Genomic DNA, 56323 nt, shown 5'->3' with positions numbered 1-56323 from the left:
CAGGCCGTGGCTGCGATCGTGGCCGGCCGGGCCGGCGTCGAGGACGTGATTGCCGGCCTGCTGGCCCGACCGCTGCGGGGCGAGACCGATTAGGGTTTCGAAAGGTCCGGGACCTTTTGGGGGTCGCGGGCAGCGCCCTGCTGTCGGGCTTCGCTCGATGCATCAGGGGCTCCGCCCCCGAACCCCCCCAAAGGGCTGAGCCCTTTGGCCCGGAGCCCGCCGACACAGGCGAACAGCCAGCCCGGACCAGCCGCACAACCTTGGCGCGGGGTGGAGCAGCCCGGTAGCTCGTCAGGCTCATAACCTGAAGGTCACAGGTTCAAATCCTGTCCCCGCAACCAAATCTTTTCCCACTACTCGACCACCATCAAAAACCCGGTCCGCTCGCGCGGACCGGGTTTTTCGTGTTCGGGGTTCAGCGGCCCTCGCCGCCGAGGACCAGGCGCAGGGACCGGGCGAGTTCGTCGCGGCGGTAGGGCTTGTTCAGGACCGGCAATTCGCCGTGGCCGATCACTTGGCCCTCGTCGAGATTGGCCACGTAGCCCGAGGTGAGCAGCACCTTGATCCCGGGGCGCACCCGCTGGGCTTCGACGGCGAGCTGCGAGCCGTTCATGCCGCCCGGCATGACCACGTCCGAGAACAGGATGTCGATGCGCTCCACGTCCCGGAGATGGCCTAAGGCCTCGGCCGCGTTGCGGGCGATGATGACCCGGTAGCGCAGCTCCTCCAGGCTCTCCACCGCCATGCCGAGCACCTGCTCGTCATCCTCGACCAGCAGTACGGTCTCGCCCTCGCCGGCGCGGCGCAGGGGAATCGTCCGCAGCGCGCCGGCGCCGGTCTCCTCGTCGGCCGGGTCGGTGGAGCGCTGGAAGTAGAGGTTCACGGTGGTGCCGGAACCGACCGCGGAGGCGATGTCGACGAAGCCGTTGGCGCTGCGGGTGAAGCCGTAGACCTGGCTGAGCCCGAGCCCGGTCCCCTTGCCGACCTCCTTGGTGGTGAAGAACGGCTCGAACACCCGCTGGAGCTTGTCCGGCGGGATGCCGGCGCCGGTATCGGTCACCGAGACCAGCACGTAGGGGCCCGGTGCCACGCCCTTCTCGGCGACCGCGCCGGTGCCGAGATGGACGTTGCGGCTCGTCACGGCGATCCTTGTGTGGCCGGCGCGACCCTCCATGGCGTCGCGGGCGTTGACGATCAGGTTCAGCACCGCCGCCTCGAACTGGGCCGGGTCGATCCGGATCGGGTCGAGGGCGGGGTCGAGGTCGAAGGCCAGCTCGACCGCACCGCCGGCGGCGCGTTCCGCGAGCGGCTTGAAGTCCAGGAGCAGGCGGTTGGGGTTGAGGGTCTGCGGCCGCAGCATCTGGCGGCGCGAGAAGGCGAGGAGCTGCTGGGTCAGCTGCTCGCCCCGGCGGGCCGCGCCCATGGCGGCTTCCGCGAGCCGCTTCACCCGGTCGACCTGCTCCGGCCGCCGGAGCACCATGTCGAGGCCGCCGACGATGACGGTGAGCAGGTTGTTGAAGTCGTGGGCGACGCCGCCGGTGAGCTGGCCGATCGCCTCCATCTTCTGGGCCTGGCGCAGGGCCTCCTCGGTGACGTGCTGGTCGGTGCGGTCCATCAGGATGCCGGCGATCCGGGTCGCCGCGCCCGCCGCGTCGTACTTGACCTGCCCCCGCAGGGCGATCCAGCGCACCGCCCCGTCGACCCGGCGGATGCGGCATTCGAGGTCGAGCCGGCCGGTCTGGCCGACCGTCGCGAAGGCGCGCTCGACGCCGTCGCGATCCTCGTCGACGACATGGGCCAGGAAGGTCTCCCGGCTCCAGAACGATTGCGGCGCGTCGTAGCCGAACACGGCGTCGAAGCGGGGCGAGCGCCGGGACGCGCCGGTGCCATAATCGAGGTCCCAGGATCCCATTCCGGCGGCGTCGAGGGCGAAGGCGAGGGTCTCGTGGGCGGTCTCGACCTCCCGGGTCCGCTCGGTCACGCGCCGCTCCAGCCCCTCGTTGGCGAGCCGGAGCTGTTCCCGGTCGCGCTCGCGCTCCAGGAGACGCTCGCGCGCCTGGTACTGGCGGCGCCTCGCCCGCAGGGCGGCGGCGGTGGCGCTGACAAGGGTCTCGGCGTTGATCGGGCGCTCCAGCAGGACCACGTTGCCGAGCCGGGCGAGCAACTGGGACGCCCGCGGGGAGCGATGCCCCTGCTGGCGGGTCGCCAGCACGATGAACGGGAAGTCCGACCAGGCGGGCTGCGCCTCGAGCCATGCGAACAGGGCCGGCGGCCCGGTATCCCCGAGGGCCTCCTCGGTGACCAGCGCCGCGGCGGCACCGGCCCGGAGGGCGTCCAGCCAGCCGGCCAGGTCGGCACAGATGGCGGCCTGCGTGCCGGCCCGGGCGAGCACCTGCTCGGCCACCGCGGCGTCGCGGCCGCGCGGCGCCAGGATCACGATACGCGCCTCGTCCTGCGTCGACGCGGTCACCGGCCGCCGCCGCCCAGCATCGCCACCGCGCCGCGATAGGACGGCAGACCCGTGAGCACCCCCTCGAAATCGGTCAGGGCTTCACCGACCTGGATCCCGTGCGCCGACAACCGCATCTCGCGGATGGTGCGCTCGTGCGCGTTCACCCGGCTCTTCACCACGGAGAGGGCCGTGCGGACCTCGCCCCTGGCTTCGAAGAACCGGAACAGCAGGATCGCATCGCTGAGATAGCTGAGATCGATATCGGTCCGGACCTCGCCGATCACCCCGTGCTGCCCCAGGACCAGCAGCGTCGTGACGCCCTGCTGGTTCAGGTAGCTCAGCATCTCGTGCATCTGCAGGATGAGGAACTCCTCGCCCGGCATCGCGTGCAGGTAGGCGTTCAGGCTGTCGATCACGACGAAGCCGGACCGGCGCTCCTCCACGGCCTGCCGGACCATGCTGGAGAACTCACCCGGCGAGAGCTCGGCCGGATCGATCTGCGTGATCGTCAGGCGCTCGGTCTTGAGATGCGGGGTCAGGTCCATGCCCAGGGCGGTGGCGCGGCTGAGCAGGGTCGCGAGGCCCTCGTCGAACAGGTAGTAGGTCGTGGTCTCGCCGCGCTCCAGGGCCGCCAGCATGCAGCGGATGGCGGTGGTCGTCTTGCCGACCCCGGACGGGCCCAGCAGCAGGGTGTTGGTGCCGGGCACCAACCCGCCGCCGAGCAGAAGGTCGAGCGCGCCCGTCCCGGTGGAGCGCGTCTTAGCCTCGAACGGCGTGTGATGCTCGGCGGCGATCAGGCGCGGGAACACCCGGATCCCCCCGGTCTCCAAGGAAAAATCGTGGTCGCCACCCCGGTACTTGATGCCGCGCATCTTGACGATGCGCAGCCGGCGCCGCTCGGAGCCGAATTCGCGCAACGTCTGTTCCAGCGAGATCACCCCGTGGGCGATGCTGTGGAGCTGCAGGTCGCCGGATTCCGAGGTGCGGTCGTCGAGCATCAGGACGGTGCAGGCCCGCCGGGCGAAGAACTGCTTGAGCGCCAGGATCTGGCGGCGGTAGCGCAGCGGGTTCTGGGCGAGCAGGCGCAGCTCCGAGAGCGAATCGAACACGACCCGCTCGGGCTTGAGCGCCTCGACCCGGGCGATGACCTCCCGGACGGTCTCGCCGAGTTCGATCTCGGACGGGTGGAGGATCGACTGCTCGCTGTCGGGATCCAGCCCCATCTCGCTGACGAGTTCGTAGACCTCGATGCCGTCCAGCGACCAGCCGTGGGTCGCGGCGGACGCGCGGAGTTCCTGGCTCGTCTCGGACAGGGTGACGTAGAGCGTCGGCTCGCCGCGCGCTGCGCCTTCGCGCAGGAACTGGAGCGCCAGGGTGGTCTTGCCGGTCCCGGGCGTGCCCTCCAGCAGGTAGAGGCGGCTCGGGGTCAGGCCGCCGCAGAGGATGTCGTCCAGGCCGGGAATGCCGGTCGAGATCCGCGGCGCCGGGGCATCCGGGAGCGCCGTGTCGGTGTCGGTCATCGGCTCGCTCAACGCTCCCCCAAACGCAACGTATAGTCCGTGCGGCGCGCACGGTAACAACTGCGCCGTGCCGTGTCAGCGCCGGAGCCGGGCCGGCCCGCGGGACGGCGCACGGGCCTCAGGCTTCGATCATATCGCGGATGCGCGAGGCCAGGGCCTCGATCACGAACGGCTTGGTGAGCACCTGCATGCCGTCATCCAGGTACCCGTTGCCGACCGCGGCATTCTCCGCATAACCTGTGATGAACAACACCTTGAGACCCGGACGGGTTTCACGGGCGGCATCGGCCACCTGCCGGCCGTTCATGCCGCCCGGCAGGCCGACATCGGTGATCAGCAGGTCGATGCGCGCGTCCGATTGCAGGACCTTCAGCCCGGACGGGCCGTCGCCGGCCTCGATGGCGAGGTAGCCGAGATCCTCCAGCACCTCGGTCACCAGCATGCGCACGGAGGGCTCGTCGTCGATGACGAGGACGGTCTCGCCCTGCTCGGCCCGGGGCGCCGGGGCGAGGTCCGGCATCGCGGACGCCGCGGAGATGTCGCCATGGAAGCGCGGCAGGTAGAGGCACACGGTCGTGCCCTGTCCGACCTCGGAATAGATCCGCACCTGGCCGCCGGATTGCCGGGCGAAGCCGTAGACCATGGACAGGCCGAGCCCGGTGCCTTGCCCGATGGGCTTGGTGGTGAAGAACGGGTCGAACGCCTTGGCGATCACCTCCGGGGTCATGCCGGTGCCGGTATCGGTCACGCACAGCGACAGGTACTGGCCGTGCGGCAGGTCGCGCTCGCGGGCGGTGCGGTCGTCGAGCCAGCGGTTGGCGGTCTCGATGGTGATGCGGCCGCCGTCGGGCATGGCGTCGCGGGCGTTGATGCACAGGTTCAGGAGCCCGTTCTCGAGCTGGCCCGGGTCGACCAGGGCGGGCCACAGCCCGGCCGAGCCGACCACCTCGATATGGATCGACGGGCCCACGGTCCGGCGGACCAGCTCCTCCATGCCGTGGACCAGGGCGTTCACGTCGGTGGGCTTGGGATCGAGGGTCTGGCGGCGCGAGAAGGCGAGCAGGCGGTGGGTCAGCGCCGCCGCCCGCTTGGCCGCGCCCTGGGCGGCGGTCATGTAGCGGTCGAGGTCGGTCATCCGGCCCTGGCTCATGCGCGTCTGCAGCAGCTCCAGGCTGCCCGAGATGCCGGTGAGCAGGTTGTTGAAGTCGTGGGCGATGCCGCCGGTCAGCTGCCCGACCGCCTCCATCTTCTGCGATTGCCGCAGGGCCTCCTCGACCTTCGCGCGCTGGGCGGCCTCCTCCTCGACGCGCCGCTCCAGGGTGGCGTTGAACGCCTCCAGGGCGGCCTTGGCGCGCAGCTCCTCCTCGATGTTGCGGGCCTCGATGACGGTGCCGATCGGCTCGCCGCGCTCGTTCCGGATCGGGCTCGCGGTGAAGCCGACGGGATAGAACGAGCCGTCCTTGTGGACGAAGACCTCCTCGCCCTGCTCGCGCTCGTTCTCCGGGAAGGCCTGGTCGATCGGGCATTCGCACAGCGGGTAGGGCGATCCGTCCGGCCGGGTGTGATGCACCACGTCGTGCAGGGCGCGGCCCTCGGTCTCCTCCAGGGCGTAGCCGGTGAGCGTCTCGGCGGCGCGGTTCATGTAGCTGCAGTGCTGGCGGTCATCCATCAGGAAGATCGCCTGCGAGGTGTTGTTGAGGATGGCGTCGAGCCGGCGGGTGGTCTCGACCAGGCGCTCCTCGGCGGCCTTGCGGTCGTGGATGTCGGTGACCGAGCCGATATAGCCGTGAAAGCCGCCATCCGCCCCGAGGCGGGGCTGGGCCGCGTCGATGAACCAGCGATAGCGGCCGTCGGCGCCGCGCAGGCGGTATTCGACCCGGAACGCACCGTGCCGGGCGTTGGCGTCCAGGAACGCCCGGCCGGACGCATCCCGGTCGTCCGGATGGACCGCGTCGAGCCAGCCGAGGCCGAGGCCGTCCGCTTCGCTCTGGCCGGTATAGTCGTACCAGCGGCGGTTGAGATAGGTGCAGGCCCCGTCGGGGCCGGCCATCCACATCATGACCGGGGCATGGTCGGCCATGTTGCGGAACCGCGCCTCGCTCTCCCGCAGGGCCGTCTCGGCCCGTATCCGGGCGGTCGTCTCCGTGCAGGTGCAGAACAGGCCGACCACCGCGCCGGCCTCGTCCCGGAGCGGCGCGTAGGAGAAGGTGAACCAGGTCTCCTCGTCGTAGCCGTGGCGGTTCATGACCAGGGGCAGGTTCTCGACCCAGGTCGCCTCGCCGGCCAGCGCGGCCGCGACGAACGGCGCGATGTCGGGCCAGATCTCCGCCCAGATGTAGGGGAAGCGCGCGCCCATCGCGGCCGGGTGCTTGCTGCCGAGGACGTCCCGGTAGGCGTCGTTGTAGAGGAAGCCGAGCTCCGAGCCCGCGGCCACGAACATCGGGAAGCCGGATCCCTGCATCAGGCTGACGGCGGCGCGCAGCCACTGGGGCCAGTCCTGCGGCGGACCGAGGGTCGAGGACGACCAGTCGAGCGCGCGCATGGCGGCACCGGTCGCGCCGCCGCCCGCGACGGCAGCCGGCCCGTCCCGGACAGCGCTCCCGTCATCCGCGTGCCCCATCACCCTCGCCAACGCGGTCTCCTTCGCTCGCGTCCACACCCGCCTCAACCGTGCGACAACGCCGCTGGGCGGCGGCCGTTCTCCGGGTTCGGCACGGTCGGTTGCCGAGAGCGGCCCTTGTGGTCCCTGCGGATGGTGACGCCAAGTCCCCGTCCGGCATCCGGATACGGATACGGATCGGCGGACTTGCGCGCGCGTTAGGGGAGAAATACTGCCCGACACGGCGTCCGCGTCGTCGCCTCCGGCTTTCGAGCCGGCCTGAATTTGCCGTGCGCCCCGTTCCGCGAGGCGCTATGCCCCTGAACCGCCCCGCCCCGGGCCTAGGTGAGGCCCGATCTTGGTGCACGCCCGCTCCCTCTTGTTCGTCGTCTACTGGACCGCCTGGACGGCCCTGTTCGTCGCACCGCTGGTCGTCCTGGCGCTCGCCGGCGCCCCGGCGCGGCCGGTCCGGACGGCCGCGCGGCTCTGGGCGCGCGGGGTCCTGGCGGGACTCCACCGGATCGTCGGGCTGCGCTACGTCGAGGAGGGGCGCGAGCATCTCCCGGCCGAGCCCTGCCTGCTCGTGGCCAACCATCAATCCACCTGGGAGACCCTGGCCTTCCTGGTGCTGGTGCCCGACGTGGCCATCGTGGCCAAGCGCGAATTGCTGGCGATCCCGGTGGTCGGCTGGTTCCTGCGGCGCTCGCCGATGATCGTGATCGACCGCGCCAACGGCACCCAGGCCCTGCGGGCGATCATCGAGGGCAGCCAGGCGGCGGTGGCGGAGGGTCGCTCGGTGCTGATCTTCCCGGAGGGGACCCGGGGCCGGGCCGGCGATCCACTGCAGTTCAAGCGCGGCGTGGAACTGCTCTACGGCCGGCTGCGCCTGCCGGTGGTGCCGGTGGCGGTGAATTCGGGCCTGTTCTGGCCCCGCGGCGCGGCCACCCGGGCCGGCACCATCGTGGTGAGCTACCTCGCCGCCCTCGCCCCCGGCCTGCCGGCGGCGGAGTTCCTCCGCTGCACCGAGGGCGCGATCGACCGGGAGCTCGACCGCTGGCGCCCGGCCGAGGCGCAGGGACGGCGCTAACAAGGTCGATCGGCTCCACAGCCAAAACCTCGGTACTCCCTACCGACGCCGAAGATTGCAACCCATAGTTGCACAAGCGGTTACGTCATGAAACCGGAGACGTTCATGACGCCCTCTGCTGCCGCGATCCTCAGCCCCGCCGCGCGCCGGCGCGTCGGCCCCGGCGCGCTCTCGACTCTCGGCATCTGACGGCCCGGCCCCCGCCGCTCCCGCGGCGGGGTTCTGTTCGGGTTTCCGAACCCGAGTCTCCGGGGAGACCGTCCTGTGACCGACGAAGGCGTGTTGCGTGTTGCCAAGAGCCGGGAATTCCGGGCCGCCGTGCGGGCCGGGCGGAGCGCCCTGATCACCGTGATGATCGTCAGCGGCCTGATCAACCTGCTGATGCTGACCGCCCCGATCTTCATGCTCCAGGTCTACGACCGGGTGCTGCCGAGCCGGAGCATCGCCACCCTGGTCGGGCTCGCCGGCATCGCCCTGATGCTGTTCGTGATCCAGAGCGTGTTCGAGGTGTTCCGCGCCCGGATCCTGGCCCGCTTCGGCCGCCTCGTCGACGAGCGCCTCGGACCCCGGATCTTCCGGACCCTGCTGGCGCGCGGCTCCGAGACGCCCTGCGGCGACGACGGCCCCCAGGCGCTTCGCGACCTCGACACCGTGCGGGGTTTCGTGTCGAGCCTGGCGCTCACCGCCTTCTTCGACCTGCCCTGGGTGCCGCTCTACATCGCGGTCTGCTTCCTGTTCCATCCCTGGCTCGGGGCGGCGATCGCGGGGGGCGCCCTGGTCCTGTGCGTCCTGACGGTCCTGACCGACTGGGCCTCCGCCGAGACCACCCGGGAGACCGTGCGGGTCGCCGGCGCGCGCCGGTCTTTCACCGACATGGCGCACCGGACCGCGCCGCTGCTCTGCGCCCTGGGGATGCGGTCGCGGGTGGCCGATCTCTGGCAGATCCGGACCCGCGAAAACCTCGACGTCGCCACCTCCAGCAACGACCTCGCCATCGGCTTCGGCGCGACGGCGCGGCTGCTGCGCACGGTGCTGCAATCCGGGATCCTGGGGCTTGGCGCCTACCTGGTGGTGCGCGAGGAGGCCACCGGCGGGGTGATGCTGGCCGCCACGATCCTGTCGGCCCGGGCGCTGGCGCCGGTGGATCTCGCCATCGCCAACTGGAAGTCGTTCTCGGCCGCCCGGCAGGCCTGGGGCCGGCTGGTGGCGTTCCTGCCCCGGCGGGAGCCGGAGGCCCTGACACCCCTGCCGGCGCCCCGGGAGAGCGTGCGCGTGACCGCCCTGTCGATCGCCGCCCCCGGGACCGACACCCTGGTCCTGCACGACGTCAACGTCGCCCTGGCGCCGGGCAGCGCCCTGGGGGTGATCGGCGCCAGCGGCTCGGGCAAGTCGACCTTCGCCCGGGCGCTGGTCGGCCTGGCCCGGCCGGTCCGCGGGGTGATCCGCCTCGACGGCGCGGCGATCGACCAGTGGGATCCCGACGCCCTCGGGCGCGCGGTCGGCTACCTGCCGCAGGACATCGCGATGTTCGACGGCACCATCGCGGAGAACATCACCCGGTTCGATCCCGCGCCCGACCCGGAGGCCCTGCAATCGGCCGCGAAGGCGGCGGGCGTCCACGAGGTCGTGCTGCGCCTGCCCGGCGGCTACGACGCCCGGGTCGGCGCCGGCGGGCTCGGCCTGTCGGGCGGCCAGCGGCAGCGGATCGCGCTGGCGCGGGCACTCTACGGCGACCCGTTCCTGGTGGTGCTCGACGAGCCGAACTCCAACCTCGACGTCGATGGCGACCGCGCCCTGGCGGCGGCCGTGCAGGGCGTGCGCGCCCGAGGCGGCATCGTGGTGGTGATCGCCCACCGGCCGAGCGCGCTGGCGGCAGTCGACCGCATCCTGGTCCTGGGCGAGGGCCGCGTGCGGCTGCACGGGCCCCGGGACGAGGTCCTGGCGCAGCTGGGCGCCCTGACCCGGCAGACCCCCGCGAGGGTCGCATGACGCGGGACCAGGCCTCCACCGACCCGACCCGCGAGACCCGGCGCTCGCTCCGGCGGCACGTCGCCGGCGTCGCCGCCGTGATCGTGCTGGCCACCGGCACCGGCGCCTGGACCGCCGCCACCGAACTGTCCGGGGCGATCATCGCCACCGGCTCCCTGGTGGTCGAGAGCAACATCAAGAAGGTGCAGCACCCGACCGGCGGCGTCGTCGCCGAGCTGCCGATCCAGGAGGGCGCCCGCGTCCAGGCCGGCGACCTGCTGGTCCGCCTCGACGCCACCACCACCCGGGCCACCTACGACAGCGTCACCAAGAGCCTGTGGGAGATCGCCGCCCGCAACGCCCGGCTGGAGGCCGAGCGCGACGGCCGCGACGAGCCCGCCTTCCCGGCCGAGCTCGCTGGGGCGGGACCCGAGGTCGCCCGGATCGTCGACGGCGAGCGCAAGCTGTTCCGCTTCCGCCGCGACGCGCTCCAGGGCCAGAAGGCACAGCTGCGCGAGCGGATCGGGCAGCTGCGCGAGGAGATCAAGGGCCTGGTCGAGCAGACCGCCGCCAAGGAGCAGGAGACCGCGATCATCGGGCGGGAATACGAGGGCGTCGAGGACCTCTGGAAGAAGAACCTGATCCAGCTGACCCGGCTCACCAGCCTCCAGCGCGACATGTCCCGCCTCAAGGGCGAGCGCGGGGTCCTGGTGGCCAACATCGCCCAGACCAAGGGCAAGATCTCGGAGACCGAGCTGCAGATCATCCAGCTCGAGCAGAACCTGCGCAGCGACGTCGCCAAGGAGCTGGCCGAGAACCGCGCCAAGGCCGCGACCCTGACCGAGCAGCGGATCTCCGCCCTCGACCAGCTCCAGCGCATCGAGATCCGCGCGCCGCAGACCGGCTACGTGCACGAGCTCGCGGTCCATACGAGCGGCGGCGTGATCGCGCCGGGCGAGCCGATCCTGCTGATCGTGCCGACCGCCGATTCCCTGGTGGCCGAGGTCCGGGTCGCGCCCCAGGACATCGACCGGCTGCAGACCGGCCAGGAAGCGGGCCTGCGCTTCCCGAGCTTCGACCAGCGGACCACGCCGGAGCTCAACGGCCGGGTCACCCGGATCGCCGCGGATGTCAGCGAGGACAAGCGGACCGGCAGTGTTTACTACCTCGTGCGCCTGGGCGTGACCAAGGACGAGCTGAGCCGGCTCGACGGCGCCAAGCTGATGCCTGGCATGCCGGTGGAAGCCTTCATCCGGACCGCCGACCGGACGGTCCTGTCGTACCTCACCAAGCCCCTGGTCGATCAGGCGCGGCGGGCGTTTCGCGAGAAGTAGGCCGGTCCGGCCTCTTCGCCGCCGGGCCGGCAAGAATATTGCAACCCCTGATTGTACAAAAACGTGATCCGGCAGAACCGACAGGCCAGCCCCGATGCCGATCGACCCCAAAAACCTCGCGCAGACCGCGACCCTGACCTACAGCGCCGAGTTCAACACCCTCGACCTCTGGAACGGGACATCGGGCCTCGACACGGCGGGCGGCCCGCAATGGGGCAGCTACGTCACGGCGACCGGAACGCGGCCGTTCAATCAGGAGCAGGAATGGTACGTCCGGGCCGATCAGTCCACGGATGGCAGTGCCGCGGCGCTGCCGAACCCGTTCAGCGTCCATAACGGCGTCCTGACCATCGCGGCCAACCCATCGGACCCGTCGCTGCTCCCGGACCTCGGCGGCCAGCCCTACACGTCGGGGATGATCAACACCTCGCACAGCTTCAGCCAGACCTACGGCTACTTCGAGATGCGGGCCGAGCTGCCGGCCGGGCAGGGGGTGTGGCCGGCCTTCTGGCTGCTGTCGCAGGACGGCACCTGGCCCCCCGAGATCGACGTGATGGAGATGCTCGGGCACGATCCCGGCACGCTCTACACGACCGTCCACAGCCTCGCGCCCGGCCAGACCCCCGACACCCACACGGTGAGCCAGGGCGCGTCGCAGGTCGCCGACATGAGCGACGGCTTTCACACCTACGGGGTCGATTGGGGGCCGGACAGCCTGGTCTTCTACTTCGACGGCCAAGAGGTCTATCAGACGCCCACCCCCGCCAGCCTGGACAAGCCCATGTACATGATCGCCAACCTGGCGATCGGCGGGACATGGCCGGGCGATGCCGACGCGTCAACGCCGTTCCCGGCCCAGATGAACATCGACTACCTGCGCGCCTACCAGGCGAACCCCAACAGCGGCACGAGCGCGAGCCTGGAGCCAGTCTTCCACTTCTACGACGCGTCCACCGGCCAGCATCTCTACACGGCCAGCACGGCGGAGCGGGACGCGATCAAGACCTCCCAACCGGCCTACGCGTATCAGGGGGTCGGCTGGGCCGCGCCCACAGGCTCCGCCGGCACCGCGGACGTGTTCCACTTCACCAACGCGGCGACCGGGGACACGTTCTACACGACCAGCACAGCCGAGCGGGACGGCCTGCTCGGCTCCGGCTCGGGCTACCACTACGACGGCGTCGCCTTCGAGGCGTACAGCGATCCCTCCGCCGCCGGATCGGCCGCGATGAACATCGAGCGCTTCGTCAACACCGAGAGCGGCCGCCATTACTACGCGTCCAGCGCCGCGGAGATCACCTCCATCGAGCAGGGCCACGCCGGCACCGGCTGGGTCGACGAAGGCCACGCCTTCACGCTGCACGCCCCGACCCAGAGCATGTTCGGGCTGTAGCGGCCGGGGGGCCGAGGTACCGCCCCGGCCCGTTCCTACGATCCAACCCATCTTCCTCGGAGGCGCAGGTTCGCGCTCTCAGGCGGGCTGGCGGATCCACACATCGGGGCGCGGCTCTCCCTCCCCCCTCTGCGGGGGAGGGAAGGTGCGGGGGCGCCCTCGAAGGCAGCCCGAGTGAATCACGATTGCGGCAGCAGGGGCCGAAAACCCCTGTCCTCCGTGATGTTTGCCCGATGCGGGGGGAACAATGGCCGGGGCCGTCTTTTGTGCTAGCGGTTCCACCCGTCGGCCCGGCCCGGATCGTCCGCCGCCCCCATCGTGACAGGAGATCGCTGTGCCCGCGGCGCGGAGCGCGACCATGCGCCAGCCCATACGGCCAGCGGCCCCGGCCCGCGGGATCGCTGGCGCATGCGCGTCCCGATCCTTAGCAGCTCCGGCATGACAGCCCGCGCCGCCCTGGACGTGATCGAGCATCTGCCCGGGCGCTCGAAGACCGTCGACCGGATGATCGCCGGCCTCGCCGTGATCCTGGCAATGCTGGGCATCGCGGTGGGCGCCTCGGTCTATCAGCAGCGCGGCAGCGAGGCCGTGCGCCACGCCCTGGCGGTCGAGGGGCGCCTCGGCCGGGTGCTGTCGGCGGTCCAGGATGCCGAGACCGGGCAGCGCGGCTACCTGCTGACCGAGGACGAGAATTTCCTGCCGCCGTTCCGGGCCGGCCGGTCCAAGGTCAACGGCGAGATCGCCCGCCTGCACGACCTCCTCCGCGACGACGACAGCCAGCGCGCCGAGCTCGACGGCCTGATCCTGCTGATCCGGGAAAAACTCGGCGAGCTCGGCACCAGCATCGACCTGCACCGGAGCGGCGACATCGAGGCGAGCCGGACCCTCGTCCGGGAAGGGCACGGGCGGCGCCTGATGGACGAGATCCGCACCGTCGTGCGCCGCATGGAGGCCCAGGAATCGGCCCTGATGGAGCAGCGCCAGGCGGCGGTCTCCCGGATCGCGCTCTTGATCTGGGCGGCGCTCGCCGGGCTCGTCCTGGTGCTGATCCTGTTCGCCGTCTCGGCCATGCGCGAGGCGGGGCGCCGCCGCCGGCTGTCGCGCTTCCTGCCGCAGGAGCTGGTCTCGCGCCTGGCCGACGACGACGGCAGCCTGCGGGCCGGCCGGCGGCAGCAGGCGGTCATCGCCTTCGTCGACATGCGCGGCTCCACCGCCCTGGCCGAGCGCCTGGACCCGCAACAGCTCTCCGCCTTCCTGTCGGCGTTCCGGCGGCGGGTGATGCGCGTGGCTCGGCTGCACAACGGCGTCGTCGACAAGTTCATCGGCGACGGCGCCCTGGTGGTGTTCGGCCTGCCCGAGGCGCAAGCCGACGACGCCGCCCGGGCGGTGGCCTTCGCCACGGACCTGGTCGCGGTCATCGCCCGCTGGAACCTCAAGGGCGAGCACGACGCCACGGTGCGGATCGGAATCGGCCTCCATGGCGGCGAGGTGTTCAGCGGCATCATCGGCGAGGAGGCGCGCTACGAGTTCACCGTGCTGGGCGACACCGTGAACGTCGCCGCCCGCCTGGAGCAGGCGACCAAGGCCCACGGCGTCCCGATCCTGGCTTCGGAGGCCGTCCGGCGCGCGGCCGGCCCGGCGGCCGCGACGTGGCGGGAGGTCAGCCGCGAGCCGCTGCGCGGCCGCCGGGAGCCGATGGCCTATTTTTCGGTCGAGGCCCCGGGCCACACTGAGCTCGCCCCGGCCCGCCTCCGCGACGCCGATCCACTCCCGGAACTGGCGCTGTAGCCGCGCTTTCGAGCTGTGCCGGCAAGCGGCGCGGACGTGACCAACCGAGAGGCCGATGCCGACCGACCTGTCCTGGCTGCTGCGCCGCGAGACCCTGCTGGCCGGCGCCGTCGTGCTCCTCGGCACGGCGGCCCTGGCCGCCTGGTATCTCCTTCAGGCGACCGTGCTGACCGTCGCGGTCGCTCCCCGGGACGGCACCGAGCCCGGCCTGATCAAGGCCTACGCGGACGCGCTGGAATCCGGCCGCACGGGCCTGCGCCTCAAGATCCTCGCCTTCGACGACGTGCGCGAGAGCGCCGCCGCCCTGCAGGACGGCCGCGCCGACCTGGCGGTGGTCCGGCCGGACGTGCTGCTGCCGACCAACGGGCTCACCCTGGCGATCCTGCGCGACCAGGCGATGCTCATCGCCTCGCCCGAGCAGGCCGGCATCAAGGATTTCCCGCACCTGGCCGGCAAGCGGCTCGGCATCGGCGCGCACCGGGACGCCGACATCTGGCTGCTCAAGAGCATCCTCGGCTATTACGGCCTGACCCTGGAGCCGGGGGCGGGGGGCGGCCCCGGCGACCGCGCGGTCGTGCTCGTGCCGGTGGCCGAGGACGCGGTGGCGGGGGCGATCCGCGAGAAGCGGATCGACGCCTTCATCAGCATCATCGCGCCCTCGGCCCCAAAAGCCCTCGACCTGGTCGCGGCGGTCCGCTCGGTGGCGCGGGGCGGCAAGGTCGAATTCGTCGCCGTCGAGGACGACGACGCGGTGATCGAGCGCTTCCCCAAGCTCCAGGCGGTGGCCATCCCGGGCGGGCTGTTCGGCGGCCGGCCGAAGCTGCCCGCCGACGACGTCAAGACGGTCGGCGCCTCCTATCGCCTGATGGCCCGCGCCTCCTTGAGCCGCGCGGTGGCGGCCGACATGACCCAGCAGCTGTTCGAGAAGCGCACGGAGGCGGGCAACGCCACGGAGGCGGCGGATTACGTCCAGGCCCCGTCCTACGAGACCACGGTGGCGGCGACCAGCGCGCGGATTCCGATCCATCCGGGGGCGCTCGACTATTACGAGCGCGAGCAGCACGGCTTCGTCGAGCGCTACGGCGACACGCTCTACCTGCTCGGCGCGCTGGCCGGCGGCCTGGTCTCGGTCCTGGCCTGGATCCGGCAGCGCCTGGCCGGCCTGCGCCGCGAGCACGTCGACGAGATCATGGAGCGGCTCCTGGCGATCACCGAGCAGGCCCGGGCCGCCCGGGACCCGGCGGCGCTCGCCGGGCTGACCCGCGAGGTCGACCGGCTGGCCGGCGACGCGGTGCGCTACGCCCGCGAGCGGGCCCCCGACGCCGCCACGATGTCGGCCGTCGCCATCGCCCTCGACACCGCGCGGGCGACGATCGCGGATCTGCGCCCGGGCGCCGCCGCGGGGCAGGGCGGCACGCGCGCGGCTCCCGGGGCAGGGGGCGTTTGACCCGAAAGCGGTCGCGCTCGATCCCCCTGCTGCAAGTCCTGGGTCGCATCGTGGACTGGCTCCGCAACCAAGTCGGCACGGGATATCGATCTCTCCTCCTGCGAGCCTTGGAGAAGTGATCGTCCTACGAAATGGCACAAAGATGCATTAAGCTTTCATTGACGTTCGAGGCGTCGCCGTACGAGTATGAGAGTGTGGTCGGCTGTTGATGCGCGGCCGATATACGATGGAATGTCTTGAAGATCTTCGGCAGGCGGCCTGATCGATCCTCTTGAAACCCCGGGGCCATACGAACGCAGCGCTGAGCGTGCAGGGCGTGAGCGCGTCGCAGTCGGGATCGACGTCGCGACCGCGCCTTCGCCTCGGCGCCTCGGATTCCGTGTCGCGAAACCCTGTTCATCTTCGACGGAGGCAGGCTTTGGCCGGCGTCATCATCCGATCGTCTCCCTTGGAGGCGGCCGCGCAACCGCTCCTGGAGGCGCTGGTCGCCGAGTATGACAGCCGCTACGGCACGGCCGGCCGTCCCGGGGGCGCACGGTCCGAGATCCTGCGCTACCCGGCGGAGGTCTATCAACCGCCGCTCGGCGACTTCCTGCTGATCGTCCGGGATGGGGAGACCATCGCCGGCGGCGCCTTCATGAGCCACGACGACGAGACCGTGGAGCTCAAGCGCATCTGGACCCGGGCCGACCTGCGCCGCCAGGGGCTGGCGCAGCGCGTCGTGGCGGCGCTGGAGGAGCATGCGGGCCGCCTCGGCTACACGCGCGCCTACCTGACCACCGGGTTTCGCCAACCGGAGGCGACCGCGCTCTACCGCGCGCTCGGCTACCGGCCGCTGTTCGACACGGCGGCGGACCCCACCCTGTACCGCTCCCTACCGTTCGAGAAGCCTATCGGGGCGCGGGCCGGTCAGGCCGGGACTTCGCCGATCTATCCGCCCGCCGTCTCCTTCGAGGCGGCGACCACCCGCGTCTTGGCCCTGAAGGAGGTGCAGGAACGCAAGGTGCTCGATCGCCTCGCGACGCGTCGCGCGACGGCGGCCTGAGCCGTATGACCCGGACCTCACCGCCCCCGGACGGGGTTTGGCACCGGCGCCGAAGAGACGTGCCTCCCTGGAGGCCGCGCACGTCGCGTCCCGCGACCATCTCTCGGTGTCGGCCATGACGGTGGGCCGTCCCCGACGCCTCAAGACCCTGGTCGGTGCCGCCAACCTCGTGGCCGCATCGAACGACGGCGATCCCACGATCGGCGTGAGGCGCGCGGTCGAACTCGCCCGCAAGGCGGAGGCCGAGACAATCACCGGCCTCTTCACCGCCGACCTCCTGCAGATCGACCCGGCGGGCCTGGCCGGAACCGCCGGCGCGCAGGAACCGCTCATCGCGCTCGCCGCCCTCAGTCAGGCGACATCCCGGATCGGGTTGGTGGCGACCGTGTCGACGAGCTTCCACCATCCCTACAATCTCGCCCGGCAGATCGGCACCCTGGACCATGTCAGCGGCGGCCGCGCGGCCTGGAACGCCGTGACCTCCTCGGTCGGCGAGGAGAATTTCGGCGAGACGCTCCCCGGCCCGGAGGCGCGCTACGCCCGCGCCGCGGAGTTCATCGCGGTCGTCAACGCCCTCTTCGACGCGAACGCGCGGGATGCGGCCCACCGCAAGGACTCGGGCGCGATCGCCGTCGATCCGGCGAAGTTCCACCGGATCGACCATCGCGGGGCGCACTTCACCGTCGCGGGGCCGCTGAACATCCCGCCGCTGCCGCAGGGGCGGCCGGTGCTGTTCCAGGCCGGGCAGTCGGAGGCAGGGGTGAACGTCGGGGCCCGCTACGCCGAGATCGTCTACACCGCCCAGCCGACCCTGGAGGGCGCCATCGCCTTCGCGACGGAGCTTCGCCGCCGCGCCACCGCCTACGGGCGCGGCGAGGCCCTGCCGCGCGTGATGAATTCCTTCCACGCCGTCATCGGCGAGTCCGAAGCGGACGTGGCCCGTCGGCTCCGGGAGAAGCACGCGCGGATCGATTACGAACAGGGCCGGCTCAAGCTCGCGGATATGCTGGGCGGCCTGGTCGACCTCTCGGGCCTTCCGCTCGACGCGCCGCTCCCCGCGGCGCTGCTGCCGGAGGTCGAAAGCATCGACCGTCGGCGCGGTCGGGTGGAGATCTTCCGGCGCTACGCCCGCCAGGGCCTGACCCTGCGTGCGCTGATCATCGAGGCCCAGGAGACCGGCCACTGGTCCGTCGCCGGCACCCCGGAGCAGCTGGCCGACGCCATCGAAGAGCGCTTCCGGGCCGGCGCCGTCGACGTGCTGACCCTGCATGGCCTGGGAAACCCGGACCAGGAGGATCTGCTGCTCAACGGCCTCCTGCCGGAGCTGCGGCGGCGCGCCCTCATCGACACCGATTACGGCGGCGACGATTTCCGCTCCAATCTCGAGCTGCCGCCGCTTCCCGCACCGGCTGCTCGCCCGCGCGCCCGACGCGCTTGAACGCGGGACGCGCGAGGGGGCGAACAAGGCAGGTCGCCGGTCGAGAAATAATCTTTCGGTCGATCCGGCCGCAAGCAAATCAAACCCCTAAAACACCTCTCATCTTTGGGATCGACTGTCGTTGACGCGGGCATGAACCGGTCGGAGAATTGTCGGGTCGGAAGAAATGCTTAGCCGTTTCTTTGCAGGATCTGCCGCCGTGACATCCGCTGGGGCAGCAAGGTTCAAGCAACGACGCGGCGGTCGTGAATTCCGGAGCCCGGACGGTCCATGGTGCTGACCACGATCCTCAAACCAGCCCCCCGGTCACGGATCCGGCGCTCGGGCGTTCCGGCCTGCCGCCCGGCGCATCAGGCCTTCCGATGACCTACGCGCTCAGCCTGCTCGACAAGAGCCCCATCCTGGCGGACGAGCCGGCGGGTGCGGCGCTCCAGCGTACGATCGCGCTCGCACAGAACGCCGAGCGTCTCGGCTACAAGCGCTTCTGGGTGGCGGAGCATCACGCGAATCCGGGGCTGGCCAGCTCCGCGCCCGAGGTGCTGATCGCGTATCTGGCGGCCCGGACGCAGCGCATCCGGATCGGCTCCGGCGGCGTGCTGCTGCCGCATTACAGCCCCTACAAGGTCGCGGAGACCTTCAACCTGCTCGCGACGCTGGCGCCGGGCCGGATCGACCTCGGGATCGGCAAGGCGTTCGGGGGGCTGCCCGACGCGACCCGCGCCCTGCGGCGCCTGCAGGATCCGGCGCGCCCGCCGCGCTTCGAGGACCTGCTTGCGGAGCTCGACGGTTACCTCGCGGCCCGATCCGAGGCGGGGTCGCCGCCGGCCCTGCCGGTGCCGCCGGCCGCGCCCGAGCGCTTCCTCCTCGGCGCGAGTCCCGAATCGGCGCGGCTCGCCGCGGCGCGCGGCTGGCACTTCGTCTTCGCCGGGCAGCTCAACGGCGACCCGGGGGTGACCGAGGCGAGCCTCGACGCCTACGCGAAGGCGGGCGGCACGGGCGAAGTGCTTCTCGCGGTGACGGCCTTCGTGGCCCCGACCGCGGAGGAGGCTCGGGCGGTGACCGATCCGCTCAAGGTCGTCAGGGTCACCCTCGACGACGGCCAGAGCGTCAATCTCGGCACCGAGGAACAGGCGGCCGAATATGCCCGGCAGGCCGGCGCCGCCGCCTACCGCACCGAGCTCCGCAGGCCGCACGTGCTGTCGGGCACGGCCGAAGAGGTGCGCGGCGAACTCGACCGGCTGCAGGCCCGGTTCGGAATCCGCGAATTCATCGTCGACACGCCGCCCTCCGCGACCACCCGACGCCTCGCCTCCGTGACGCTGCTCGCGGGCGGCGCCTCGGCCCTCGCGGCCTGATCCCGGTCCGGAAAGACGCTCCCATGTCGCAGACCCGTCTCACCTTCGGCCTGATGCTCCAGGGCGGCGGCAGCCACATGAATGCGTGGCGCCATCCGAGCAATCCGGTCGATGCCAGCGTCAACCTCGACCTCTTCATCCGCAACGCGCGCAAGGCCGAGGCGAACGGGATCGCCTTCGCGTTCGTGGCGGACGGGCTCTACATCAACGACAAGTCGATCCCGCACTTCCTGAACCGGTTCGAGCCGCTGACCCTGCTCTCGTCTCTCGCGGCCAACACGCAGAAACTCGGTCTCGTGGGGACGGTCTCGACCTCCTACAGCGATCCCTTCACGATCGCCCGGCAATTCGCCTCGCTCGACCTGATCAGCGGCGGCCGGGCCGGCTGGAACGCCGTGACCTCGCCGCTCGAAGGCTCCGGGCGCAATTACAGCCGGCCCCATCCCGAGCACGCGCTGCGCTACGAGATCGCGCAGGAATATCTCGAGGTCGCGAAGGGCCTCTGGGATTCCTGGGACGACGACGCCTTCGTGCGGGACCGCGCCAGCGGGCGCTTCTTCGATCCCGACAAGCTGCATACGCTGAACCACAAGGGGCGCTTCTTCCAGGTGGAGGGGCCGCTCAACATCCAGCGCTCGCCCCAGGGCCAGCCGGTGCTGTTCCAGGCCGGCGCGTCCGAATCGGGGATCGGGCTCGCGGGCCGGCACGCCGACGCGGTCTTCGCCAACCACGTGCCCCTGGAGGAGGCGCAGGCCCTCTACCGCGCGATCAAGACCAGCGCGGTGGCCCATGGACGGCGCGCGGACGACGTGAAGCTGTTCCCGGGGGCCGGGCCGATCGTCGGCCGCACGCGCGCGGAGGCCGAGGACAAGTATCAGGCAATCCGCGACCTGATCTCGATCGAGGACGCGCTCGCCTATCTCGGCCGCTTCTTCGACCATCACGATTTCAGCGCCTATCCCCTCGACGCGCCGTTCCCGGATCTCGGCGCGATCGGCCAGAACAGTTTCCGCTCGACCACGGACCGCATCAAGCGCAACGCCGCCGCGAAGGGGCAGACCCTGCGCGAAGCGGCGCTCGAGACCGCGACGCCGCGCACCGACCTGATCGGCTCGGGCGAGGAGGTCGCCGACCTGCTGATCGCGCGGGTCGAGAATCAGGCGGCGGACGGCTTCGTGCTCGGCTTCCCGGTGATCGGCCAGGGCCTCGACGACTTCATCGACCTCGTGATCCCGGTGCTGGAGGCGCGCGGCGTCTACGAGCGCACGCTGCCGGGCACGACCCTGCGCGACCATCTCGGCCTGCCGCGCCGCGCGAGCCGCTACAGCGCGCCGGGCGACGCCGCGCCGGTGCGGCAGGCCGGCTGAGGCGTCCCGCGATGACCATCCACGCAGCGATCGCCGACCGGGGCATCGATCCGGGCATCCTCGCCTCGGTGGACGAGTTCGTCAGCCTCCGGCACGACCTGCATCGGCATCCCGAGCTCGCCTTCCAGGAGACGCGCACCGGCGCCCTCGTCGCCGAGCGGCTGCGCGGCTACGGCTACACGGTCACGACCGGGCTTGCCGGCACCGGCGTGGTCGGAGTGCTCCGCAAGGGCTCGGGCGAGCGCCGGCTCGGTCTGCGCGCCGACATGGACGCGCTGCCGATCGCGGAGGCGACGAACCTGCCCTACCGCTCGGGGACGCCCGGGACGATGCATGCCTGCGGCCATGACGGGCACACCGCGACGCTGCTCGCAGCAGCCAAGCGCCTGGCGGATCTGGATTTCTCCGGCACGCTGACCCTGATCTTCCAGCCGGCCGAGGAGATCGGCGCCGGGGCGCGCACCCTCGTCACCAAGGGGCTGTTCGAGCAGTTTCCCGTCGACGCCATCTTCGGGTTCCACAATTGGCCGGGGGTGCCGCGCGGGCAATTCGGCTTCGTCACGGGCCCCGCCATGGCAGCGGTCGACAAGGCCGAGATCCGTGTCGTGGGCCGGGGCGGCCACGGCGCCTCGCCCCACGAGACGGTGGACCCGGTTGTGGCCGCCTCGGCCATCGTGCTGGCGTTGCAGAGCATCGTCGCGCGCAACGTCGACCCGCGCGAGGCCGCCGTCGTCAGCGTCGGCGCGATCCACGGCGGGGAAGCCTCGAATGTCATCCCCGACAGCGTCGATCTCAGCCTGACGATCCGCAGCTTCGATCCGGCGGTGCGCGACCGGCTCGAAGAGCGCGTCACGGCGATCACGCGGGGCGTGGCCCAAAGCTACGGTGCGCGGGCCGAGCTGCGTTACCGCAGGGGCCTGCCGGCCCTGGTCAACCACGCGGCGGAGACGCGCTTCGCGCGGGACGTGGCCCTCGACGCCTTCGGTCCCGATCGCCTGGAAGCCGACTTCAAGCCACGCATGGCGAGCGAGGATTTCGCCTACCTCCTGGAGGCGCGGCCGGGCAGCTACCTGTTCGTGGGCAACGGCGACAGCGCGCCGCTGCACAGCCCCCAGTACGATTTCGACGATGCGATCCTGGCGCCGGCCGCGAGCTTCTGGGTTCGGCTCGCCCGCGCCTTCCTGGTCTGACCCTCCCCGCCGCCCCTGCGATTGGATAAAGCCGCCATGTCCGATCAGTTCGTCTACACCACGCCGTTGGACCCGCTGGCGCGCCCCCTCGTCGAACAGCTCACCTGGGAGTACGTCACCCGCTACGGCAGCTATTTCGGTGATCCGCCCGGCGCCGAGATGACCCGCTACCCGGCCGAGCTGTTCGCGCCGCCGGACGGGAACTTCGTGCTGCTCCTGCGGGACGGGCGCGCCATCGCGGGCGGGGCGTTCAAGCGCTACGACGACCACACGGCCGAACTGAAGCGGGTCTGGACCGACACGCAGTTCCGGCGGCAGGGCCTGGCGCGCCGGGTCGTCGAGGCGCTCGAAGCCCAGGCCGGGCGACAGGGCTACGACCGCATCTACCTGACCACCGGCTTCCGCCAGCCCGAGGCCAAGGGGCTCTACCTGGACCTCGGCTACACGCCGCTGTTCGACGTGTCGCGCGATCCCGAGATCTACAAGATCCTGCCCTTCGAGAAGGCGCTTCGCCCCCCGGCGGCGGTCGCCCAGCAGCTGGCCGTCGCGGTCGCCGCGTGCAGCCCCGCTTGAGTTCCGCCCCGCCGAGACGGCCATTCCGAGAAAGCCTGCCATGACCTTCGCCAGCGACGTGGCGGCCCTGCCCGGGCACGCCCACCGCCCGGACTCAGCCCGCGATTTCAGCCGCGCCCGGATCGTCCCGGCACGCTATCCGGCGCGCAGCATCGGGACGGTCTTCGCCGGCCTGGTGATCGCGGTGATCCTGCACTCGATCCTCACCAACCCGCGCTGGGGCTGGGCGGTCTTCGCCGAGTGGTTCTTCGCCGAACCGGTCCTGACCGGCCTCGGGCGAACCCTGCTCCTGACCCTGCTCAGCATGGTCTTCGGCTTCCTGCTCGCCGGCCTCCTGGCCTTCGCGCGCATCTCCGGCTCGCCGCTGCTCGCCGGACTGTCCTGGGGCTACGTCTGGCTGTTCCGCTCGGTCCCGCTGATCGTCCTGCTCCTGATCCTCAACAATCTCGGATATCTCTACCCGACGCTCTCGATCGGGGTGCCGTTTACCGGGATCAGCTTCGGGTCCTGGCAGACGACCCAACTGATCACGCCGTTCCTGGCGGCGGTGCTCGGCCTCACCCTCCACACCGCGGCCTTCTCGGCGGAGATCGTGCGCGGCGGCCTCCTCTCGGTCGACCAGGGCCAGCTCGAAGCCGCCGCGGCGCTGGGGCTGCCGTGGCGCCGGCAGATCACCCGCATCGTGCTGCCCCAGGCGATGCGCTCGATCCTGCCGGCTGCGTTCAACCAAGTCACCGAGATCACGAAATACACCTCGGTCGTTTACATCCTGGCGCTGCCGGATCTGTTCTACACGGTCCAGGTCATCTACCGGCGCAACCTCGAAGTCATCCCGCTGCTGATGGTGGCGACGGTCTGGTACCTCGTCATCCTGACCGTGCTGTCCTTCGTCCAGCGCCATATCGAGCGCTACTATGCCCGCGGCGCGCTGCGCGAGCCGCCGCCTTCGCTGATCGCCCTGGCGCTCAAACGGATTCGGCGCGCCAGCGACGAGGCCGGCCGGGCCTCCGCCACCGCGGACGCCGTGGCCGCCCCGGTCCCACGGTCCAGCCTGTTCGCGGCCGGCGGCGAGATCCGGATCAGCGGCGTCTCCAAAAGCTTCGGCGCGCTTAAGGTGCTCGACGACGTCAGCCTCGCCCTGCGGCCCGGCAGCGTGACCGCGATCATCGGCCAGTCCGGCTCGGGCAAGTCGACCCTGCTGCGGGCGATCAACCACCTGGAGCGGGTCGATCAGGGCTTCATCGCGATCGACGGCGAGCTGATCGGCTACCGGCAGGACGGCGACGCGCTCCACGAGCTCAAGGAGAAGGACATCCTGAAACGGCGCGTCGATGTCGGCATGGTGTTTCAGACCTTCAACCTGTTCCCCCACCTCACGGCCATCGAGAACATCATCGAGGCGCCCATGACGGTGCGCGGCGTGCCCCGCGCGCAGGCGCTCGCCGAGGCGCGCGAGCTTCTGGCCCGGGTCGGCCTCGCCGCGAAGGCCGACGCCTATCCTCGCCAGCTCTCGGGCGGCCAGCAGCAGCGGGTCGCCATCGCGCGCGCCCTCGCGCTCAAGCCGAAGGTGCTGCTGTTCGACGAGCCGACCTCGGCCCTCGACCCCGAACTCGTCGGCGAGGTGCTCGACGTGATCAAGGAACTCGCCCGCTCCGGCACCACCCTGGTGATCGTGACCCACGAGATCGGCTTCGGCCGCGAGGTCGCCGACCACGTGGTGTTCATGGAGGACGGCCGCGTGATCGAGCAGGGACCACCCCACCGGACGCTCACGGAGCCGGACCATCCGCGGACCCGGGAATTCCTCGCCAAGGTTCTCTGACCCCTCTCGAAAAGGCTCTCGACCGTGCTCACCCGCCGCAGATCCCTCGCCCTCCTCGCCGCCGCCACCTCGGGGGCGCTCGTGTCCGGCCGCGCCCGCGCCCTGGAGGCGTTCGACTTCTCCCCCGAGCAGCCCGGGCGGGTGCGCGCCGCCCGCGACGAGGAGGCGATCCGGCTCATCGCCAAGGACGCGCCCTTCGCCCAGGACGGCGTGTTCACCGTGGCCAACAATGGCGGTCGCTTCCCGTTCGGCGGGTACGCCAACGACACCAAGACGATCATCGGGTCCGAGCCCGACATCGCGCAGCTCGTCGCCGACGCGCTCGGCCGCAAGCTCGAGATCGTGCCGGTTTCCTGGTCCGACTGGCCCCTCGGCGTCATCTCGGGCAAGTACGACGCGGTCATCTCGAACGTCACCGTCACCGAGCAGCGCAAGGAGAAGTTTGACTTCTCGACCTACCGCAAGGATCTGCTCGGCTTCTATGTCCGGAAGGACAACCCGATCGTCATCCGCGAGCCGCGGGACGTGGCCGGCCTCCGGGTGATCGTCTCCGCCGGCACCAACCAGGAGCAGATCCTGCTCCGCTGGAACGACCAGAACGTGAAGGCCGGGCTCAAGCCGGTCGAGTTCCAGTACCACGACGACGATGTGGTACTCTACCTCTCCATCGAGTCCGGCCGGGCCGACGCCTATCTCGGGCCGAACGCGCTCCTGGGCTTCAAGGCGGCGCAGGAGGGCAAGACCCGGCTCGCCGGCAATTTCAGCGGCGGCTGGCCGGTGCTCGCCGAGATCGCGGTGACGACGCGCAAGGGCGCGGGCCTCGCCGAGGCGATCACACACGCGATCAACACCCAGATCAAGAACGGACACTACGCCCAGGCGCTCGCGCGCTGGAACCTCTCGGCCGAGGCCATCGCGGAATCGCGCACCAACCCGCCGGGCCTGCCGCGGACCTGACCAGGAACCAGAGGCTTTCGATGATTCCACGGTGGATGCGCCTGTCGCTCGTCCTCGGCGCGCTGTGGGCGGACCCTCTCGCCGCGGCGGAGGGGACGGGGCCGTTCGACCTCGGCCCGGAGCAGTCGGGCCGGATCCGGGCCGAAAAGGACCCGGCCGCGATCGCGCGCCTCCCGAAGGATTACCGGTTCGCCGAGCCCGGCGCCTTGACGGTGGGGATCACCCCGGGCGGCCCGCCGCTCGGGAGCTACGCCACCGATGCCAGGACCGTAGTCGGGGCGGATCCCGACTTCGCCCAGTTGATCGCCGACAGCCTCGGCCTGCGCCTCAAGCTCGTTCCCGTGGCCTGGGAGGATTGGCCCCTCGGCCTGTCCGCCGGCCGGTACGACGCGGTGATCTCGAATGTCGGCGTCACCGAGCAGCGCAAGGAGAAGTTCGACTTCACCACCTACCGGCAGGGTCTGCACGGGCTGTTCGTGAAGGCCGACAGCCACATCACGCAGATCCGCGAGCCGAAGGACGTGGCCGGCCTCACCATCAGCGTCGGCGGCGGTACCAACCAGGAGCGCATCCTGGTCGAGTGGGACAAGCAGAACCGCGCGGCGGGGCTCAAGCCCCTCGAGTTGCAGCTGTTCGACGACGAGGCCGCCCGCCTCGTGGCCCTGCGCTCGGGCCGGGCCGACGTGATCGTGCAGCCGCACGCGCAACTCGTGTTCGTGGCCGCCCGCGACAAGGACATCCGGCAGGCGGGCACGCTCAGCGCCGGCTGGCCGCTGACATCGGATGTGGCGATCGCGACCCGCAAGGGCAGCGGCCTGGTCGACGCGCTGACGCTCGCCACCAACGACCTGATCGCCAACGGCACGTATGGCCGGGCCCTGGCCCGCTGGGGCTTGGAGGAGGAGGCGCTGCCGCGCTCCGAGACCAACCCGCCCGGCCTGCCGAAGTTTTGAGCGATGGCGCAGGCTTCGATCCGGCAGATCGCCTTCCTGACACCGGGCAGTTACGACGATGCCGATCCGCGCGCCGGGCTGGAGCAGACCCTCGACCTGTTCGCCACCGGTGAAGCGCTCGGCTTCGACGGCGCCTGGGTGCGCCAACGCCACCTCGAACCCGGCATCTCGTCGGCCGCGACCTTCCTCGCGGCCGCGACGCAGCGCACGCACCGGATCGAGCTCGGCACGGCCGTGATCCAGATGGGCTACGAGAATCCGTTCCGGCTGGCGGAAGACCTGTCGCTGGTGGACATCCTGTCCGGCGGCCGGCTCCATGTCGGCTTGAGCGCCGGGCCGCCGGCCTACGGGGCGTTGCTCGGCGACCGCTTCCTGGATGGCGATCCGGCGCGTGTCGACCACTCGCATGGCCGCGTGGGGCGGCTCGCCGCCAATCTCGACGGCGACTGGCTCGGCGAGCCCGACACGCGGATCACCTCGGCGGCCGGCACCCACCGGCCCCGGCTGCGCCCGCACGCGCCGGGGCTGCGCCAGAGGCTGTGGTACGGCGGCGGCTCGCTGCGCTCGGTCCGCTGGGCCGCCGAGAACGGCTTCCATCTCCTCATCGGCAACATCAACATTGCGGAGGAGCGGGACGGCTTCTTCGCGACCCAGGCCCACCACGTCGAGATCTTCCGCGCCCATTGGCGCGGGGTCGGCGCGCCGCGGATCGCGCTCGGCCGGGTGATCGTGCCCCTCGACGGCGCCGACACGGCGACCCGGGCGCGCTACCGCGACTATGCCGCGAGCCGCCACGCCCGCACCCGCGCGCCGCAGGGCGAGCGGCGAACCCAGTTCGCGCCCGATCTCGTCGGCACCGCGGCCGAGATCGTCGAGCGGCTGCGCGCCGATCCGATCCTGCCCTTCGCCGATACCCTGCGGCTGGAGCTGCCCTACAGCTTCGCCCTCGACGCGTACCGCCAGATCCTGGCGGACTTCAGGACCCTGATCGCGCCGCAGCTCGGCTGGGGCGTGGAGGCGGCCGCATGACCGGCCCGCATCGATCGCAACTCCGGGCAGAGGGGCCCCGACGGACAGCCATGACCAACCTGCGTGACGATGCTCCCCATCCGGCCCCGGGCCGGCCCCTCCGGCGCCCCGCCATCCTGGGCCGGCTCGGCGTGCTCACGGCGGCCGCCGTACTCTGTCTCCTCGGCGCCGCGGCGCGGGACTGCCGGGCGGACGGGCCGGTCCAGGGCGGGACGCTGACGGTCGGCCTCGCCTCCGACACGGCGATCATCGATCCCTCGATCACCGGCAGTTCGATCACCGCCCTGATCACCCGGCACGTGGTCGATTCGCTCGTCGGTCAGGCCGAGGACAAGAGCTTCACCCCCTGGCTCGCCGAGCGCTGGGAGGTGAATGCCGACAACACCGTCTACACCTTCCATCTGCGCCGCGGCGTGACCTTCAGCGACGGCACCCGGCTCGACGCCGAGGCGGTGACGTTCAACATCAACCGCATCCTCGACCCGAAGACGACGTCGAGCTACGCCAAGTCCCTGCTCGGCCCGCTCGATACCGTGGCCGCCCCGGACCCCGACACCGTCGTGTTCCGGTACAAGCAGCCGTTCGTGCCGCTGCTGCAGGGCCTGAGCCTGCCCTATCTCGGCATCCAGTCGCCGACCTACCTGCGCGACGCGCGCAGCACCACGAACACCGTCGTGGGCTCGGGCCCGTTCATCCTCGAACGCTACGTCAAGGGCAGCGGCAGCCAGCTGGTCCGGCGCAAGGATTATGCGTGGGGGCCAGGCTTTGCCGCCCATACCGGGCCGGCCTATCTCGACGCCATCGCGTTCCGCTATCTGCCGGAAGCCGCGGTGCGGCTCGGGGCGCTCACGAGCGGACAGATCCAGGCGATCGACGAGGTGCCGCCGGCGAATTTCCGCGCGGTCCAGGCGGATCCGCGCCTGCGCGTCGTCACGCGCGAGAACCCGGGCGTGAACTGGTCGCTGTTCCTCAACACCAGTCGCGGACCGTTCGCCGATATCCGGGTCCGACAGGCCTTCCAGAGCGCGATCGACATCCCGCCGCTGGTCAAGGTCGCCTTCTTCGGCAGCTTGAAGCCCGCCGACAACATCCTCGGCCCCGCGACCCTGCATTACGATCCAGCGGTGGCGCGCAGCTGGGGCTTCGATCCGCAGCGGGCGGCGCGGCTGCTCGACGAGGCCGGCTGGACGCGGACGGACCCGGAAGGCATCCGCACCAAGGCCGGGGCACGGCTCGCCGTCCGCTTCATCTACGACGTCGCCTTCTCGGGCGCCGACAACCTGACGCTGGTCCAAGCCGTCCAGTACGCGGTGAAGAAAGCAGGCTTCGATCTTCAGCTGGATCCGCTCGATGCGGGCGGGTTCACGGCCCGGACCGCCGCCAACGATTACGATAGCGCCTCGATCTACTATGTCCGCCCCGAGCCGGATATCCTGCGCACGGTCTTCCACGCGGCCTATATCCCGCCCAACGGGGCGAATTTCTCCCGCGTCACCGCCCTCGACGCGGCGCTGACCCAGGCGGTCGGCGCGCCCGACGCGGTGCGCGGGGGCCTCTACCGGCAGGTCCAGGCCGAGATCATCGGGTCCGCCTATGCGGTGCCGCTCTACGTGCCGGCGTTCCAGCTCGGCACGTCGAAGCGCCTGAACGGCATCAGCTGGACAGCGAACGCCAAGCCGAGCTTCTACGATGCCTGGCTCGCCCCGTAGCCGAACCGCCCCGGGCGGGCTCGCCGTCGCGCTGCAGCGCCTCGGCGTGATCCTCAGCGTGCTCTGGGCGGCCGCGACGATCGCCTTCGTCGCGATCAAGGCGATTCCGGGCGATCCCGTCGCCATCCTGACCGGCGGCGAGAACATCGTCGACGCCGCGGAGCGGGCCGCCCTCGTCGCGCGCTACGGCCTCGATCAGCCCCTGGCCGTCCAGTACGCCCGCTACGTCGCGCACGCGCTCGCCGGCGATTTCGGCCAGAGCTACCAGTATCGGCTGCCGGTGATCACGGTCATCGCCGAATCCGCAGGCCCGACGCTCCAGCTCGCGGGCGCCGCCATGGTCCTGGCTCTCGGCCTCGGCCTCGCGAGCGCCCTGGTCTCAGCCGGCCGCCGCGGATGGCTGCGCGGCGTGCTCTCCGGCCTCGAACTCGCGGTGCTGAGCACGCCGGTCTACTGGTTCGGCCTGCTGCTGATCGTGCTGTTCAGCTTCACCCTCGGCTGGTTTCCGATCATCGGCAGCGAGGGGATCCCGGCGCTGGTCCTGCCGGCGGTGGCGCTCAGCCTGCCGCTGGCCGCGCTTCTCGCGCAGGTGCTGCGGGACGGGCTGGAGGAGGCGCTGACGCAGCCCTTCGCGCTCACGATCCGGATGCGCGGCGTCGGCGAGGCGGCGCTGCGCCTGCGCCACGCCCTGCGGCATGCCGCGCTCGCCGCCTCGACGCTGGCCGGCACGCTGTTCGCCGGCGTGCTCGGCGGCTCGATCCTGACCGAGACGGTGTTCGGTCGCTCCGGCATCGGCCAGATCACGATCCAGGCGATCCGGACCCGGGACATGCCGCTCCTCCTCGGCCTGGTGATGCTCTCGGCGCTGGCCTCGGTGCTGATCAATCTCTCCCTCGACGCCCTGTACCGGCGCATCGATCCGCGCCTGAGGCGGACCGCGCCATGACCGACATGCTCGCGATCATCGGCCGGCTCCGCCCCGATCGCGGCGCGCCCGCGCCCTGGCGTAGGCCCGGCCTGCTCGTGCCCCTCGTCCCCGTGCTGCTCCTGGCCGTCGCCACCGCCGCGCCCGGCCTGTTCACCGGGCTCGCCCCCGACGCGATCGACACCGATGCGATCCTGGCGCCGCCCGGCCCGGCCCACGGGTTCGGGACCGACCAACTGGGCCGGGATGTCTTCGCCCGGGTGGTCCACGGCACCTCGCTGTCCCTGACCATCGGCCTCGGCGCGACGCTGGTCGCCTGCGCGGGCGGCGTGCTCCTGGGACTGGCGGCGGCGCTCGCCCCGCCGGTCGTGCGGGCGATCCTCGTGCGGCTGATCGATGTCTTCCTCGCCTTCCCCGAGATCCTGCTCGCGCTCCTCGTCATCGTGGCCCTGGGGCGCGGGCCGGCCAACACCCTGCTGGCGGTGGGTCTTTCGAGCATCGCCGGCTATGCGCGGCTGGTGCGGTCGCAGGTCCTGCAGGTCGTCCGGTCCGGCTATGTCGAGCATGCCGTGGCGCTGGGCGAGCCGCGCCGGACGATCATCCTCCGTCACGTCATCCCGAATGCGACCCGGCCGCTCGTGGTGGTGGCGACCATCGGCCTCGGTCACGCGGTCCTGACCGCCTCGGCCCTGAGCTTCATCGGGCTCGGCGTGGTGCCGCCGGTGGCCGAGTGGGGTGCGCTGCTGGCCGACGGCCGGAACTACCTCGACACGGCGCCCTGGATCAGCGTCCTGCCGGCCACCGTCGTCGCGGTCTCGGTGATCGCCATCACGATCCTCGGGCGCGGGTTGCAAGACCTGCTGGCCGGGAGCGACGGCTCGTGACCGGCGCGGGCGCCGATCCCTGCGGCCCGGCTCTCCGAGAGGAGGCTCGGGCCACCCCCGTCCTCGCGGTCGAGGGGCTGCGCGTCGCCTTTCCGGGCCGGAGCGGTCCGGACGAGGTGGTGCGCGGCATCTCCTTCACCATCAGGCCGGGCGAAGTCCTGGCGCTGGTCGGCGAATCGGGATCGGGCAAGTCGGTCACCGCCCGGGCCCTTGTCGGGCTGGCGGGGGCCCGCGCCCGCATCCGGGCCGAGGCGTTGCGGCTGACCGGCCACGAGGGCCGGGCCCTCGACCTGCTCGGCCTCTCGGAGCGCCGGTGGCGCGCCGTCCGCGGCCGGCAGATCGGGTTCGTGCTCCAGGATGCCCTGGTCTCCCTCGATCCGCTGCGCAGGATCGGCCAGGAGGTCGCCGAGCCGATCCTGGCGCATCGCCTGCTGCCCCGGGACGCGGTGGCGGGGGAGGTGCAGGCCCTGCTCGCCCGCGTCGGCATCCCCGACCCCGCAAACCGGGCAGCGCAATACCCGCACGAACTCTCCGGGGGCCTGCGGCAGCGGGCGCTCATCGCCTCGGCGCTGGCAGGCCGGCCGCGCCTCCTCATCGCCGACGAGCCGACCACCGCCCTCGACGTCACGATCCAGCGCCAGATCCTGGCGGTCTTCGCGGATCTGGCCCGGGCCGGCCACGGGCTGCTGCTGATCACGCACGACCTCGCGGTCGCCGCCCAGGTCGCCGACACGATCGCCGTGATGCAGCACGGCGCGATCGTCGAGGCGGGTCCGGCCCGGGCGGTGCTGGCGGATCCCCGCCATGCCTATACCCGCCGCCTGCTGGCCGCGGTCCCGGGGCCCGGGACGCGCCAGAGTTGGCTGTCCCGAGCCGGCGCCCGCCCGGAGCGGGTGAGCGACCCTCGTCCGGCCGAGCCCATCCTCGAAGTCCGCGACGTCGCCGTCCGGTTTTCCCGCCCGGGCGGGGCGGTCGATGCCCTGGCCGGGGTCTCGCTTCGGGTGCGTCGGGGCGAGACCTTCGGCATCGTCGGTGAATCGGGCTCGGGGAAGACCACCCTGGGCCGGGTCGTTCTCGCCCTTCAGCGGGCGGATCGCGGCGAGGTCCTGTTCGAGGGTCGGCCCTGGAGCACGCTACCGGAGCGGAGCCGCCGACCGTTGCGCCCACGGATCCAGACCATCGTCCAGGATCCTCTCGGCTCGTTCGATCCGCGCGACACCGTGCGGCGGATCCTCGAACAGCCCCTGCGCCTGCAGCCCGGCCTCGCCGCCGGCCAGCGCGCCGCGCGGGCGGCCGAACTGATGGCCCTCGTCGGGCTGCCCCGCGAGATGCTGGCGCGGCGGCCCCGAACGCTCTCGGGCGGCCAGCGCCAGCGCGTGGCGATCGCCCAGGCCCTGGCCGGCCAACCCGACCTCCTCGTCTGCGACGAGCCGGTCTCGGCGCTCGACGTCACCACCCAGGCCCAGATCCTGGACCTCCTGACCGACCTTCAGCACCGCTTCGGCCTGACCCTCCTGCTGATCTCGCACGATCTCGGCGTGATCCAGCACATGAGCGACCGCGTCGCGGTGATGAAGGATGGCCGGATCGTCGAAACCGGCCCGGTCGAAGACATCTTCGCGGCGCCCGCGGATTCCTACACCCGGCGCCTTCTGGCGGCGCTGCCCGCGCTGCCGGCCCGGGCGGCGCCGGAGGCGGCCGCCGAACCGATCGGTCCGAGCGACGCCGCGCGCCCCCCCGGCCTGGAGATCCACGCATGACCGCATGGTCCGATCATCTCGCCGCGCTGATCGGCAACACGCCGCTGCTGGAATTGAAGCGCTTCGGCGGCCGGCAGACCAATCCCTGCCGCATCCTGGCGAAGATCGAGTACCTGAACCCGGCCGGCAGCATCAAGGACCGCACCGCCTGGGGGATCATCCGCGCCGCGGAGGCGGACGGGCATCTCCGGCCCGGCCAGACGCTGGTCGATCTCACCAGCGGCAATACCGGGATCGGGCTGGCGGCCCTGGCCGCGGCCCGGGGCTACCGGGCGAAGTTCTACCTGCGCGCCTCCACCAGCCCCGAGAAGATCGCCCTGATCCACCAATACGGCGCCCGGACGATCCTGATCGACGATGCCGAATTCCTGCAGCCCGGCGCCGTGGACCTCATCATCGATCGGGTGCGGCAGGAAAATCCGGACGCCTTCTACACCAACCAGCGCGGCAATCCGGCCAACCCCCGGATCCATTTCGAGACGACCGGCCCGGAGATCTGGCGGGATACGGCGGGGGCGGTCGACATCCTCGTGTCGGCGGTGGGAGCCGGCGGCACGGTCTCGGGCACCGGCCGGTACCTGAAAGCGCAGAAGCCCGGCCTGAAGGTGGTGGTGGTCGAGCCGGCGGCCGGCTCCGTCCCGACCCCCGACCATCCGGACGTGGACACCGTCGAGGGCGTGCATAAGGTGACCGAGGTGGAGGCGCAGCATCTCCCCGGGAACTACGATTCCGGCGTCGTCGACGCAGTGATCGCGTGCGAGACGGCCCAGGCTCGGCTCACGGCCCGGGCGCTTGCGCGGGACGAAGGGCTCACGGCAGGGCCGTCCTCGGGGGCGGTTCTGTTCGCGGCAGCCCAACTCGCCGCGCGGCCGGAGAATGCGGGCCGGACCATCGTCGCCATCATCGCGGATAGCGGCGAGCGCTACCTCTCCCTGCCTGGCGTCGAGGGAGATCGGACGCCCCAACCCGATCCCGCGCCCGGCCTCCAGCGCCGATCGGGCGCGTGGTCGAGCCCGGCTGTCAGAACCGGTCCGAAGCCGAGCTATTATGGTCCCCTCGGCTGAGGGAATCGGCTGTCGGCGCGTACCTCGTCGCCCTCCCGCTGGGCGGCGCGCCGCGCCTCCGATGGATCGCGTTCCGCCTCAAGCAGCCGCTTGGACGATGGCGGTCAAACGCTCCGGGTGGAGGATGCGGATGGACGCCTTGTCCACGGCGACGATGCCGTCGGCCTGGAAGCGCTTCAGCATCATCGTCACCCATTGCCGGGTCGATCCGATGAGGGCGGCGATCTCGTCATGCGTGATGCGCCGTTCGATGATGCGGGCGCCCGCTTCCTTCCGCCCGTAGAGATCGCCGAGATTGAGGAAGAGCTGTGCCAGGCGCTCGATCACCGAGCGGGGGCCCAGCATCTGCGCCATCGCGGTGTAGCAGCGGCCCTTCGCCTCGAGACGGTCTCCGGCAAGCGCGATCTCGACCAGGTGGCCCTTGAAGGGGCTGGCAGCGCCTTCAAGGGCCGGCATCAAGGCGCGCTCTGGTCGTTCTCGGACCGCCCCGATGATCGGAGTCAGAGTTCGGCGTGGTGGCAGGCGACGGCGCTGTCCGGCGCGAAGCTTCGCAGCGTCGGCTCTTCGCGTTCACATTGCTCGGTCGCCAGCGGGCAGCGCGCGTGGAACCGGCATCCGGCCGGTCGTTGACGGGCGCTCGGCAACTCGCCGCCGAGATGCACGCGTCCCGTCCTGTGCCCGGCGCCCGGGACGGCATCGATCAGGGCGCGTGTGTAGGGATGGCGCGGCTGCGCCCAGAGGCTCTCATGCGTGCCGGTCTCGACGATGCGACCGAGATACATGACGAGGATCCGGTCGGCGACGTAGCGCACCACCGAGAGATCGTGGGAGATGAAGAGGTAGGACAAGCCGAGTTCGGCCTTCGCCTCGCCGAGCAGGTTCAGGATCTGCGCCTGGATTGACAGGTCGAGCGCCGAGACCGGTTCGTCGCAGACGATGATGTCCGGCTCGAGGATGAGCGCGCGGGCGATGCCGAGCCGCTGGCGCTGCCCGCCCGAGAATTCGTGCGGATAGCGCGTCAGAGAGGCCGCCGGCAGCCCGACGCGGTCCAGCATCGCGATTGCCCGCTGCTGCCGCGCGCCGCGGTCCCGCATCCCGTGGACCTGGAGGGGGCCGGTCAGGATCTCGCCGACCGTGTGGCGTGGGTTCAACGATCCGAAGGGGTCCTGGAAAACCATCTGGAGCCGGCGCCGGATCGGCGCGAGCGCCTTGGGCGGGAGTCGGCCCATGTCCGTCCCGTCGATCTCGATGCGGCCGGAGGTGGGCTCGATCAGCCGCAGCAGGGACTTGCCCAGCGTCGACTTCCCGCAGCCCGACTCGCCAACGAGCCCCACGGTCTCGCCGGCTTCGACCGTGAAGGAGACACCATCGACGGCCCTGAGCGTGGCACCCCGCTGCCGGTAGTAGGTGTGGAGGTCAGAGACCGACAGCGTGGCCATGGGAGATCTCGCGAGCCGCCGTCACCGGGCAGGCGACGAGGCGGCCCTCATCCCGAGCGAGCAGCGGCGGCATGGACGTGCGACAGGAGGGCTCGGTGAAGCCGCAGCGCGGCGCGAACGGGCAGCCGGCCTCCCCGGCGGCCGAGCCGATATGGCCGGGAATCTCGATCAGGGGACCATCGGTGTAGTGGTATCCGGCCCGCAGGCGCGGCGAGGCCGCCAGGAGCCCCTGCGTGTAGGGATGGCGGGGGGTCCCGAGGAGTTGTTCGGGCCGGGCCTCCTCGACCTTGCGGCCGGCATAGAGGGCGATCACGCGGTCGGCCCACTCGGCCACCACGCCGAGGTCGTGCGTGATCAGGAGAAGCGCCATCGACAGGTCGCGCCGAAGCTGCGCGAGGAGATCGAGGATCTGCGCCTGGATGGTGACGTCGAGCGCCGTCGTCGGCTCGTCGGCGACAAGCAGGCTCGGATGCGCGGCGACCGCGATGGCGATCATCACGCGCTGGCGCTGACCGCCGGAGAGCTGATGAGGGTAGGCCGCCGCGCATCGCGCCGGGTCCGGGATCCGCACGAGGTCGAGGACTTCGACGGCGCGGCGCGCGGCGGCTTTGCGCGACAGGCCGAGATGCAGGCGCAGCACCTCCGCGACCTGAGCCCCGATCGGGAGGACGGGGTTGAGCGCGGTCATGGGCTCCTGAAAGATCATCGCGAGTTCACGCCCGCGCAGCTTTCGGAACTCGCGCTCGGATAGGGCGAGGAGGTCGCGCCCGGCGAAGCGGACACGCCCTGCCGACATCTGCGCCGTGCGCGGCAACAGGCGCAGCAATGCGAGCGCGGTCAGGGATTTGCCCGACCCCGATTCTCCGACGATCGCGAGGGTCTCGCCCTCCTCGATCGTGAAGGACAGCTCCTGGACCGGGCGCGCATTCGGGAAGCTGATCGAGAGGTCGCGGACGTCGAGCAGCGCCGTCATATCCGGCGCTCGGCCGCGATCCGGGGGTTGAGGGCGTCGTTCAGGCCGTCGCCGAACAGATTTAGGGCGAGCACGGTGAAGACGATGACGACGCCCGGCAGGGCCGTGAGGTACCAGGCCGTGCGCAGGTGCTCACGGCCTGCCCCGATCATCGAGCCCCAACTCACCACGTTCGGATCGCCCAGACCCATGAAGGCGAGCGCACTCTCCATCAGGATCGCCGACGCGACCATCACGGATGCCGTAACGATGATCGGCGGCAGGGCGTTCGGCAGGATCTCGCGCAGGATGATGCGCAGGTGGCCGTAGCCGACACTGCGGGCCGCCATCACGAACTCCTTCTCGCGGATGGCGCGGAACTCGGCCCGCACGAGGCGGGCGATGGTGGGCCAGGTGACGAGACCGATCGCGATCGTGATCGTCGCCACCGAGGGCTGTGCGATGGCCACGAAGACCACAAGCAGGATGAAGGCCGGCACGGCCTGAAAAATCTCGATCAGCCGGACGAGCACCCGGTCGATCCAGCCGCCGAAATAACCGGCCGGCGCCCCGACGGCGAGCCCGAGCGCGAGACCGACCACCGTTGCGGCGATGCCGACGAGGAGGGAGACACGCGCCCCGTGAACGAGGCCGGCTGCAACGTCGCGGCCGAGCGAGTCGGTGCCGAGGGGGAATTCGGCGTCCTGCCCGGGCCAGATCAGCGGACGCCCCACCATGCCCAGCGGATCGTCCGGGTAGAGAACCGGGGCGAGGCATGCCGTGGCGAGGACGGCGAAGAGGAAGGCAAGGCCGGTGAGCGCGGCAGGATTTCGCATGAGCGTGCGCCAGGCGCGTCCGCCGCGCGGGATCGGCCATGCCGGCCAGACGCGCGCTTGGGCGACGGGATCGGGCGCAGGCGCGACCTTGCGAGAGGCTGCAGCCCGGAACCGGATCCGCACGGTGTCTGCCGGGGCCGGGGCGCCGCTCGCGGATCGGCTCATCACGCCACCTCGATGCGGGGGTCGAGCCAAGCCTGGATCAGGTCGATCAGAACGTTGGCGACGATGACGAGGGCGGCGGAGAGCAACATCACGCCGAGCAGCACGCTGAAGTCGCGCGCCATGACCGCCTCGAAGGCGAGCCGCCCGAGGCCCGGCCAGCTATAGACCGTCTCGACCACGACGGCACCGCCCATCAGGCCGCCGAGATGTACACCTGCGACGGTGGTGACGGGTAGGAGCGCATTGCGCAGCGCGTGCCGCACGGTGATGGCGAGGGGCGATAGGCCCTTCGCGGCGGCCGTACGGATGTAGTCCTGCGCGGTCACCTCCAGCATCGAGGCCCGCACGAGCCGCCCGTAGATCGCCACGTAGAACAGGGACAGCGAAAGACCGGGAAGCACCATGAAGCGGGCGCGGTCGAGGAGATGGGCGAAGCCCGTCAAGTCCGAGCCGATCGTCTCCGCGCCGCCGCTCGGCAGCCAGCCGAGCTTCACCGAGAACAGCACGATCAGCATGAGCCCGATCCAGAAACTCGGGATCGAGTAGAACAGGAGGGCGACGACCGAGAGCACGCGATCCGGCCAGCGGCCCGCGAAATTCGCCATGACCACGCCGAGGAGGATGCCCAGGGCGAGGGCGAAAACGAGCGCCACGAGCATCAGCACCAGGGTTCCCGGCAGCCGCTGCATGATCAAGTCGCTGACCGGCATGTTGTAGCGCGGCGAGAAGCCGAGACTGAGATGCGCGAGGTTGCCCAGGTAGGCGAGCAACTGGTCGAGGACGGGCAAGTCCAGGCCGAAGCGGCTGCGAAGCGCCGCCACGGTCTCTTCCGTCGCCGCGCCGGACTCGCCCGCCAGCACGTCGGCGGCATCGCCGGGCGCGAGCCGCAGCAGGAAGAAATCGAGGATGACGATGCCGATCACGGTGGGAACGGCATGCGCCAGCGCGCCGACTAGGACGCGGGCGAGGCGTGGAACGTCGGGCATGGCCACGGGCTCGGCTCAGGCGCTCGCGCGCACCTCCGCGAGAGACGGCACCTCCGGGCGCGGCAGGCCGTAATGGTCGCGCAGCGTCCGCCCGGCATAGTCCGTACGGAACAGGCCGCGCCGGCGCAGGATCGGCAGCACATGATCGATGAACGCGTCGAGTCCGCCCGTCAGCGAGGGCGGCATGACGTTGAAGCCGTCGGCGGCGCCGTTCACGAACCAATGCTCGATCTCGTCGGCGACCTTTTCTGGGGTCCCAACGAAGACGTAGTGGCCCCGCGCGCCGGCGAGCCGCTGGATGAGCTGACGCAGGGTCGGCTTCTCCCGGTCGAGGATGTCCACGATCAGCTTGAAGCGGCTCGCGACGCCGAAGCGCGTGTCCGTGTCGATGAGGTGGCGCGGGAAGGGCGCGTCGAGGTCGTAGCCGGCGAGGTCGAGACCGGTCATGTTGCGCAATTGGGTCAACGAGTATTCCGGCTGGATCAGCGCGTTGAACTCCGCTTCCAGCGCCTCCGCCTCCCGCTGCGTGCTGCCGATGAACGGGCTGATCCCCGGCAGGATCTTCACGTGCTCCGGGCGGCGCCCGAGGGCGGCGACGCGGTCCTTGATGTCGGCGTAGAAGGCCTGCGCGCTGGCGAAGGTCTGATGCGCCGTGAAGATCGCCTCGGCGTATTGCGCAGCGAAGAAGCGGCCGTCATCCGACGCGCCGGCCTGGATGTAGACGGGGCGGCCCTGCGGCGTGCGCGGGATGTTCAGGGGGCCGCGCACCCGGAAGTGCCGGCCGGCATGGTCGATCGGATGGATGCGCGTCGTGTCCGCGTAGATCCCGGAGGCGGCGTCCGCCAGCACCGCGTCGTCCGCCCAGCTATCCCAGAGCTTGCCGACGACCTCCACGAACTCGCGCGCCCGCTCGTAGCGGTCGCCGTGCGGCGGGTGCTCGCCCAGCCCGAAATTCTGCGCCGCCTGGGCCGCCGAGGTGGTGACGATGTTCCAGCCCGCGCGGCCGTGACTGAGATGGTCGAGGGAGGCGAACAGCCGGGCGAGGTTGTAGGGCTCGTAGTAGGTGGTGGAGGCCGTTCCGATCAGGCCGATGCGCTCCGTCACCGCGCCCAGCGCGGACAGCCAGGTCAGCGGCTCGAGGCGGAAGCGCGCGGCGTAGCGGATGTTGTCGGCGAGCGCCGGACCGTCTGCGAAGAAGACGGCGTCGAACTTGGCGGCCTCCGCCTTGCGCGCGAGATCCTGGTAGAAGCCGATGTCGAGGACGCGGGTCGGGTCCGAATCCGGATGACGCCACGCCGCCTCGTGGTGGCCGCCCGGAAAGACGAAGACGTTGAGGGAGAGCTGCCGCTTCGGCATGCGGGATCCTCGGCTGGGTCAGGCGGACAGGCGCTGCGGCGCGCCCGCCGCGAAGTGGTTTGCGGGCCGATTGAGGCCGAGATGGTCGCGCAGGGTGACGCCGTCGTAGGCGCGGCGGAACAGACCGCGCTGCTGCAGGATCGGCACCACGGTGTCGACGAAGGTCTCGAGACCGGTCGGGAGCACGTCCGGCATCAGGTTGAAGCCGTCCGCCGCGCCGGCGCGGAACCAGTGCTCGATGTCGTCGGCGATCTGTTCGGGCGTGCCCACGACGATGCGGTGGCCCGTGCCGCCGCCGAGCGAGCCGATGAGCTGGCGCAGGCTCAGGCCGTCACGCCGCGCATGCGCGAGGATCGCCTGGGCGAAGGTCGTGCTGCCGTTCGCCGGGATCGCGATCTCCGGCAGCGGCGCGTCCAGGTCGTAGTGCGTCAGGTCGACCCCGAGCGTCGCGCCGAGGCGGGACAGGCCGTAGGCGATGGGGATGAGGTCGGTCAGTTCCTCCCGGCGCCGCTTCGCCTCGGCCTCCGTCGAGCCGATCACCGTGGCCAGACCCGGCAGGACGACCAGCGTGTCCGGCGCTCGTCCGTAGCGGGCCGCGCGGCGGCGCAGATCGTCCGCGTAGGCGCGCGACTCCTCCGGCGTTTGGCCGACGCTGAACACGACCTCCGCGAAGCGCGCCGCGAGGTCGCGCCCGTCATCCGATCCGCCCGCCTGGACGAGGACCGGTCGCCCCTGCGGCGAGCGCGGCAGGTTGAGCGGGCCGGCGACCGACAGGTGCCGCCCGTGATAGTCGATGGCGTGGAGACGCGCGGGGTCGATCAGGCGCGCGGCCGCCTTGTCGCCGACGAGGGCGTCGTCGTCCCAGCTGTCCCAGAGGAGCCGCACGATTTCGGTAAATTCCTGGGCTCGGGCGTAGCGCGTGGCGTGATCGGGCACCGCCTCCAGGCCGAAATTGGCGGAGGCCTGGGCGTCGGCCGTGGTGACGACGTTCCAGCCCGCCCGGCCGCCGCTGGCATGGTCCAGCGTCGCGAAGCGGCGGGCCACGTTGTAGGGTTCGTTGTAGGTCGTCGAGGCCGTCGCGATCAGTCCGATGCGCTCGGTGGCCGCCGCGATGGACGCGAGCACGATCGTCGGTTCGAGGGAGAGGAACGACCGCAGGTCCGGGCGTTCGGCGAGCGACGGCGTATCGGCCAGGAAGACCGCATCGAGCTTGCCGCGCTCGGCGATCTGCGCCGTTTTCACGTAATGCGCGATCTCGGTGAAGGCGCTCGGCCGGCTCTCCGGCAACCGCCACGCCGACGCGAAGAAGCCGGCATGCAGGATGTTCACGTTCAGATGCAAGTGTCTGCGCGACATGGGGCTGAGGCGGGGCCGAGATTCAATCCATCGCATAAGACAAAGAAAAACTTTTCCCGTCCATAGAATGTTCGTTCCATTTAAGAGGTCGTGTCGATCCGCTCTTCTGCCGTCGCGGTCGATCGCAGAACGATCGACCTGATCGCGATTGTGTCGGCATCAGGCGGACTGTCGCGGCCGCGGCGTCAGGAGGCGAAATAGTCGGGCAGCGCGAAGCCGTCATAGCTGCGGTTGCCCTTGATCGCGTCGCGGAAGAAGGGGGCCCGGTAGGCCGCAACGATGTCGCGCGCCCACGGGGCCTCGACGTTGCCCTGTCTCACCGCCACGACGTTGAGATAGGGCGCGGTCATCTTCTTGAGCGCGATCGCCTCGGTCAGCTTGAGCCCGCTGTCGATCGCGAAGTTCCCCTGGATCGCGGCGAAGTCGACATCGTCGAGGGCGCGCGGGGCCTGCGCGCTCTCGAGCAGCGTGAGCCTGATCCCGCTCGGGTTCTTCACGACATCGAGCTCGGTCACGTCGACCGGGTTCGCCGCGGGCTTCAGCTCGATCCACCCGAGGTCGCGCAGGATCTTCAGCGCCCGCTCCAGGTTCACCGGATCGTTGGGCACGGCCACCGTCGCCCCCGGCCGGACCTCGGAAGCCGATTTGTGCTTGCGCGCGTAGAGGCCCATCGGCGGGGTCGGGACCTGCACGATTCCTACGAGGTCCGTGCCGTTGCGATCGTTGTAGGCGTTCAGATAGACGCTGTGCTGCATCACGTTCGCGTCGATCTCGTTCGTGGCGACGGCGGAATTCACCTCCAACCCCGTGCTGAACTGCAGGGTGCGGATATCGTAGCCCTGCTGCCTCAGCTGCGGCTCGACGCCGAGCTTGAACGCGTCGAGGTAGGGTCCCGGAGCGAAGCCGACGCGCAGCGTCTTCTTCGCCGAGGCCGATGTCTGCGCGGATGCAGCGGTCGGGACGGCGAGCAGAGCCGAGAGACCTGCGAGGACATGACGACGTGCCGGGCGCGGGCCCGCGCGGAGAAACCGCTCGGTCACCGGATCCCCTCGCGCCGAGCGATGAGGTCGGCGACGTTCGGACCGCGCGCCGCCGGAAGACATTTCAGGGTCATCGGGCGGGTACGCGTGCCTTCGACACCGCACGAGAAACCGGGCCGCATGACCGAAAGTCCTTTCAAACAGTGAAGATGGTTGCGGCGGATGAAGGATCTTGGTTCGAGCGCAACCATGAAACCAAGCATTCAAAGGTCGACACCCCAAGTCAACAAGAATGTTTTTGCTGAATTTACACGCAAATGGAGCCAAGGATTCGTTTTTTCCAGCAAAGAAGAGAATTGTGCCGCGTGGGCTCAGGCTCCTAAGATCGTGCGGCCCGATGTGTGATCGGGCGCATCTCCGTCCTTCGATCGCATGATCCTGATGTCTCGCCGCGGCTTCGGCCGGGGCCTCGCCCTCGGCGCGGGGGCATCCTGACCACGATCATCCAGCCCGAGCCGCCGGTGCTGGTGACCTTGGCCCATACCGCCATGATCGCCCACGTGTGGATCAACGCCTGAGCGCCATCTCACCCCCTCCCGGCCATGCCTTTCGAACTCGACCCGTCCAACCCCTCTTTCGCCTCGGCCGCGGCGTTGCGGCAGCGTTTCGCAGAGGACGCGGTCGCGCGCGACAAGGCCGGTGGCCGCCCGACCGCGCAGCTGCGCCTGCTCAAGGAGAGCGGGCTCCTCACCCTCCTCATCCCGAAGGCGCATGGCGGCCAGGGCGAGCGGTGGTCGACGGTGCTCAAGATCGTCCGGGAGTTCGCCAAGGTGGACGGCTCGCTCGGCCACCTCTTCGGCTATCACTTCAGCGCCCTCCAGGCCACCCATCTGCGCGGGACCGCGGAGCAGGCCGCCGACATCTACCGGCGCTCCGCGGCGGGCAACTGGTTCTGGGGCAACACGGCGAACAGCTTTTCCAAGAGCCTCTTCGGCCAGCCGGTCGCGGACGGCTACGTGCTCGACGGCTACCGGCCGTTCACCTCGGGCTCCCACATCGCCGATTACCTGCACGTGGCCTGGGAGGATCGCGACACGAACCTGCGCCACTTCGCAGCCATCCCGGCCGACCGCGCGGGCATCCGCGTCGAGGACGACTGGGACGGGATCGGCCAGCGCCAGACCGGGAGCGGGCGCGTCACCTACACGAACGTGCAGGTTCACCACGACGAGGTCTTCCGCTTTCGGGTGGAAACGGCCGAGCCCTACCAGACGCTGACCCCATTCCAGCAGCAGAGCGTCCTCTTGAACGTCTTCGTCGGCAGCGCGCAGGGGGCGCTGCTCGCCGCGCGCGACTATACCGTCGAGACATCGCGCCCCTGGATCGACTCCGGGGTGGAGCGCCATGTCGACGATCCCTGGATCAAGCGCGTCTACGGCGACCTCTACATCAAGACCCAGGCCGCGACGCAGCTGGCCGACGACGCGGCCGCGGCGCTCGACGAAGCCGCCGCCCGCGGGCTCGACCTGACCGAAGCGGAGCGCGGACGGGCGGCGATCCGGATCGCCGCCGCCAACGTCTATGCCGGTACCATCGCCCTCGAAGTCACGAGCCAGATCTTCGAGGTGATGGGCGCGCGCTCCGCGACGAATGCCAACGGCTTCGACCGGTTCTGGCGCAACGTCCGCATCCACACGCTCCACAACCCGGCCGAATACAAGACCCGCACCGTCGGGACCTGGTTCCTGACCGGCGACTACCCGACGCCCGGCGCCTTCCGCTGACCCGGCAACACACCCCCGATCGCGAGGATAGGTCCGTGACCAAGGAAATCCGCGTCAACGGCTTCGCCATCCATAGCCCCGTCCACCTCTCGCCCGGGCTCTGGCGCCATCCCCGCGACCGCTCGCTGGAATTCTCGACCTTGGACTATTGGACGGATGTCGCCCGCATCCTGGAGCGGGGGAAGTTCGACGCGCTCTTCATCGCCGACAGCATCAGCATCCACGACATCTACCAGGGCAACGCCGACGCCTCGCTCCGGCGCGCGGTGCAACTGCCCAAGCACGATCCCACGCTCCTCGTCTCGGCCATGGCGCTGGTCACCGAGCATCTCGGCTTCGGCATCACCGGCTCGGTCTCCTACGAGGCGCCCTACATCTTCGCGCGGCGCTTCTCCACGCTCGACCACCTCACGAAGGGGCGCGTCGCCTGGAACATCGTGACGAACTTCTCGGATGCGGGCGCACGGGCGGTTGGCCGTACCGGCGTCAAGGCGCACGATCTGCGCTACGACATCGCCGACGAGTTCCTGGACGCCGTCTACGCTCTCTGGGAAGGCAGCTGGGCCGACGACGCCCTCGTCGCCGACCGGGCGAGCGGGGTGTTCGCCGACCCGGCCCGGATCCGCAAGGTCGTCCATCGCGGCGAGCACTTCCAGTTCGAGGGCGTCAACATCGTCGACCCCTCGCCCCAGCGCACCCCCTTCCTGTTCCAGGCGGGCACCTCGCATCGCGGCAAAGACTTCGCCGCGCGCCATGCCGAGGCTGTCTTCCTGAGCGATCCGTCGCAGGCGAACGTCGCCAGGAACGTCGCCGACACCCGCGCCCGGGCGGCCGGGCTCGGCCGGGATCCGAACGACATCAAGTTCTTCTCGCTCGTCACCGTCATCGTGGACGAGACGGAGGCCGCGGCGCACGCCAAGTACCGCGACTACCAGCGCTACATCGACCTCGAAGGCTCGCTCGCCCTGCTGTCGGGCTGGAGCGGCATCGACCTCTCGCGCTACGCGCTCGACGATCCTTTCCCGACCAAGAAGAAGGACAACGCGGTCACCTCGCTGATCGATTCGTTCGCGGGGGCCGAGAAGGTCTGGACCATCCGCGAGGTCGTCACCCACAACACCATCGGCGGACGCGGGCCGGTGGTGATCGGCACGCCGGCCCAGGTCGCGGACGCGCTGCAAGGCTGGATGGACGAGACCGACATCGACGGCTTCAACCTGAGCTACGCCGTGACCACCGAAGGCTACAGCGACTTCGCCGACCTCGTCGTGCCGGAACTCCAGCGCCGGGGCCTCTACAAGACGGATTACCGGGCGGGCACGCTGCGCGAGAAGGTTTTCGGCCGGGGACGCCTATTGCCGGACACCCATCCGGCAGCCCGGTTCCGGGCCGCGCTCGCGGAATCGGGCGGCATGCAGAGGGATGCGGCCCCAACCGGCTTGGCCCCGACCTGAGCCTGCGCCCCCCTTGGAACAAGCGATGCAGCGAAGCCTCGCAACCGCCTCGCTTGGCCGCCTCTCTAGGCCCCCCGCCAGCGCAGCACGCGCGTCTCGATCGCAGCGGCGCCCTGGTTGAGCGCGAAGCCGACGCAGCCCAGGATCACGACGCCGAGCATCACGAGATCCATCTGGAAGCGCTCCCGCCCTGCGATGATGAGACCGCCGATGCCGGGCCCCACCGTCATGAAATACTCGGCCGCCACCGTGGCGAGCCACGCGTAGATCAGGGCCAAGTGAACGCCGGTCAGGATCGCGGGGGCGGCCGAGGGCAGGAAGATGCGCCGCACGATCTGCCAGCGCGAGAAGCGCAGGGCACGTCCGACCTCGACGAGCTGGACGGAGGCGCTGCGCACGCCCTCGTGGGTGTTCAAGGCGACCGGGATGAAGGCTGCGAGCGCGACGAAGACGATCTTCGCGGTCTCGGCGAAGCCGAACCAGACCGAGATGATCGGGATCCAGGCAAGGACCGCCACCTGCTTGGCGGCGTGGAAGATCGGGCCGAGCAGCCGCTCGGCGCCGCGGGAGACGCCCAACAGCGTACCGAATCCGAGCCCGAGCACTGTGCCGATGGCGAAGCCCACGAGGTCGCGCGCGAGGCTTGCGGCCAGATCGCCGAGCAGGCGGCCCTCCGTCGCCTCGCGCCACGCCGTGTCGGCGAGGCGTTCGAGCGGAGGCAGGAAGCGCGAATCGACCAGCCCGCCATGGCTCGCAGCCTCCCAGACGAGGAGGAGCAGCACGGGGAGCGTGAGGCCGCGTCGGATCCGGGTCGCAGTCGTACGGGACATGGCGATCTCGCTCGAGCACTCGCCGCCGAAGGGGATACCGGTTCGGCGCAAGCAAGCGCGTGAAATCAATGACTGAGAGCCGTTCCCGATTGCAACGCGATCGGGAACGGCTCTAAGCGTCGATCCGCCATGCCTGGAGCCGCGCTTCCGCGGCGGCCAGCATCGCGTCCATCACGTAGCCGACGAGGCCGATGACCAGCATCGCGGCCAGCATCGTGTCGAGCCAGAACATTTGTCGGCTCCAGACCAGCAGGTAGCCGAGCCCCTCGGACGAGGCGAGCAACTCCACCGCGACGAGGGCCGTCCAGGCCTTGGTCAGGCTGTAGCGCACGCCCGTGAAGATCGCCGGCAACGCGCCCGGGAGGACGAGCCGGCGCAGGGATTGCCACCGCGTGAGGCGAAGCACTGCGGCCACCTCCTTGTAGCTCACCGGGATGTTCCGGATGCCGGCGGCGGTATTGACCACCATCGGGAAGAACGCCGCCTTGGCGATGACGACGATCTTCAAGGTCTCGCCGATGCCGAGGAACAGCATCAGGAGCGGGATCCAGCCAATCGTGGGCACCTGCGCCACGGCGGTGAACAGCGGCCTGACGTAATCCTCCACCGGGCGCGACAGCCCGATGGCGATCCCGAGCAGCAGGCCGAGCCCCGCTCCTACCGCGAAGCCCGCCGCGACCCTGATTGCGCTGATCCCCGCATGCTGCGCGAGTTCGCCGCTCGCGGCCATGTCGCGCAGATTCTGCCAGACGTAGCTCGGCGCGGGCAGGACCTGTTCGGGCAACCAGCCCCGGGCCGAGGCGAGCGCCCAGACGAGCACGAGGGTGAGCGGCACGAGAAGGCCGATCGCCGCGTGCCGCACTCGTACAAGGAGCACCGCGGTGAAATCATTCGGCCTGGCCGGCGCGAAGGCGAGGGGGCTCATCGGCGGCTCTTTCTCACGAGCCCAGCGGCTTGCCGTCCGGTCCGAAGCGCTCCCAGTAGCGTTCGAGACCGAGTTCCCGCACCGCCTGATCGACGTAGTGCGGCTCGAACCATCCGGTGACGTCCACGTCGCGCCGGATCAGGCCGAACGCCTTGGCCTGCCTGGCCTGCACCCGGTATTGCTCGACGAAGAACGGATCGACGAGCGGCGAATTGCGATAGCGCAGTTCCTGATCGGCCAGGTCGTAGCGGAACACGGAAGCCGGCGTGCCGGACTTTGCCCACACCGCGATCAACGCGTCTCGATTCGCCTCATCCGACGACCAGCGTGCGGCCTCCACCAGCGCTTTCACGACCTTGGCGACGAGATCGGGATGGGCGCGTTCGAACGCCTCCGTGACCAGCAACGCGCTCTGCCGCTCCAGGCCGCGATCGTTACCCTTGGTGGCGTAGACGATCGCGGCCTTCTTCTGCTCGGCGAGCGAGATCAGGGGAAAGTTGCCGAAGGCGGCCTCGATGTCCCGGCTCGCCAGTGCCGCGTTGGTCGTGGCCGTATCCATGTTGAGGACTTGGAGATCGCGCTCGGTGAGCCCGTTCGCGGCCAGAATCTTGACCACGGCGAGGTGGTTGTTGGTGCCGCGGAAGATCGAGACCTTGCGGCCGCGCAGATCCGTCACGCCCTTGATGCTCGACCCGTCCGCGACGGCGAGGTAGGTCGGCGCATGGGCGCCGGTCGCCGCGAGGATCTTGGTTTTCAGTCCACTCGCCCGGCCGATGATCGAGGGCAGGTCACCCTGGAGGGCGAAGTCGAGCTGGCCGTTGGCGATCGCCTCGTTCACGGCCGGGCCGGCGCCCTTGAAGAAGGACCACTCGACCTTGACGTCCGGATCGGCCTGGAGGGCGCGCTGCACGTATCCCTCGGCATGGGCGACCGCGAGCGTGTCCCCGCCCGCGAAGGGTCGGTTGTCGACGCCGATCGAGGCGAAGCCGATCCGGATCGTCAAGGGTTCGGCGCGCGCCAGCGAGGGGAAAGCGAGCGCGAGGGAGGCGAGGAGCGCGGTGCGGATGACGCGCCATGAGGATCGTGCTGCGATCACGTCGGAATCCTTGCGGAGGGAGGTGCGTCGGGATCAGGAATTGCCGAGGGGTTTTCCGTCGGCGGCGTAGCGGATCCAGGCCTTCTCCAGGCCGAGATCCTTGAGGGCGGCATCGAGGTATTTCGGCTCGAACCAGCCGGTGACGTCGACCGGCCGGCGCACCAGGCCCAGCGCCTTCACCTGCGCGGCCTTGTAGCGGTAGCTCGCGACCAGCAGGTCGTCGATGAGCGGCGACAGGCGATAGGCCAGCGCCTGCCCTTCGTAATCCGCCCGGAACACGTCGATGGGGGTCCCCGACTTCGCCCAGATGGCGAAGACCGCCTCTCGGTTCTCCTCGCGTGAGGACCAGGCCAGGGCCTTCAGCGTGCCGCGGACCACCTTCGCTACCAAATCGGGATGCGCGGCTTCAAACGCGGCCGCGACGAGCAGATGGTTGCTCGCGGTCGTCGCGGGATCGCCCTTCGTGCTGAAGGCGACCTTGGCGAGTCCCTGCTCCACCAGCCGCAGCAGGATCGACTTGCCGAAGGCGGCGTCCACGTCGCCCGAGGCGATTGCCGCGAGGGCGGTGGCGTCGTCCATATTGAAGAAGCGGATGTCCCGCGCGTCGATCCCGTGCTGCGCGAGGGCGCGGTCCGTCGTCAGGTGGGTCGAGGTGCCCCGGAACTGCGCGACGCGCCGACCCCGAACATCGCCGATCGCGGCGATGCCGGAATCCGGGCGCGCGACGAGGTAGAGGTTGTCGCGCGGGCTCGTGGCCATGAGGATCCGCGTCTGCAGGCCGGCCGCGCGCGCCGTGAGGGATGGCAGGTCGCCCATGAAGGCGAAGTCGAGCTGGCCGGAGGCCAGGGCCTCGTTCACCGCCGGCCCGGCCCCCTTGAAGAAGGACCATTCGACCGTGACCGCCGGATCGTCCGCGAACGCCCGCTCGATGTAGCGCTCGCTCGCGATCACCCCGACCGGGCCGCTCACGAAGCGTCCGCCTTCCGCGGCGGGGCCGGCATAGCCGATGCGGATCGTCACCCGCTCCGCGGCGACGGAGACCTGTACCGGGCCCAGCAGCGCCGCAACGCCGAGCGCCAGCGCCACGATCCGACGAAGCACGCGCGGCATCGCCGTCACTCCGCCGCCTGGAGCGGGGCCGCCGTCCGCGCCCGATGGGCCGGGAACGGCAGCCCGAGATTCTCGCGCAGGGTTCGGCCCTCATACTCGGTCCGGAACAGGCCGCGACGGCGCAGCTCGGGGATCACGAGGGCGATGAAATCCTCGAGTCCGCCCGGCAGGAACGGCGCCATCACGTTGAAGCCGTCGGCGCCGCCCTTCCGGAAGCGTTCCTCCAGCCGATCGACGATCTGCTCGGCGGTGCCGACGAGCTGCCAATGGCCGCGCGCGCCGGCGATCTGCAGGTAGAGCTCGCGGATCGTCAGGTTCTCGCGCCGGGCGAGGTCGATCAGGAGCTTCTGCCGGCTCTTCGGACCGTTGGTCTCCGGCAGTTCCGGAAGAGGCCCGTCGAGGGGATAGCCGGTCAGGTCGAAGCCGCCGAGCGTCGAGGACAGCAGCGCCAGCCCCACGACCGGGTGGATCCGCGCTTGCAGCGCTTCGAACGTCTCCTGCGCCTCCGCCTCCGTCCGCCCCACGACCGGGAAGATCCCCGGCATGATCTTGATGTGGTCGGGGTCGCGCCCGTAAGTCTCCGCCCGGCCCTTGAGGTCGGCGTAGAAGGCTTGCGCGTCGGCCAGGGTCTGCTGGGCCGTGAACACGACCTCCGCGGTCTCGGCCGCGAGGTCCACGCCCGCCGCCGAGGAGCCGGCCTGAACGATCACCGGGTGGCCCTGCGGCGAGCGCGGCACGTTGAGCGGGCCGCGCACCTTGAAGTAGCGGCCCCGATGGTCGAGCACGTGATGCTTCTGCGGGTCGAAGAACAGGCCGCTGTCCTGGTCGCGCAGGAAGGCGTCGTCCTCCCAGGTGTTCCAGAGCCCGGTCGTCACCGCGACGAACTCGCGGGCCCGGGCGTAGCGATCCGCATGGGCGTAATGCTTGTCGAGGTTGAAGTTCAACGCCTCCGAATCGGAGGACGAGGTCACGACGTTCCAGCCGGCGCGCCCGCCGCTGATGAGGTCGAGCGAGGCGAACGTGCGGGCGACGTGGAAGGGCTCGTTGAAGCTCGTGCTCGCCGTGGCGATGAGGCCGATCCGCTCTGTCACGGTGGCGAGGGCCGAGAGAAGCGTCAGCGGCTCGAAGCTCGCGGCCCGCGAATTGTGGCTCAGGGCCTGGAGCCCGCGCTCGCGCACACCGTTCGAATCCGCCAGGAAGAGGGCGTCGAACTTCGCCGCCTCCGCGCGCTTCGCCAGGTTGAGGAAGTGGTCGAGGCTCACGGAGGCGTCGGGGCGCACCTTCGGGTGGCGCCAGGCCGCGACGTGGTGGCCGTCCGTCATCAGGAAGGCGCCGAGCTTCATCTGGCGGTCTTGGGGCATGGTGCGGTCGCCTGCCGTTCGGGATTGCGGTTCAGGCCGCGCCCTGGAGGGCGATCGCGGCGGCCGGCTGACGCAGGGGCTCATCCGGCGCATCGAGCCGGCGGGGCTCCGGCCGCCCCCAGCTGCCGGAATCGAGCGCGGCGAGCACCGCCTCCCGCTTGTGCAGGAGGGCCGCCTCTGTCCGGCTGCGCGGCCGAGGCTCGTCCACAACGACGATGCGGGTGATCCGCCCGGGCCTGGGCGCCATCACGACGACGCGGTCGCCGAGGTAGACGGCTTCATCCACATCGTGCGTCACGAGCACCGCCGTGATGCCCTCGCGGGCGACGATGCCCTGGAGCTCCTCCTGGAGATGGGCCCGGGTGAAGGCGTCCAGCGCCCCGAAGGGCTCGTCGAGCAGGAGGACACCCGGACGGTTCACCAGACCGCGGGCGATGGCGGCGCGTTGCGCCATGCCCCCCGACAATTGGCGGGGATAGGCGTTCTCGAAGCCGGTGAGGCCGACCAGGGCGATGTGCTCGCTGACCGCCGCGCGCTTCGCGTCGCGGCTCAGCCCCGCATTCTCGAGCCCCAGCGCCACGTTCGCCTCGACCGTGAGCCAGGGGAACAGCCGCGGCTCCTGGAAGACGAGCCCCCGCGCGAGGCTCGGCCCCCGGATCGTCTTGCCGTCGTGAATCGCCGCGCCGGCATGGTCGGTCTCGAGCCCCGCAAGGATGCGCAGCAGCGTGGATTTCCCGCAGCCGCTCGCACCTACGATGGTGATGAACTCGCCGGGCGTGACCGTGAGGTCGATGCCGTCGAGCGCCGGAAGCAGGCGCCCGTCGACCGTAAAGGTCTTGGCGATGCCCTGCAGGCCGAGTTCTCCATTGGCCATGCGACGATCCTCGATTGTTTAGAGGGGGCTCACCCGGCCACCGGGTCTGGCACCGACAGCCGCATCTGGGATCGGGCCGCAGCTCTCGCTGCCGGAGGAACTTGGTTGGCAAGAAGAAATGCGCGCTCTCCCGGGCAAGACTCTGGATCCCAAGATTTGAAATTGCGACCTTGGCAACGACCAAAGATCTTTATGGCATACCGATGTGTTATAACCCGCCTGATGTGAGATAATTGCCGCAACAATTTCAATCACATAGCCTAATAATTAAATGGTGCATCACGCAAGACTGTCCGTTTAGCGCTCCCGTGTCAACGAAATGAATTTTTAATTTACGCGATTATTATGATAAGCCATCCTCTCCGCGCGTGGTTCGAAAGGATGTCCCGAGCTTCAATACCACGGGCCGCAGCGATCTTTCGTGGACGCCGAGGGGCTCATCAGTTGCGCAGGCCCGCCTGCTTCATCAGCGGGAGCACCTCGGAGCCGAAGATCTCGAGATCCTCCTTGAAGTCGAAGAAGCTGAGCTGAAGCCCGTCGATGCCGGCTGTCCTCAGCCCCACGAATTGCTCGACGATCTGCTCGGGCGTGCCGACGAGATAGATGTTGCCGCCGATCTGCCCGTAAGGATCGGTGCGGCCCTCCCGCCCCTTCCAGGCCTGGGCGTCGCTCTCGAAGCTCTTGAAGCCCTTCGGGCTGCGCGTGTCGGCATGGGCGACGATCCGGTCCGCGAGGTCCCAGGCTTCCTTCTCGGTGGGCCGGGCGATGACCAGCGGGTTGATCAGGGTCCGCACCGCGCGACCGACTTCGCGGGCGCTGCGCTTCACCTTGTCCGTATGGGCAGGCAGCGCCTCCAGCGTGGACTGGATGTCCGAGCCCGCCGGGCTCGTGATGAAGACGATGTCGGAATAGCGCCCGGCAAAGGCGATTCCGGCGTCCGAGCCCGTGGCGTTGACCAGGATGGGCCGGCCGTAATGCGGCTTCGGGGACACGTAGCCGCCCCGCATCCGCCAGCTCGACTGGCCTTCGAACGAGAAATTCTCCTCGTCCTGCCAGAGGCGCTGCAGCACCTCGACGAACTCGGCGGCCAGTTCGTAGCGGCGATCGTGCTCGATCCGGTCCCAGCCGAACATCGCGTGCTCCACCGCGCGGTGGCCGGTCACGACCTTGATGCCCCAGCGGCCCTTGGAGATATGGTCGAGCGTCGCCCCGAACTTGGCGAGATGCAGGGGGTGCCAGGGTCCGTAGAGGACATGCATCGTCGAGATCAGCAGGATGCGCTTCGTCAGCGCGACGAGCGCGGCGATGGTGGTGAAGCTGTCCAGCGCCTGCCCGTTGAAGACGCCGCCATAACCGCCCTTTGGCAGCCATTGGCTCAAGGCGAAGACGAGATCGAAGCCGAGTTCCTCGGCGCGCAGGACGAGGTCGCGATTGTAGTCGAAGCGCCAGTCCGTCGAGCGTTCCAACGTCGAGTTCGTCCAGCCGCCGGCCTGGATCGGTAGGAAGAGGCCGAGCAGGATCGGCTGCTCGCGCAACACTTTCGACAGCGGGCTCTCCGGGAAATCGGTCGGGGCCGCGAAACGATCGAGGCCGACCAGCGATCCGGGGGCATGGGAGAGCACCACTGCACCATCCTCTTGCGACTGTTCACGGGCAAGCCATCCCGCGTCTCAATGAGCACGACGGGAAAACAGGCTTGCCCGCACGAAGACCTGACAGGCTGACGAGGCTTCAGCGCGCCATCCGATGCTGGCTCTCGATGAGCCTGCACGGCCCATAGCAGCCGTCAATTTATGACAGAGCTTTCGTCGTCCCAACTGGACTCATGGTGATGCAAAGCAATCGATCGAACAAGGAATTTATATTTTATGTATGATAGACTTCGGAGAATTATCTCCATGAAACCGAACACCGAATTCAAAAAATCTCTCATCGGACGATGAACAAACGGAAATCCCGCCTCAAAAACTCATTCGGGACAAGCGAGCGCTCGAAGTCCAGTTCGCCACTGCGCGTAATCTGTCACCGGCAAGGTGGTTTATCGCCGAATTTGGTGAGCTGGACAGCCTGAACGCGGTGGCTTGGTCATGGACGGGATGGAATCGCGGGTTCGTGTGTGACCTTGCTCTGTCTTCTGCCAGCCTGTCGCCCCCCACATCACCCGGGCGGACCCCAACGGTCTCACCATCACTGTTGAAGGTCAGCGCAACCGGGCCATCCCCAGCCTGCCGCATGCTGAGCGCGGCGGTCTGTCGACGCTACGCTCGCAAACATTGATGCTATGTGGTTGATTTTATTGGCGCGCCCTACGGGAATCGAACCCGTGTTTTCGCCGTGAAAGAGTGGTAACGAGGCATTTTGCGGCGGTCGGCGAACGTCGACGAACTCCTAATCCGCTCTGTAGACAGGGTCTTTCGTCCTTGCAGGTTCGCTAGCGTCCGCCTACGCCTTTTCCGTACGATTTCCGTACGGAAGCGGGGAGGGCGCCATGGCTCGCACGATACGCAACGCAAAGCTCGACACGCGTTCGGGGCGCGCCAAACTCGCGCCTCGCCGGGAGCCGTACTGGACGGTGATCTCGGCCGGCTGCGCCGTGGGCTACCGCCGCGGCGCCAATGGCGGCACGTGGGTCGCGCGGATGCGCGACGGGCCCAAACAACATTACGACGCGCTCGGCGCCGCCGACGACAGCCGGGATGCCGACGGCCTGACCGTGTTCTCGTTCGCTCAGGCTCAGGAGCGAGCGCGCGGTTACTTCGCCCGGAAGGCGCGTGAGCTCGCTGGCCTCGATGAGGAGGCTGTTGAAGTCCCCTGGACGGTCGCGGCGGCGTTGACCGACTACCTCGCCGCGCGGGAGCGACGCGGGTCGAAGGGCGTGCGGGCAGACCGCTACGCGGCCGAGGCACGCATCCTGCCGGCGCTCGGCGCGCTCGAACTGACAGCGCTGACAACCAAACGCATTCGCGAGTGGCACCATGACCTCGCCGAGGCGCCGAAGCTGCGCCGGACCAAGTCTGGGGAAGAAACACGACGTTTGGCCGCGGTCGATTCGGCGGACCCTGAGGCCGTGCGAGCGCGGCGCTCGACGGCCAACCGAGTGCTGACGGTCCTGAAGGCCGCGCTCAACCATGCGTTTCAGGAGGGCAAGGCTGGCTCGGACGAGGCGTGGCGCCGGGTGAAGCCGTACCGCGAGGCTGATGCCGCTAAAATCCGTTATCTGACCGCCAACGAGTGCCGGCGCCTGCTCGACGCCTGCGACGGGCCATTCCGAGATCTCGTGCGCGGCGCATTAGCGACAGGGTGCCGCTATGGCGAGCTCGGGCGGATCCGGGCGTCCGACTTCGACGCGCAAGCGCGCACCGTGATGATCGCTAAATCGAAGCAAGCCAAGCCGCGCCATATCGCACTGAGCGACGAAGGGGCCACCTTCTTCGCCGCGCTCACCGCCGAGCGGCCAAGGACCGCGCTGGTTTTCTCCCGGACGGATGGAGGAGCCTGGGGAGCCTCACACCAGCAGCGGCCGCTGATCGAAGCCTCGGCGCGGGCGGGACTTGAGCCGCCGTGCACGTTTCACATCCTGCGGCACACCTACGCCAGCATGCTGGCAATGCGCGGGGTGCCGATGCGCGTCATCGCCGACCAGCTAGGGCACGCCGACACGCGCGTCACCGAGAAACACTACGCCCATCTCACGCCGACATACGTGGCCGAGGCGGTGCGCCGATCGCTGCCAAAGCTCGGCCTAATTGATGCGCCATCCGCCGATGAACAGTTTAGAAGCGCAGAATGACTACGGTAACTCACAATACCGAGTTGGATTTACTTTGATTATGTTTCTTGACAGCAAATTTTAACCACAAACTGCAGAATCCCGAAACTTTCTCGTAGCTAGCCGGAAGCGGATACGAAACTCCAATACGGCGAAAGCTAGCCAGAGAGATGGATGAGAACCGCGTCGTTGAGATTTCCGGCCTCATAGCGGAGATGGAGGGAATGTCCCCAGAGTGCTGCTAGGCAAGCGACAACAATGACTTAGCGAATACCCGCAATACCCTTTGTGTACCGCCCCGTGGACACCCGTCCAGAACGATCGCCGGGGTGATTCAAACCGGCTTAGCCGGTGTTCACGACACCCGGATTGAGCCATCCTGCTCCCAGATGGGCGCCTCTAATCCGTCCCGGGCGAACATCGCAGTGACGGCGCCGCGCACGGAGTCCGCTCCCTCGTGTTTGGCCGCACCGTCGAGTAGACGCGTCAGCTCGCCCACGTCCGCCTGCGTGTCGCCCATCGGCCATAGGGCCGACGCAGCCAGCTGGCGCTTGCGGTGCATCAGGCCGTGGAGCAGGCAGTCGAACGAGCCCTCTCGATAGCCCGGATGGATGGCCATCGGCACATGAATGGTAACCGGGCGAGTCTGACCAAGCCGATGGACGCGGTCGTTGCACTGCTCCTCGACCGCCGGGTTCCACCAGCGCGAAAGGTGGATGACGTGCGTCGCTGCCGTAAGCGTCAGCCCCGTACCTGCCGCCTTCGGGCCGAGGACGAGGAGGTCGAACTGCCCTTCACCATCAAGATGCCGCTGAAACCGATTGACGATGGCTTGGCGCTGCGAGATCGGCGTGTCGCCGTTGATCAGATCGACGCGCGGTAGGCCGAACCGCGCACGGGCGAGTTCGACAAATCGGTGCTGCATGCGCCGATGCTCGACGAAGACGAGCGCGCGCTCGCCCCACTCGGCGACCGAGCCGAGGATCTCGAACACGGCGCTGAGCCGCGCCGACGCCTCTACGAAGGCGGCGTCCGCTTCGGCCGTATCGAGGCTGGGATGGACCGAGACGGTGCGGATGTGGTGCAGCATCTTGAGCGCAGCCCCGGCGCCCCCCTGCGCGAGCTTGAAGTGGGCATCCTCATAGGCCTCCGCTTGACGATCCGGCATCGGTCGTGGGTGCAGACGCCGCACCTTCTCCGGCAGATCCCGCGCGACGACGTCCTTGATGCGCCGCAGTGCTAGATGTGGATCGGCGTGTAACTTTGGTTCATCCGCACTTTCGGTGCTGGCGAGCCTCCGTACGGCCAAGCTCTACGGGTCGATCTCAGGCGGTATGGAGGACGCGCTGGCGCAGAAGATCGAACTTCGCGCGGCCGTACATGCTCCGCTT

General features: G+C 69.9%; 43 protein-coding genes and 1 tRNA gene. 25 read left to right on the top strand and 19 right to left on the bottom strand.

All coding sequences use genetic code 11. The annotated features are described in order from the left end of the window. Positions 1 to 264: 264 nt before the first annotated feature. A tRNA-Met gene (locus tag MKK67_RS01475) sits at positions 265 to 341 on the top strand. Positions 342 to 415: 74 nt separating this feature from the next. Here the strand turns inward: MKK67_RS01475 and MKK67_RS01470 are convergent. The 3 genes from MKK67_RS01470 to MKK67_RS01460 all read right to left on the bottom strand — a co-directional run bounded on the left by MKK67_RS01470 (position 416) and on the right by MKK67_RS01460 (position 6592). Next, entirely contained in the window at positions 416 to 2470 is a 2055-nt protein-coding gene (locus tag MKK67_RS01470) for an ATP-binding protein (RefSeq protein WP_243961363.1), read from the bottom strand. After that, positions 2467 to 3972 (bottom strand): ATPase domain-containing protein, encoded by a 1506-nt coding sequence (locus MKK67_RS01465; RefSeq protein ID WP_243961361.1) that lies wholly within the window; start codon positions 3970 to 3972, stop codon positions 2467 to 2469. The genes MKK67_RS01470 and MKK67_RS01465 overlap by 4 nt, the downstream gene beginning before the upstream one ends. Positions 3973 to 4090: 118 nt before the next feature. Next, complete coding sequence (locus MKK67_RS01460) at positions 4091 to 6592, bottom strand: PAS domain S-box protein (protein WP_409568354.1); 2502 nt, start codon at positions 6590 to 6592, stop codon at positions 4091 to 4093. A gap of 337 nt (positions 6593 to 6929) precedes the next feature. Here MKK67_RS01460 and MKK67_RS01455 point away from each other — a divergent pair, with 337 nt between their 5' ends. From MKK67_RS01455 to MKK67_RS01355, 21 genes are all read left to right on the top strand, one after another. Next, positions 6930 to 7658 (top strand): lysophospholipid acyltransferase family protein, encoded by a 729-nt coding sequence (locus MKK67_RS01455; protein ID WP_279595091.1) that lies wholly within the window; start codon positions 6930 to 6932, stop codon positions 7656 to 7658. A gap of 264 nt (positions 7659 to 7922) precedes the next feature. Continuing rightward, the gene (locus MKK67_RS01450) at positions 7923 to 9647 is read left to right on the top strand and encodes a type I secretion system permease/ATPase (RefSeq protein ID WP_243961357.1); all 1725 of its coding nucleotides are present in this window, start codon (positions 7923 to 7925) and stop codon (positions 9645 to 9647) included. Next, entirely contained in the window at positions 9644 to 10960 is a 1317-nt protein-coding gene (locus MKK67_RS01445) for an HlyD family type I secretion periplasmic adaptor subunit (RefSeq protein ID WP_243961355.1), read from the top strand. Before MKK67_RS01450 ends, MKK67_RS01445 begins: the two co-directional genes overlap by 4 nt. 94 nt (positions 10961 to 11054) lie before the next feature. Beyond that, the gene (locus MKK67_RS01440) at positions 11055 to 12353 is read left to right on the top strand and encodes a family 16 glycosylhydrolase (RefSeq protein WP_243961353.1); all 1299 of its coding nucleotides are present in this window, start codon (positions 11055 to 11057) and stop codon (positions 12351 to 12353) included. 438 nt (positions 12354 to 12791) lie between these two features. Further along, positions 12792 to 14141, top strand: a complete 1350-nt coding sequence (locus tag MKK67_RS01435) for a CHASE3 domain-containing protein (protein ID WP_243961351.1) — start codon at positions 12792 to 12794, stop codon at positions 14139 to 14141. Between the two features lie 55 nt (positions 14142 to 14196). Continuing rightward, on the top strand, positions 14197 to 15588 hold the full coding sequence (locus MKK67_RS01430; RefSeq protein WP_243961344.1) for a TAXI family TRAP transporter solute-binding subunit: 1392 nt from the start codon (positions 14197 to 14199) through the stop codon (positions 15586 to 15588). 418 nt (positions 15589 to 16006) lie between these two features. After that, positions 16007 to 16633, top strand: a complete 627-nt coding sequence (locus MKK67_RS01425) for a GNAT family N-acetyltransferase (protein WP_243961342.1) — start codon at positions 16007 to 16009, stop codon at positions 16631 to 16633. Between the two features lie 115 nt (positions 16634 to 16748). Then, positions 16749 to 18071, top strand: a complete 1323-nt coding sequence (locus tag MKK67_RS01420; protein ID WP_313898993.1) for an NtaA/DmoA family FMN-dependent monooxygenase — start codon at positions 16749 to 16751, stop codon at positions 18069 to 18071. Positions 18072 to 18433: 362 nt separating this feature from the next. Then, on the top strand, positions 18434 to 19426 hold the full coding sequence (locus MKK67_RS01415; protein WP_243961331.1) for an MsnO8 family LLM class oxidoreductase: 993 nt from the start codon (positions 18434 to 18436) through the stop codon (positions 19424 to 19426). 23 nt (positions 19427 to 19449) lie between these two features. Next, positions 19450 to 20793: an LLM class flavin-dependent oxidoreductase gene (locus MKK67_RS01410; RefSeq protein ID WP_243961329.1), complete on the top strand. Its 1344-nt coding sequence runs from the start codon at positions 19450 to 19452 to the stop codon at positions 20791 to 20793. 11 nt (positions 20794 to 20804) lie between these two features. Then, the gene (locus MKK67_RS01405; RefSeq protein WP_243961327.1) at positions 20805 to 21983 is read left to right on the top strand and encodes a M20 aminoacylase family protein; all 1179 of its coding nucleotides are present in this window, start codon (positions 20805 to 20807) and stop codon (positions 21981 to 21983) included. A gap of 36 nt (positions 21984 to 22019) precedes the next feature. Continuing rightward, positions 22020 to 22556 carry a GNAT family N-acetyltransferase gene (locus MKK67_RS01400; RefSeq protein ID WP_243961319.1) on the top strand — a complete coding sequence of 179 codons (537 nt, stop codon included), beginning with the start codon at positions 22020 to 22022 and terminating at the stop codon, positions 22554 to 22556. 40 nt (positions 22557 to 22596) lie between these two features. Then, positions 22597 to 24378, top strand: coding sequence for an amino acid ABC transporter permease/ATP-binding protein (locus MKK67_RS01395; protein ID WP_243961317.1), 1782 nt, complete (start codon positions 22597 to 22599; stop codon positions 24376 to 24378). Between the two features lie 24 nt (positions 24379 to 24402). After that, entirely contained in the window at positions 24403 to 25335 is a 933-nt protein-coding gene (locus MKK67_RS01390) for an ABC transporter substrate-binding protein (RefSeq protein WP_409568353.1), read from the top strand. A gap of 35 nt (positions 25336 to 25370) precedes the next feature. Beyond that, entirely contained in the window at positions 25371 to 26288 is a 918-nt protein-coding gene (locus MKK67_RS01385; protein ID WP_243961315.1) for an ABC transporter substrate-binding protein, read from the top strand. A gap of 3 nt (positions 26289 to 26291) precedes the next feature. Beyond that, entirely contained in the window at positions 26292 to 27317 is a 1026-nt protein-coding gene (locus MKK67_RS01380) for an LLM class flavin-dependent oxidoreductase (protein ID WP_243961313.1), read from the top strand. A gap of 50 nt (positions 27318 to 27367) precedes the next feature. After that, a complete protein-coding gene (locus tag MKK67_RS01375; protein ID WP_243961311.1) occupies positions 27368 to 29026 on the top strand; it encodes an ABC transporter substrate-binding protein in 1659 nt (552 codons plus the stop codon). Continuing rightward, positions 29007 to 29972 (top strand): ABC transporter permease, encoded by a 966-nt coding sequence (locus MKK67_RS01370; protein WP_243961309.1) that lies wholly within the window; start codon positions 29007 to 29009, stop codon positions 29970 to 29972. The genes MKK67_RS01375 and MKK67_RS01370 overlap by 20 nt, the downstream gene beginning before the upstream one ends. After that, complete coding sequence (locus tag MKK67_RS01365) at positions 29969 to 30835, top strand: ABC transporter permease (protein ID WP_243961307.1); 867 nt, start codon at positions 29969 to 29971, stop codon at positions 30833 to 30835. The genes MKK67_RS01370 and MKK67_RS01365 overlap by 4 nt, the downstream gene beginning before the upstream one ends. Continuing rightward, positions 30832 to 32595: a dipeptide ABC transporter ATP-binding protein gene (locus MKK67_RS01360; protein ID WP_243961305.1), complete on the top strand. Its 1764-nt coding sequence runs from the start codon at positions 30832 to 30834 to the stop codon at positions 32593 to 32595. Before MKK67_RS01365 ends, MKK67_RS01360 begins: the two co-directional genes overlap by 4 nt. Beyond that, entirely contained in the window at positions 32592 to 33659 is a 1068-nt protein-coding gene (locus tag MKK67_RS01355; protein WP_243961303.1) for a PLP-dependent cysteine synthase family protein, read from the top strand. Before MKK67_RS01360 ends, MKK67_RS01355 begins: the two co-directional genes overlap by 4 nt. 78 nt (positions 33660 to 33737) lie before the next feature. On the opposite strand, the gene MKK67_RS01350 is transcribed toward MKK67_RS01355, so the two are convergent. From MKK67_RS01350 to MKK67_RS01315, 8 genes are all read right to left on the bottom strand, one after another. Beyond that, on the bottom strand, positions 33738 to 34115 hold the full coding sequence (locus tag MKK67_RS01350) for a Crp/Fnr family transcriptional regulator (protein WP_409568352.1): 378 nt from the start codon (positions 34113 to 34115) through the stop codon (positions 33738 to 33740). A gap of 44 nt (positions 34116 to 34159) precedes the next feature. Next, positions 34160 to 35098 (bottom strand): ABC transporter ATP-binding protein, encoded by a 939-nt coding sequence (locus MKK67_RS01345; RefSeq protein WP_243961301.1) that lies wholly within the window; start codon positions 35096 to 35098, stop codon positions 34160 to 34162. Beyond that, positions 35076 to 36071: an ABC transporter ATP-binding protein gene (locus tag MKK67_RS01340; RefSeq protein ID WP_243961299.1), complete on the bottom strand. Its 996-nt coding sequence runs from the start codon at positions 36069 to 36071 to the stop codon at positions 35076 to 35078. The genes MKK67_RS01345 and MKK67_RS01340 overlap by 23 nt, the downstream gene beginning before the upstream one ends. Next, positions 36068 to 37051: an ABC transporter permease gene (locus MKK67_RS01335; RefSeq protein ID WP_243961297.1), complete on the bottom strand. Its 984-nt coding sequence runs from the start codon at positions 37049 to 37051 to the stop codon at positions 36068 to 36070. Before MKK67_RS01335 ends, MKK67_RS01340 begins: the two co-directional genes overlap by 4 nt. Beyond that, positions 37051 to 38037, bottom strand: coding sequence for an ABC transporter permease (locus MKK67_RS01330; RefSeq protein WP_243961295.1), 987 nt, complete (start codon positions 38035 to 38037; stop codon positions 37051 to 37053). Before MKK67_RS01330 ends, MKK67_RS01335 begins: the two co-directional genes overlap by 1 nt. A gap of 15 nt (positions 38038 to 38052) precedes the next feature. Further along, on the bottom strand, positions 38053 to 39393 hold the full coding sequence (locus MKK67_RS01325; RefSeq protein ID WP_243961288.1) for an LLM class flavin-dependent oxidoreductase: 1341 nt from the start codon (positions 39391 to 39393) through the stop codon (positions 38053 to 38055). 18 nt (positions 39394 to 39411) lie between these two features. Further along, the gene (locus MKK67_RS01320) at positions 39412 to 40749 is read right to left on the bottom strand and encodes an LLM class flavin-dependent oxidoreductase (RefSeq protein WP_243961286.1); all 1338 of its coding nucleotides are present in this window, start codon (positions 40747 to 40749) and stop codon (positions 39412 to 39414) included. Positions 40750 to 40934: 185 nt separating this feature from the next. Continuing rightward, positions 40935 to 41720 carry a MetQ/NlpA family ABC transporter substrate-binding protein gene (locus MKK67_RS01315; RefSeq protein WP_243961374.1) on the bottom strand — a complete coding sequence of 262 codons (786 nt, stop codon included), beginning with the start codon at positions 41718 to 41720 and terminating at the stop codon, positions 40935 to 40937. A gap of 611 nt (positions 41721 to 42331) precedes the next feature. Between MKK67_RS01315 and MKK67_RS01310 the strand changes: the two genes are divergently transcribed. After that, positions 42332 to 43513, top strand: a complete 1182-nt coding sequence (locus MKK67_RS01310; RefSeq protein WP_243961283.1) for an acyl-CoA dehydrogenase family protein — start codon at positions 42332 to 42334, stop codon at positions 43511 to 43513. A 35-nt stretch (positions 43514 to 43548) separates the two neighbouring features. After that, on the top strand, positions 43549 to 44967 hold the full coding sequence (locus MKK67_RS01305) for an LLM class flavin-dependent oxidoreductase (protein ID WP_243961281.1): 1419 nt from the start codon (positions 43549 to 43551) through the stop codon (positions 44965 to 44967). A 65-nt stretch (positions 44968 to 45032) separates the two neighbouring features. On the opposite strand, the gene MKK67_RS01300 is transcribed toward MKK67_RS01305, so the two are convergent. From MKK67_RS01300 to MKK67_RS01270, 7 genes are all read right to left on the bottom strand, one after another. Beyond that, the gene (locus MKK67_RS01300) at positions 45033 to 45797 is read right to left on the bottom strand and encodes an ABC transporter permease (RefSeq protein ID WP_243961279.1); all 765 of its coding nucleotides are present in this window, start codon (positions 45795 to 45797) and stop codon (positions 45033 to 45035) included. A 112-nt stretch (positions 45798 to 45909) separates the two neighbouring features. Then, positions 45910 to 46722, bottom strand: a complete 813-nt coding sequence (locus tag MKK67_RS01295; RefSeq protein WP_243961277.1) for an ABC transporter permease — start codon at positions 46720 to 46722, stop codon at positions 45910 to 45912. A gap of 13 nt (positions 46723 to 46735) precedes the next feature. Beyond that, positions 46736 to 47818, bottom strand: a complete 1083-nt coding sequence (locus MKK67_RS01290; protein WP_243961275.1) for an ABC transporter substrate-binding protein — start codon at positions 47816 to 47818, stop codon at positions 46736 to 46738. Positions 47819 to 47851: 33 nt separating this feature from the next. Beyond that, positions 47852 to 48928 (bottom strand): ABC transporter substrate-binding protein, encoded by a 1077-nt coding sequence (locus MKK67_RS01285; RefSeq protein ID WP_243961272.1) that lies wholly within the window; start codon positions 48926 to 48928, stop codon positions 47852 to 47854. A gap of 5 nt (positions 48929 to 48933) precedes the next feature. Then, a complete protein-coding gene (locus MKK67_RS01280) occupies positions 48934 to 50289 on the bottom strand; it encodes an LLM class flavin-dependent oxidoreductase (RefSeq protein WP_243961253.1) in 1356 nt (451 codons plus the stop codon). Positions 50290 to 50320: 31 nt separating this feature from the next. Further along, a complete protein-coding gene (locus MKK67_RS01275; RefSeq protein WP_243961239.1) occupies positions 50321 to 51163 on the bottom strand; it encodes an ABC transporter ATP-binding protein in 843 nt (280 codons plus the stop codon). A 440-nt stretch (positions 51164 to 51603) separates the two neighbouring features. Further along, positions 51604 to 52788: an LLM class flavin-dependent oxidoreductase gene (locus MKK67_RS01270; protein WP_243961237.1), complete on the bottom strand. Its 1185-nt coding sequence runs from the start codon at positions 52786 to 52788 to the stop codon at positions 51604 to 51606. 863 nt (positions 52789 to 53651) lie between these two features. Between MKK67_RS01270 and MKK67_RS01265 the strand changes: the two genes are divergently transcribed. Continuing rightward, positions 53652 to 54953 (top strand): tyrosine-type recombinase/integrase, encoded by a 1302-nt coding sequence (locus tag MKK67_RS01265; RefSeq protein ID WP_243961235.1) that lies wholly within the window; start codon positions 53652 to 53654, stop codon positions 54951 to 54953. 334 nt (positions 54954 to 55287) lie between these two features. Here the strand turns inward: MKK67_RS01265 and MKK67_RS01260 are convergent, their stop codons facing one another. Next, positions 55288 to 56241, bottom strand: a complete 954-nt coding sequence (locus tag MKK67_RS01260) for a DEAD/DEAH box helicase (protein ID WP_243961227.1) — start codon at positions 56239 to 56241, stop codon at positions 55288 to 55290. Positions 56242 to 56323 lie beyond the last annotated feature (82 nt).

It is taken from the genome of Methylobacterium sp. J-072, from assembly GCF_022829425.1.
Taxonomy (GTDB): Bacteria; Pseudomonadota; Alphaproteobacteria; order Rhizobiales; family Beijerinckiaceae; genus Methylobacterium.
This window is presented reverse-complemented; position numbering and strand designations above follow the sequence as displayed.

Coding starts and splice junctions, on each gene's coding strand:
- MKK67_RS01465 (WP_243961361.1), bottom strand. CDS start 3,972: ATGACCGACACCGACACGGCGCTCCCGGATGCCCCGGCGCCGCGGATC.
- MKK67_RS01460 (WP_409568354.1), bottom strand. CDS start 6,592: ATGGGGCACGCGGATGACGGGAGCGCTGTCCGGGACGGGCCGGCTGCC.
- MKK67_RS01445 (WP_243961355.1), top strand. CDS start 9,644: ATGACGCGGGACCAGGCCTCCACCGACCCGACCCGCGAGACCCGGCGC.
- MKK67_RS01440 (WP_243961353.1), top strand. CDS start 11,055: ATGCCGATCGACCCCAAAAACCTCGCGCAGACCGCGACCCTGACCTAC.
- MKK67_RS01435 (WP_243961351.1), top strand. CDS start 12,792: ATGACAGCCCGCGCCGCCCTGGACGTGATCGAGCATCTGCCCGGGCGC.
- MKK67_RS01430 (WP_243961344.1), top strand. CDS start 14,197: ATGCCGACCGACCTGTCCTGGCTGCTGCGCCGCGAGACCCTGCTGGCC.
- MKK67_RS01420 (WP_313898993.1), top strand. CDS start 16,749: ATGACGGTGGGCCGTCCCCGACGCCTCAAGACCCTGGTCGGTGCCGCC.
- MKK67_RS01415 (WP_243961331.1), top strand. CDS start 18,434: ATGACCTACGCGCTCAGCCTGCTCGACAAGAGCCCCATCCTGGCGGAC.
- MKK67_RS01410 (WP_243961329.1), top strand. CDS start 19,450: ATGTCGCAGACCCGTCTCACCTTCGGCCTGATGCTCCAGGGCGGCGGC.
- MKK67_RS01405 (WP_243961327.1), top strand. CDS start 20,805: ATGACCATCCACGCAGCGATCGCCGACCGGGGCATCGATCCGGGCATC.
- MKK67_RS01400 (WP_243961319.1), top strand. CDS start 22,020: ATGTCCGATCAGTTCGTCTACACCACGCCGTTGGACCCGCTGGCGCGC.
- MKK67_RS01395 (WP_243961317.1), top strand. CDS start 22,597: ATGACCTTCGCCAGCGACGTGGCGGCCCTGCCCGGGCACGCCCACCGC.
- MKK67_RS01385 (WP_243961315.1), top strand. CDS start 25,371: ATGCGCCTGTCGCTCGTCCTCGGCGCGCTGTGGGCGGACCCTCTCGCC.
- MKK67_RS01380 (WP_243961313.1), top strand. CDS start 26,292: ATGGCGCAGGCTTCGATCCGGCAGATCGCCTTCCTGACACCGGGCAGT.
- MKK67_RS01375 (WP_243961311.1), top strand. CDS start 27,368: ATGACCAACCTGCGTGACGATGCTCCCCATCCGGCCCCGGGCCGGCCC.
- MKK67_RS01370 (WP_243961309.1), top strand. CDS start 29,007: ATGCCTGGCTCGCCCCGTAGCCGAACCGCCCCGGGCGGGCTCGCCGTC.
- MKK67_RS01365 (WP_243961307.1), top strand. CDS start 29,969: ATGACCGACATGCTCGCGATCATCGGCCGGCTCCGCCCCGATCGCGGC.
- MKK67_RS01355 (WP_243961303.1), top strand. CDS start 32,592: ATGACCGCATGGTCCGATCATCTCGCCGCGCTGATCGGCAACACGCCG.
- MKK67_RS01350 (WP_409568352.1), bottom strand. CDS start 34,115: ATGCCGGCCCTTGAAGGCGCTGCCAGCCCCTTCAAGGGCCACCTGGTC.
- MKK67_RS01345 (WP_243961301.1), bottom strand. CDS start 35,098: ATGGCCACGCTGTCGGTCTCTGACCTCCACACCTACTACCGGCAGCGG.
- MKK67_RS01340 (WP_243961299.1), bottom strand. CDS start 36,071: ATGACGGCGCTGCTCGACGTCCGCGACCTCTCGATCAGCTTCCCGAAT.
- MKK67_RS01335 (WP_243961297.1), bottom strand. CDS start 37,051: ATGAGCCGATCCGCGAGCGGCGCCCCGGCCCCGGCAGACACCGTGCGG.
- MKK67_RS01330 (WP_243961295.1), bottom strand. CDS start 38,037: ATGCCCGACGTTCCACGCCTCGCCCGCGTCCTAGTCGGCGCGCTGGCG.
- MKK67_RS01325 (WP_243961288.1), bottom strand. CDS start 39,393: ATGCCGAAGCGGCAGCTCTCCCTCAACGTCTTCGTCTTTCCGGGCGGC.
- MKK67_RS01320 (WP_243961286.1), bottom strand. CDS start 40,749: ATGTCGCGCAGACACTTGCATCTGAACGTGAACATCCTGCATGCCGGC.
- MKK67_RS01310 (WP_243961283.1), top strand. CDS start 42,332: ATGCCTTTCGAACTCGACCCGTCCAACCCCTCTTTCGCCTCGGCCGCG.
- MKK67_RS01300 (WP_243961279.1), bottom strand. CDS start 45,797: ATGTCCCGTACGACTGCGACCCGGATCCGACGCGGCCTCACGCTCCCC.
- MKK67_RS01295 (WP_243961277.1), bottom strand. CDS start 46,722: ATGAGCCCCCTCGCCTTCGCGCCGGCCAGGCCGAATGATTTCACCGCG.
- MKK67_RS01285 (WP_243961272.1), bottom strand. CDS start 48,928: ATGCCGCGCGTGCTTCGTCGGATCGTGGCGCTGGCGCTCGGCGTTGCG.
- MKK67_RS01280 (WP_243961253.1), bottom strand. CDS start 50,289: ATGCCCCAAGACCGCCAGATGAAGCTCGGCGCCTTCCTGATGACGGAC.
- MKK67_RS01275 (WP_243961239.1), bottom strand. CDS start 51,163: ATGGCCAATGGAGAACTCGGCCTGCAGGGCATCGCCAAGACCTTTACG.
- MKK67_RS01265 (WP_243961235.1), top strand. CDS start 53,652: ATGGCTCGCACGATACGCAACGCAAAGCTCGACACGCGTTCGGGGCGC.